General features: G+C 65.9%; 47 protein-coding genes, 1 pseudogene and 1 riboswitch (1 of these 49 running past the window's edge). Of the genes and pseudogenes, 33 read left to right on the plus strand and 15 right to left on the minus strand.

The window, feature by feature from the left end; genetic code table 11:
- Window positions 1–108: 108 nt before the first annotated feature.
- A protein-coding gene (locus tag H4O13_00005) for an IS3 family transposase (protein MBE5313768.1) occupies window positions 109–1,223 on the plus strand; the annotation gives its coding sequence in 2 pieces (ribosomal slippage) (window positions 109–361 and window positions 361–1,223; 1,116 coding nt in all).
- Window positions 1,224–1,324: 101 nt separating this feature from the next.
- On the opposite strand, the gene H4O13_00010 is transcribed toward H4O13_00005, so the two are convergent.
- Complete coding sequence (locus tag H4O13_00010; GenBank protein ID MBE5313769.1) at window positions 1,325–2,260, minus strand: carbohydrate kinase family protein; 936 nt, start codon at window positions 2,258–2,260, stop codon at window positions 1,325–1,327.
- Between the two features lie 408 nt (window positions 2,261–2,668).
- On the opposite strand from H4O13_00010, the gene H4O13_00015 reads away from it, so the two are divergent.
- The 7 genes from H4O13_00015 (at window position 2,669) to H4O13_00045 (ending at window position 12,937) form a co-directional block, all read left to right on the plus strand.
- On the plus strand, window positions 2,669–3,715 hold the full coding sequence (locus H4O13_00015; GenBank protein MBE5313770.1) for a rod shape-determining protein: 1,047 nt from the start codon (window positions 2,669–2,671) through the stop codon (window positions 3,713–3,715).
- Between the two features lie 165 nt (window positions 3,716–3,880).
- Window positions 3,881–4,780, plus strand: a complete 900-nt coding sequence (mreC, locus tag H4O13_00020; protein MBE5313771.1) for a rod shape-determining protein MreC — start codon at window positions 3,881–3,883, stop codon at window positions 4,778–4,780.
- A complete protein-coding gene (mreD, locus tag H4O13_00025; protein ID MBE5313772.1) occupies window positions 4,777–5,265 on the plus strand; it encodes a rod shape-determining protein MreD in 489 nt (162 codons plus the stop codon). The genes mreC and mreD overlap by 4 nt, the downstream gene beginning before the upstream one ends.
- 47 nt (window positions 5,266–5,312) lie before the next feature.
- On the plus strand, window positions 5,313–7,121 hold the full coding sequence (mrdA, locus tag H4O13_00030) for a penicillin-binding protein 2 (protein MBE5313773.1): 1,809 nt from the start codon (window positions 5,313–5,315) through the stop codon (window positions 7,119–7,121).
- Window positions 7,122–7,171: 50 nt separating this feature from the next.
- Window positions 7,172–8,227 (plus strand): rod shape-determining protein RodA, encoded by a 1,056-nt coding sequence (gene rodA / locus H4O13_00035; protein ID MBE5313774.1) that lies wholly within the window; start codon window positions 7,172–7,174, stop codon window positions 8,225–8,227.
- Between the two features lie 77 nt (window positions 8,228–8,304).
- Window positions 8,305–10,485, plus strand: coding sequence for a S9 family peptidase (locus tag H4O13_00040; protein ID MBE5313775.1), 2,181 nt, complete (start codon window positions 8,305–8,307; stop codon window positions 10,483–10,485).
- A gap of 280 nt (window positions 10,486–10,765) precedes the next feature.
- Window positions 10,766–12,937 carry a S9 family peptidase gene (locus H4O13_00045; GenBank protein ID MBE5313776.1) on the plus strand — a complete coding sequence of 724 codons (2,172 nt, stop codon included), beginning with the start codon at window positions 10,766–10,768 and terminating at the stop codon, window positions 12,935–12,937.
- A 76-nt stretch (window positions 12,938–13,013) separates the two neighbouring features.
- Here H4O13_00045 and H4O13_00050 read toward each other — a convergent pair whose 3' ends face one another.
- A complete protein-coding gene (locus H4O13_00050) occupies window positions 13,014–14,081 on the minus strand; it encodes a ribonucleotide-diphosphate reductase subunit beta (GenBank protein ID MBE5313777.1) in 1,068 nt (355 codons plus the stop codon).
- A gap of 72 nt (window positions 14,082–14,153) precedes the next feature.
- On the opposite strand from H4O13_00050, the gene H4O13_00055 reads away from it, so the two are divergent.
- Entirely contained in the window at window positions 14,154–14,510 is a 357-nt protein-coding gene (locus tag H4O13_00055) for a four helix bundle protein (protein MBE5313778.1), read from the plus strand.
- A gap of 119 nt (window positions 14,511–14,629) precedes the next feature.
- Here H4O13_00055 and H4O13_00060 read toward each other — a convergent pair whose 3' ends face one another.
- The gene (locus tag H4O13_00060) at window positions 14,630–17,089 is read right to left on the minus strand and encodes a ribonucleoside-diphosphate reductase subunit alpha (GenBank protein MBE5313779.1); all 2,460 of its coding nucleotides are present in this window, start codon (window positions 17,087–17,089) and stop codon (window positions 14,630–14,632) included.
- A 244-nt stretch (window positions 17,090–17,333) separates the two neighbouring features.
- Window positions 17,334–17,545, minus strand: a riboswitch (cobalamin riboswitch).
- 60 nt (window positions 17,546–17,605) lie between these two features.
- Complete coding sequence (locus tag H4O13_00065; protein ID MBE5313780.1) at window positions 17,606–19,018, minus strand: solute:sodium symporter family transporter; 1,413 nt, start codon at window positions 19,016–19,018, stop codon at window positions 17,606–17,608.
- 113 nt (window positions 19,019–19,131) lie between these two features.
- Here H4O13_00065 and H4O13_00070 point away from each other — a divergent pair, with 113 nt between their 5' ends.
- The 8 genes from H4O13_00070 (at window position 19,132) to H4O13_00105 (ending at window position 29,279) form a co-directional block, all read left to right on the plus strand.
- Window positions 19,132–19,677 carry a hypothetical protein gene (locus tag H4O13_00070; protein MBE5313781.1) on the plus strand — a complete coding sequence of 182 codons (546 nt, stop codon included), beginning with the start codon at window positions 19,132–19,134 and terminating at the stop codon, window positions 19,675–19,677.
- 367 nt (window positions 19,678–20,044) lie between these two features.
- Window positions 20,045–21,073, plus strand: coding sequence for a quinolinate synthase NadA (gene nadA / locus H4O13_00075; GenBank protein MBE5313782.1), 1,029 nt, complete (start codon window positions 20,045–20,047; stop codon window positions 21,071–21,073).
- A gap of 5 nt (window positions 21,074–21,078) precedes the next feature.
- Window positions 21,079–22,572: an L-aspartate oxidase gene (locus H4O13_00080; GenBank protein MBE5313783.1), complete on the plus strand. Its 1,494-nt coding sequence runs from the start codon at window positions 21,079–21,081 to the stop codon at window positions 22,570–22,572.
- Window positions 22,573–22,646: 74 nt separating this feature from the next.
- Complete coding sequence (locus tag H4O13_00085; protein MBE5313784.1) at window positions 22,647–24,284, plus strand: hypothetical protein; 1,638 nt, start codon at window positions 22,647–22,649, stop codon at window positions 24,282–24,284.
- Between the two features lie 84 nt (window positions 24,285–24,368).
- Window positions 24,369–25,802, plus strand: a complete 1,434-nt coding sequence (locus H4O13_00090; GenBank protein ID MBE5313785.1) for a sigma-54-dependent Fis family transcriptional regulator — start codon at window positions 24,369–24,371, stop codon at window positions 25,800–25,802.
- On the plus strand, window positions 25,789–26,787 hold the full coding sequence (locus H4O13_00095) for a serine/threonine protein kinase (protein MBE5313786.1): 999 nt from the start codon (window positions 25,789–25,791) through the stop codon (window positions 26,785–26,787). Before H4O13_00090 ends, H4O13_00095 begins: the two co-directional genes overlap by 14 nt.
- A 209-nt stretch (window positions 26,788–26,996) precedes the next feature.
- Window positions 26,997–27,902: a peptidylprolyl isomerase gene (locus H4O13_00100; protein ID MBE5313787.1), complete on the plus strand. Its 906-nt coding sequence runs from the start codon at window positions 26,997–26,999 to the stop codon at window positions 27,900–27,902.
- Between the two features lie 348 nt (window positions 27,903–28,250).
- Window positions 28,251–29,279 carry a LysR family transcriptional regulator gene (locus H4O13_00105; GenBank protein MBE5313788.1) on the plus strand — a complete coding sequence of 343 codons (1,029 nt, stop codon included), beginning with the start codon at window positions 28,251–28,253 and terminating at the stop codon, window positions 29,277–29,279.
- A gap of 276 nt (window positions 29,280–29,555) precedes the next feature.
- On the opposite strand, the gene H4O13_00110 is transcribed toward H4O13_00105, so the two are convergent.
- From H4O13_00110 to ftsY, 4 genes are read right to left on the minus strand one after another with little or no spacing between them, the layout of a single operon-like run.
- Window positions 29,556–29,831 (minus strand): oxidative damage protection protein, encoded by a 276-nt coding sequence (locus H4O13_00110; GenBank protein MBE5313789.1) that lies wholly within the window; start codon window positions 29,829–29,831, stop codon window positions 29,556–29,558.
- Between the two features lie 19 nt (window positions 29,832–29,850).
- A complete protein-coding gene (gene mutY / locus H4O13_00115; protein MBE5313790.1) occupies window positions 29,851–30,966 on the minus strand; it encodes an A/G-specific adenine glycosylase in 1,116 nt (371 codons plus the stop codon).
- Window positions 30,956–32,044 (minus strand): AsmA family protein, encoded by a 1,089-nt coding sequence (locus H4O13_00120; protein ID MBE5313791.1) that lies wholly within the window; start codon window positions 32,042–32,044, stop codon window positions 30,956–30,958. Before H4O13_00120 ends, mutY begins: the two co-directional genes overlap by 11 nt.
- The gene (gene ftsY / locus H4O13_00125) at window positions 32,041–33,243 is read right to left on the minus strand and encodes a signal recognition particle-docking protein FtsY (GenBank protein MBE5313792.1); all 1,203 of its coding nucleotides are present in this window, start codon (window positions 33,241–33,243) and stop codon (window positions 32,041–32,043) included. The genes H4O13_00120 and ftsY overlap by 4 nt, the downstream gene beginning before the upstream one ends.
- Window positions 33,244–33,336: 93 nt before the next feature.
- Between ftsY and rsmD the strand changes: the two genes are divergently transcribed.
- From rsmD to H4O13_00165, 8 genes are all read left to right on the plus strand, one after another.
- Window positions 33,337–33,954, plus strand: coding sequence for a 16S rRNA (guanine(966)-N(2))-methyltransferase RsmD (gene rsmD / locus H4O13_00130; protein ID MBE5313793.1), 618 nt, complete (start codon window positions 33,337–33,339; stop codon window positions 33,952–33,954).
- Between the two features lie 19 nt (window positions 33,955–33,973).
- Complete coding sequence (coaD, locus tag H4O13_00135; protein MBE5313794.1) at window positions 33,974–34,471, plus strand: pantetheine-phosphate adenylyltransferase; 498 nt, start codon at window positions 33,974–33,976, stop codon at window positions 34,469–34,471.
- A 62-nt stretch (window positions 34,472–34,533) separates the two neighbouring features.
- The gene (locus tag H4O13_00140; protein ID MBE5313795.1) at window positions 34,534–35,046 is read left to right on the plus strand and encodes a hypothetical protein; all 513 of its coding nucleotides are present in this window, start codon (window positions 34,534–34,536) and stop codon (window positions 35,044–35,046) included.
- A gap of 71 nt (window positions 35,047–35,117) precedes the next feature.
- Entirely contained in the window at window positions 35,118–35,378 is a 261-nt protein-coding gene (locus H4O13_00145) for a YfhL family 4Fe-4S dicluster ferredoxin (protein ID MBE5313796.1), read from the plus strand.
- Between the two features lie 35 nt (window positions 35,379–35,413).
- Complete coding sequence (ggt, locus tag H4O13_00150; protein MBE5313797.1) at window positions 35,414–37,072, plus strand: gamma-glutamyltransferase; 1,659 nt, start codon at window positions 35,414–35,416, stop codon at window positions 37,070–37,072.
- Between the two features lie 19 nt (window positions 37,073–37,091).
- Window positions 37,092–37,967 carry an MBL fold metallo-hydrolase gene (locus tag H4O13_00155; GenBank protein ID MBE5313798.1) on the plus strand — a complete coding sequence of 292 codons (876 nt, stop codon included), beginning with the start codon at window positions 37,092–37,094 and terminating at the stop codon, window positions 37,965–37,967.
- A 62-nt stretch (window positions 37,968–38,029) separates the two neighbouring features.
- Window positions 38,030–38,467: a DUF4920 domain-containing protein gene (locus H4O13_00160; GenBank protein MBE5313799.1), complete on the plus strand. Its 438-nt coding sequence runs from the start codon at window positions 38,030–38,032 to the stop codon at window positions 38,465–38,467.
- A 6-nt stretch (window positions 38,468–38,473) separates the two neighbouring features.
- Window positions 38,474–39,631, plus strand: coding sequence for a TMEM43 family protein (locus tag H4O13_00165; GenBank protein MBE5313800.1), 1,158 nt, complete (start codon window positions 38,474–38,476; stop codon window positions 39,629–39,631).
- Window positions 39,632–39,833: 202 nt separating this feature from the next.
- On the opposite strand, the gene H4O13_00170 is transcribed toward H4O13_00165, so the two are convergent.
- The 4 genes from H4O13_00170 to H4O13_00185 form a co-directional block, all read right to left on the minus strand.
- Window positions 39,834–40,205: a hypothetical protein gene (locus H4O13_00170; GenBank protein MBE5313801.1), complete on the minus strand. Its 372-nt coding sequence runs from the start codon at window positions 40,203–40,205 to the stop codon at window positions 39,834–39,836.
- A 280-nt stretch (window positions 40,206–40,485) separates the two neighbouring features.
- Complete coding sequence (locus H4O13_00175) at window positions 40,486–41,016, minus strand: hypothetical protein (GenBank protein ID MBE5313802.1); 531 nt, start codon at window positions 41,014–41,016, stop codon at window positions 40,486–40,488.
- A gap of 829 nt (window positions 41,017–41,845) precedes the next feature.
- Window positions 41,846–42,211 (minus strand): hypothetical protein, encoded by a 366-nt coding sequence (locus H4O13_00180; GenBank protein MBE5313803.1) that lies wholly within the window; start codon window positions 42,209–42,211, stop codon window positions 41,846–41,848.
- 136 nt (window positions 42,212–42,347) lie between these two features.
- Window positions 42,348–42,677 carry a hypothetical protein gene (locus H4O13_00185; GenBank protein MBE5313804.1) on the minus strand — a complete coding sequence of 110 codons (330 nt, stop codon included), beginning with the start codon at window positions 42,675–42,677 and terminating at the stop codon, window positions 42,348–42,350.
- A 1,413-nt stretch (window positions 42,678–44,090) separates the two neighbouring features.
- Here H4O13_00185 and H4O13_00190 point away from each other — a divergent pair.
- On the plus strand, window positions 44,091–44,447 hold the full coding sequence (locus H4O13_00190) for an IS110 family transposase (protein MBE5313805.1): 357 nt from the start codon (window positions 44,091–44,093) through the stop codon (window positions 44,445–44,447).
- 413 nt (window positions 44,448–44,860) lie between these two features.
- Here the strand turns inward: H4O13_00190 and H4O13_00195 are convergent, their stop codons facing one another.
- Complete coding sequence (locus tag H4O13_00195) at window positions 44,861–45,154, minus strand: hypothetical protein (GenBank protein ID MBE5313806.1); 294 nt, start codon at window positions 45,152–45,154, stop codon at window positions 44,861–44,863.
- A gap of 178 nt (window positions 45,155–45,332) precedes the next feature.
- Between H4O13_00195 and H4O13_00200 the strand changes: the two are divergent.
- Window positions 45,333–46,511, plus strand: a pseudogene (locus H4O13_00200) (IS110 family transposase).
- A 2,305-nt stretch (window positions 46,512–48,816) separates the two neighbouring features.
- Here H4O13_00200 and H4O13_00205 read toward each other — a convergent pair.
- Window positions 48,817–49,164: a hypothetical protein gene (locus H4O13_00205; protein MBE5313807.1), complete on the minus strand. Its 348-nt coding sequence runs from the start codon at window positions 49,162–49,164 to the stop codon at window positions 48,817–48,819.
- 1,826 nt (window positions 49,165–50,990) lie between these two features.
- Here H4O13_00205 and H4O13_00210 point away from each other — a divergent pair.
- The gene (locus H4O13_00210; GenBank protein ID MBE5313808.1) at window positions 50,991–51,935 is read left to right on the plus strand and encodes an integron integrase; all 945 of its coding nucleotides are present in this window, start codon (window positions 50,991–50,993) and stop codon (window positions 51,933–51,935) included.
- A gap of 629 nt (window positions 51,936–52,564) precedes the next feature.
- On the opposite strand, the gene H4O13_00215 is transcribed toward H4O13_00210, so the two are convergent.
- Window positions 52,565–53,713 (minus strand): PilT/PilU family type 4a pilus ATPase, encoded by a 1,149-nt coding sequence (locus H4O13_00215; GenBank protein MBE5313809.1) that lies wholly within the window; start codon window positions 53,711–53,713, stop codon window positions 52,565–52,567.
- Window positions 53,714–53,915: 202 nt separating this feature from the next.
- On the opposite strand from H4O13_00215, the gene H4O13_00220 reads away from it, so the two are divergent.
- From H4O13_00220 to H4O13_00240, 5 genes are all read left to right on the plus strand, one after another.
- On the plus strand, window positions 53,916–54,242 hold the full coding sequence (locus H4O13_00220) for a DUF4398 domain-containing protein (GenBank protein ID MBE5313810.1): 327 nt from the start codon (window positions 53,916–53,918) through the stop codon (window positions 54,240–54,242).
- Window positions 54,239–55,192, plus strand: coding sequence for an OmpA family protein (locus H4O13_00225; protein ID MBE5313811.1), 954 nt, complete (start codon window positions 54,239–54,241; stop codon window positions 55,190–55,192). Before H4O13_00220 ends, H4O13_00225 begins: the two co-directional genes overlap by 4 nt.
- 713 nt (window positions 55,193–55,905) lie before the next feature.
- Complete coding sequence (locus H4O13_00230; GenBank protein MBE5313812.1) at window positions 55,906–56,124, plus strand: YdcH family protein; 219 nt, start codon at window positions 55,906–55,908, stop codon at window positions 56,122–56,124.
- A 371-nt stretch (window positions 56,125–56,495) separates the two neighbouring features.
- Window positions 56,496–57,467 (plus strand): aldo/keto reductase, encoded by a 972-nt coding sequence (locus H4O13_00235; protein MBE5313813.1) that lies wholly within the window; start codon window positions 56,496–56,498, stop codon window positions 57,465–57,467.
- Window positions 57,468–57,619: 152 nt separating this feature from the next.
- On the plus strand, window positions 57,620–57,671 hold the start of the coding sequence (locus tag H4O13_00240) for an aminodeoxychorismate/anthranilate synthase component II (GenBank protein ID MBE5313814.1). Its footprint extends 545 nt past the window's final position; the window shows 52 of its 597 coding nt (coding positions 1–52); it begins with the start codon at window positions 57,620–57,622; the stop codon falls past the right edge of the window.

Below are 57,671 nucleotides of genomic sequence, written 5' to 3' on the forward strand. Positions count from 1 at the left end.
CCTTTTCCTTTGCCGCAACGAGTGCGGCGCTCACTTCGTAAGCTCCCCGGTACTGCGGACACAGGTTTCTAGAACTTTCTGGCAAGGTTTCCCAGCCAGGAGGTTCAGATGCGCAAGTCAAAGTTCAGCGAGACGCAGATCGTCTCGATCCTCAAGCAGGCCGATGCGGGTATGCCGGTCAAGGACGTTTGCCGGCAGGCCGGGATCAGTGTGGCGACGTACTACCAGTGGAAGTCGAAGTTCGGTGGCATGGAAGCCTCGGAGCTCAAGCGCGTGCGCGAGCTCGAGGAGGAAAACAGCCGCCTCAAGCGCCTGTACGCCGACCTCGCGCTGGAGAACTCGGCGATGAAGGACCTGATCGCAAAAAAGTTGTAGCGCCGGCGCAGAAGCGCGAGGCGGTGCGTTTCCTCTCGGAAGCCCATCGCCTGCCGCTGCGTCGGTCCTGCGCCTGCATCGGGCTGTCGCGCTCGGCCTGGTACGCCCCGCCACTGGACTGGACGGTGCGCGATGCCGAACTGATCGCAGCGCTTTCAGAGGCTGTGCGCGAGCGGCCGAGCCGAGGTTTCTGGAAGTGCTCGGACCTGCTGCGGCGCTGCCGTCCCGACTGGAATCCCAAGCGCATCTATCGCGTGTACAAGGCCATGAAGCTCAACCTGCGCCGCCCCGCCAAGCGCCGTCTGCCCAAACGCGAGCGCGTGCCGCTGTACGTGCCGCAACTGCCCGACAGCGTGTGGTCGGCGGACTTCATGAGCGACGCGCTCACCTGCGGGCGACGCTTCCGCACCTTCAACGTGATCGACGACTTCAACCGCGAGGCCTTGCACATCGAGGTCGACACCTCGATCAACGCGCAGCGCCTGATCCGCGTCTTCGAGCGCCTGCAGCGCGAGCGTGGGCTGCCGCAGGTGCTGCGCACCGACAACGGCCCTGAGTTTCTCGGCGAAGCATTCGTGGCTTGGGCGAAGTCCCAAGGTATGGCCATCCAGTACATCCAGCCCGGCAAGCCCAATCAAAACGCCTACATCGAGCGCTTCAACCGGACATTCCGCGAGGAGGTCCTGGACCCGCACCTGTTCTCTCGCTTGGACGACGTCCGCGAGGCGGCGTGGTGGTGGATGCTCGACTACAACGAGGAACGACCCCATGACGCCCTCGACGGGATGACACCCGCCGAGCGCAAAGCCCAAGCAGCCGAAGGTTCTAGGAATTCCTTGTCCGCTTGACGGGAGAGCTTACGGCTTGACGGGAGAGCTTACGCTTCAACCGACCGCAAAAAGAAGCCCGCTCATCGCGGGCTTCGGAAGTTCGCTGGAGAACGCCTGCTCTACTTCAGTGCGTACCCGAACTGCTGTCTAAACTGTTCTGCAAACTCTTCGTAGTCGAACCGCTGATTCTGTGGCCCAAGATGTTCAATCTTTAGTGCCCCCATCAGAGAAGCGATGCGGCCGGCGGTCGCGAGATCCATCCCGTTCATGAGCCCGAAGATCAGTCCTGCACGGTAGGCGTCGCCGCAGCCAGTGGGATCCACCACGCGCATCGCGTTGGCAGCGGGAACCTGCATGACCCCTGCTGCCGTGTGAACCTCGGAGCCTTTCGGCCCGCGGGTGATGATGTAGGCCTGAACTCGCTCTGCAATCTGTTTGGCACTCAGACCACTCTTTTCCTGCAGTAGACTCGATTCGTAGTCGTTGACCGTGACGTACGTCGCTGCCTCGATCATCTGACGCAGCTCGTCGCAATTGAACAACGGCATCGCCTGACCCGGATCGAAGATAAATGGAATGCCCAGCTCCGCGAACTCTCGCGAGTTCTGGAGCATCGCTTCGTAGCCATCGGGCCCTACGATGCCAAACTCGATGGCAGCGACATCGCGCACGTGGTTCTCGTACGAACGCATCATCGCGCCCGGATGAAAGGCGGTGATCTGATTATCGTCAAGGTCGGTAGTGATGAAGGCTTGCGCAGTAAACAGGTCCTCAATCACCTTGACGTGCTCAAGACTGATTCCGCAACTCGTGAAATGCTCGCGATAGGGCCCGAAGTCCTGACCAACGGTCGCCATAGGGATCGGGCTGCCGCCCAGCAGCTTGAGGTTGTACGCAATGTTGCCTGCACAACCTCCAAACTCCCGTCGCATGCGCGGAACCAGGAAAGAGACATTCAGAATATGAACTTTGTCCGGGAGGATGTGGTTCTTGAACTGGTCTTGAAACACCATGATGGTGTCGTAAGCGAGGGAACCACAGATCAGCGCAGGCATATAAAGCTCCGGTTCGAGACTGACTAGCAGCGCTCGATGACAGTGTGGGTCGGCCTAGACCGACGGATCTGCAAGTTTGAAGCATGCGAGCGCCCACCGCATCTCTCTGCACTGCGAACAGGAACGATGTGCCCTTGTGAGCGAACCAGAGCGCACTGGCCCAGTGCAGAAACACTTGTAGCGCCTCGCACTGCACAGTTGCTCTGCGCGGCGCAAGCAGCGACCTGCGATCCGAGGAGCGTCAGGAAGAACTGGAGGCTCGCCACGCCTGATCAGGCCGGCAGCAACCACCGTGGTCGGATCTAGGACACAGTCCGACGATGTGGGTCGATCTCTCTTTCCTGTTCCTTGCTGATGCAGGACGCGCTTGCTAGGCTTGCGTGCTTTTCTTCCGGAGCGCGCTGCGCCATGTTCAAGAGCCTTCGAGGCCTCTTCTCCAACGATCTGTCGATCGATCTTGGCACCGCCAACACCCTGATTTATGTAAGGAATCAGGGCATCGTGCTGAACGAGCCATCGGTCGTGGCGATCCGTCAGGACCGGGGGCCGGGCTCCCACAAGTCAGTCGCTGCCGTCGGTCACGAGGCGAAGCGAATGCTTGGACGTACACCCGGCAACATCTCGACGATCCGGCCCATGAAGGATGGCGTGATCGCCGACTTCAGCACGACCGAGGAAATGCTGAAGCACTTCATCCGCAAGGTGCACCGCTCTCGTTTCCTGCGACCCAGCCCCCGGGTACTGATCTGTGTTCCTTGCGGCTCCACTCAGGTTGAGCGTCGCGCGATCAAAGAGTCAGCTGAGGAAGCAGGCGCGCGCGAAGTCTTTCTGATCGAAGAGCCCATGGCTGCTGCGATCGGCGCAGGTATCCCGGTCCATGAGGCGCGGGGGGCCATGGTCCTGGATATCGGTGGAGGCACCTCGGAGGTTGCGGTGATCTCGCTCAACGGGATCGTCTATTCGCAGTCCGTGCGCATCGGTGGTGACCGCTTTGACGAAGCGATCATCAGCTACGTGCGGCGCAACCACGGCACCCTCATCGGCGAGACGACTGCCGAGAAGATCAAGATCGAGATCGGCTGTGCGTTCCCGCAGGCCGAGGTCCGTGAGATCGAATTCTCCGGCCGCAACCTTGCCGAGGGCGTGCCGCGCAATTTCACGATGAACTCGAACGAAGTGCTTGAGGCGCTTCATGAGCCGCTCGCAGGCATCACCAGCGCGGTGCGTGCTGCCCTTGAGCAGACGCCACCCGAACTGTGCGCTGACGTCGCCGAGCGCGGCATCGTGTTGACCGGGGGCGGAGCCTTGCTGCGCGACCTGGACCGGTTGATCTCCGAAGAAACGGGCTTGCACGTCCATGTGGCGGACGATCCGCTGACCTGCGTCGCGCGTGGGGGCGGCCGCGCCCTCGAGCTGATCGACATGCATGGCAACGACTTCTTCGCTCCTGAGTGAGCAGAGCGCCTGGGCTGAAGTGAGCCCGCGCTCAGCCCACGCGCGAGGGCACGATTTCCGCGGACCGCTTGCTCGCTTGGCAGGCCTTCGGGCGCTCAGCCCTTGGCCTCGCCCTGCCAATGCTTCCCTCGCCGTAGATGCTTCGGTTCCCGCAGACGCCTGTTCGTGAACTACAACCCTCGCCAGACCCCCGGCTTGTTCGCCGATACCGGTGTGGGACCCATTCGCCTGCTGCTGTATCTCCTAGCAGCAGTCGGTCTGATGGTGGCTGACCACCGCACTTCGCTGCTTGAACGGTCGCGCAGCCATGCGCTCGCCTTGGTCCAGCCAATCTACCTCGTGGCGGGATTGCCCTCGCTGGCCGTCGGGGCGGCCTCCGACGTGTTCGCTTCGAGAGAACGGCTACAGGTCGAACGCGACGAACTCCAGCGGCAGCTGCTCGTCGCTGAGGCGCGACTCAGTCGCTTGCAGGCTGTGCAGATCGAGAACTTGCGCCTGCGGGAACTTCTGAACGGCACGCGAGGCCTGCAGCTCAGCGTGCAGGTCGCCTCGGTGATGGATGTGGACCTTGATCCCTTCCGTCACCGCATCCTGCTCGACGCAGGGGCACAGCGCGGCGCTCGTGAGGGCATGGCGCTGCTCGATGCGGGCGGAGTCGTTGGCCAGATTCTTGAGGTGTCTTCGTTCGCCTCGACCGCCCTGCTGATCTCCGACCCCAACCACAGCGTGCCTGTGCAGGTTGTTCGCACAGGGCTCAGGACGATCGCCTACGGCACCGGGAGAACGGATGAGCTGGTTCTGCCGAGCATCCCGCAAAGCGCTGATCTCGTCGTCGGAGATCAACTGGTGACATCGGGAATCGGAGGCCGATTCCCCGCCGGTCTCGCAGTGGGTGAGGTGACCGCCATCACTGCCGATGACACGCGCCTGTTTCTGGTCGCGAGCGCTCGACCTGCCGCGCGCCTGGATCGCAGTGGCGAAGTGCTACTGCTCTCCATGAGCGACTCACTGCCGGAGTTTGGCCCGCCGATCGAACTCATGTCGCCGCCATCGAAGGTGCCCTGATGCGGCTACGCCCCTACGCCCTGTTTCCGGCTTCCCTGGCTGTCGCTTTGCTGCTGGGGCTGCTTCCGATTCCTTCTGAGCTTGCTGGCTTGAAGCCATTCTGGCTGGCACTGGTGATCTGCTACTGGCTTCTCGAGGCGCCTGAGCGGGTGGGTCTTGGGGTGGCCTTTGCCGTCGGCATCGCCGCTGACGTCGTCCACGGTAGCCTGCTCGGTGAGCATGCACTCAGGCTCTGCATGCTCGCCTTCATCGTCCTTCGATTCCGCGCGCGTCTGCGCTTCTTCACCCTTTGGCAGCAGGCGCTGGCCGTGGGAGCGATGCTGTTGAACGACCGGGTGGTCGTGCTGATGATTCGTGGCTTCAGTGGAGAGGCTATGCCGCCGCTGGCTTTCTGGCTGTCGCCGTTGGTGGGCATGGCGCTGTGGCCTTGGTTGTTCCTCGCGCTTGATGGCCTGCGGCTGCGCGCCCGGCAGCGAGGCGGCTGAGCATGCCAAGCGGACGTCGGCTGCGCGATCCGGCTGCAGAGGCCCGCATGTTCCGATCGCGTGCGGCAGTTGCCTTCGTGCTGGCGCTGGTGGTGCTCTCGGCCTTGGCGACGCGGTTCGGCTATCTGCAGGTGCTGCGCCACCAGGAATACGCCACCGAGTCCGAGGCAAATCGGATCCGCTCGCGGCCGATCGTGCCCGCGCGGGGGCTGATTTACGACCGAGCAGGCAAATTGCTGGCCGATAACGTCCCAGCCTACAGGCTCGAAATCGTCCCAGAACAGGTGAAGGATCTCGACAAGACGCTGCAGGCGCTCACCGAGCTGCTGCAGCTGACCGAGGATGAACTGCAGAGCTTCGAAACCGATCGGCGTTCAATGCGGGGTTTCCAAGCGGTGCCCTTGAAGCTGCGTCTGTCCGAATCGGAAGTCGCCCGATTCGCCGTGCGACGGCATGAGTTTCCCGGTGTGGATGTGGTGCCCTATCTCACGCGCAGCTACCCCTATGGCGAGCTGTTGGCCCATGTGATTGGCTACGTGGGGCGAATTGATGCCGAGGATCAGGAAAAGCTCGACCCCGCTCGCTATCGCGGCGCCACGCATGTCGGAAAGTCCGGTATCGAGCGCCAGTACGAAAGCCGTCTGCACGGCCAGGTCGGCATCGAGCGGGTCGAAATCAATGCCGAGGGCCGCACGCTGCGCGTGCTTGAACGCCAGGCTGCGGAATCCGGCGATCACCTCTATCTCAGCCTGGATCTTGAACTGCAGCAGGCTGTCGTGGCGGCCTTTGCTGGGCAGTCGGGGGCAGCGGTTGCCATGGATCCGCGAACAGGCGAGGTCTTGGCCATGGTCAGCCTACCCAGCTTCGACCCCAATCCTTTCGTCAATGGCATCGGGCGCGCCGCCTACACCGAGCTGCTGAACTCCTCCGCGCGGCCCTTGTTCAACCGTGTGCTGCTCGGCGGCTATGAGCCAGGCTCGACGATGAAGCCCTTCATCGGCCTTGCGGGGCTGGAGCTTGGCCTGCGAAGTCCCGAAGACACGGTGCTCTCGACCGGCGCCTTCAGGCTTCCGGGCCAGCAGCGCGAGTACCGCGACTGGCGTCGAGGAGGGCATGGAAGAATCGATCTGCGCGAATCGCTGGCGCAGTCGGTCAACACCTACTACTACCAGCTGGCCCTGGATCTCGGGATCGAGCGGCTCACCGGGTACGTCTCCCAGTTCGGCTTTGGTGAGCAGACGGGCATCGACCTTATTGGAGAGTCCAGCGGCATCCTGCCAACCCCTGCGTGGAAGCGTGCCGCGCGCAACCAGCCGTGGTATCCGGGTGAGACGGTGATTGCCGGGATCGGTCAGGGATTCTGGGTCACCACACCGCTCCAGTTGGCCTACGCCACCGCCATCCTGGCGTCAGGCGGCGAACGCCACCCGCCGCATCTGCTGCGTTCCGTCCAAGCTGGGTTTGACGCTGAAATTCTGCCGGTCCAGGTGCCCACGCTGGAGCCACGGCTTTCGGTCGAGCGCGCCCATCTCGAGGCGATCGTCGACGGCATGGAGGCGGTGATGCATGGCCCGACCGGCACCGCGCGGGCCATGGGCGAAGGGCTGTCGTATCGGATCGCCAGCAAGACCGGCACGGCCCAGCGCGTCAGCCGAAGCGGCGACACCGACATCGACCCCTCGCGGCTCACGGCGAACCAGCGCAACCAGGCGCTCTTCATCGCATTCGCCCCGGCGAAGGAGCCGACGATCGCGCTCGCCCTTGTGATCGAAGCGGGCGGTTCGGGAACGCGTGCGGCCGCTCCCGTGGCGCGGCAGATCCTGGACGCTTGGATCCTGCGGGAGGCATCGCCTTGAATCGCCCGATCCGACCACTCAGCGGACTGCTGGCCGCATTAGTGCCGCGCATGGATGTGCCGCTTCTGGCCGGCCTCCTGGCTCTGGCCGCAGCGGGCCTGCTGACCCTGCACAGCGCGACCCACGGCAATCCCGCCCTGTTCACCGCGCAGGCTCTGCGCTTCGCGGTCGGCTTCGCCGCGCTGTGGGCAATCGCCCTGGTGCCACCACAGCAGCTGCGCTTGTGGACGCCTTGGCTATTCGCGATCAGCCTGATCCTGCTGCTGCTCGTGCCGGTGCTTGGCACCGGCCGCAGCGGGCGTCACTGGCTCAATCTCGGCGTGTTCTATCTGCAGCCGGCAGAGCTGGTGAAGCTCACCCTGCCGATGGCGGTGGCCGCCTTTCTGCACGGGCAGCCGCTGCCGCCGCGCTGGACCAGTCTGCTGGTCTGCGCGCCCATCATCGCTGTGCCGGCGGCACTGATTGCCATCCAGCCGGATCTCGGCGGCGCGGTCACGGTCGCAGCCTCGGGGGGCTTCGTGATCTTCTTCGCCGGTTTGGCCTGGTCGCGAATCGCCCTGTTCGCCTGCATCGGCATGCTGGCTGCACCGGTGGGCTGGTTCTTCCTTAAGGAGTACCAGCGGGCGCGGCTCACCACCTTTCTTGATCCGGAGAGCGATCCCCTGGGCACCGGATGGAACATCATCCAGTCGAAGATTGCGGTCGGCTCGGGCGGGGTGTTCGGCAAGGGCTGGGGCGAAGGCACGCAGTCGCGCCTTGATTTCCTGCCCGAGCACACCACCGACTTCATCTTCTCGGTATTCGCCGAGGAGTTCGGCCTCGTCGGCGTGATCGGCATGTTGCTGTTGTTCGCCTTCATCATTGGGCGCAGCCTTTGGATCGTCGCGCAGTCGCGCGACACCTTCGCCCGCCTGGTCGGCAGCTCGCTGGCCATGACCTTCTTCCTGTTCGTCGTGCTCAACAGCGGCATGATCTCGGGCGTCCTGCCCGTGGTCGGCGTGCCCATGCCGCTGATGAGCTATGGCGGCACCTCTGCCGTATCTCTGCTGGCCGGCTTCGGAATCATCATGTCGGTCAACGCGCATCGCCGGTTCATGGGGGAATGAGCCGGCCTCGTGACTTCAAGCCCTGCACCGCGCTGGCCCGTCCGCCTAGCCTTGCCAAAACACCATCGGAGACCCGCATGACCTCGCGATCCCGTTCCACGCGCGCCCTGCTGCCCGCGGCCCTAGCTGCCCTGTTCCTCGCCGGCTGCGGCGGCACCGCACCCGAACCCGCTGCCGCGCCGGCAGCACCCGCCAAGACCGAGACCGAGGAGAACAGCGTGAGCGCGGCCGAAGACCCCTATCTCTGGCTGGAGGACGTCGAGGGCGACAAGGCGCTCGATTGGGTGCGCGCCCAAAACGCCGCCTCCAAGGCGTCGCTGGAAGGTATCGAGGGCTTTGTCCAGCTGCGTGACGACCTGCGCGCGATTCTGGACTCCAACGACAAGATTCCCTTCGTCCGCGAAATGGGCGGCTACCTCTACAACTTCTGGCAGGACGCCAACAACCCGCGCGGGCTGTGGCGCCGCACCACGCTGGAGAGCTATCGCTCGGCCGCGCCGGAGTGGGAAGTGATCCTCGACCTCGATGCGTTGAACAAGGCCGAGGGCGAGAACTGGGTGTGGGCGGGCTCGGACTGCCTGCGGCCCGAGTACACGCGCTGCCTGCTGTCGCTGTCGCGCGGCGGCGCCGACGCCAACGTCACCCGCGAGTTCGATACTGCGAGCAAGTCCTTCGTCGAAGGCGGCTTCTTCCGCCCCGAAGCCAAGGGCGGCATGGGCTGGATCGACCTGGACACGGTCTTCGTCTACACCGATTTCGGCGACGGCTCGATGACCAGCTCGGGCTATCCGCGCATCGCCAAGCGCTGGAAGCGCGGCACGGAGCTGGCCACTGCCGAGACCGTGTACGAGGGCAAGGCCGATGACATGTACATCGCCGCCACCCATGACGACACGCCCGGCTATGAGCGCAGCTTCGTCTCGCGCACGCTGGCCTTCTACAACGACGAGCTGTACCTGCTCGGCGAGGGCGGCCAGCTCACCAAGATCGACGCGCCGAACAGCGCCAACAAGTCGGTGCACAAGGATTGGCTGCTGCTGGAGCTGCGCGAGCCGCTGACGGTGGCGGAGACCACCTTCGCTGCAGGCAGTCTGCTGGCGGCCAAGCTCGACGCCTTTCTCGCCGGCGAACGCAAGTTCACCGTGCTCTTCCAGCCCAGCGACACCACCTCGCTGGCCGGCTACAGCTTCACCGCCAACCATCTGGTGTTGAACGTTCTGGAGGACGTCAAGAACCGCTTGAGCGTGCTGACGCCTGCCGCCGAAGCCGGCGAGGCTTGGCCCTCACAGCCGCTGCCGGGCGCGCCCGCTTTTGGCACGGTTTCGGTAAGCGCCTACGACGAGGAGAAGTCCGATCTGGTGTGGATGACCAGCACCGACTACCTGACTCCGACCACGCTCTACCTCGGTGAGCTGCTGGGCGAGAAGGCCAAGCTCAAGGAGATGCCCTCGTTCTTCGACAAGGAAGGCCTCGAAATCACCCAGGGCTTCGCGACCAGCGAGGACGGTACCCGGGTGCCGTACTTCATGGTGGCGCGCCAGGGCCTTGAGCGTAACGGCAAGAACCCGACCCTGCTGTATGGCTACGGCGGTTTCGAGGTCTCGCTCACTCCCGGCTACTCCGGCGCGGTTGGCCGCGCCTGGCTGCAGGACGGCGGTGTCTACGTGGTCGCCAACATCCGCGGCGGCGGTGAGTACGGCCCGCGCTGGCACCAGGCCGCGCTGAAGGCCAACCGCAACAAGGCTTACGAGGACTTCGCGGCGGTCGCGAAGGAGCTCATCGCACAGAACATCACCGCGCCGGCGCATCTCGGCATGCAGGGCGGCAGCAACGGCGGCCTGCTGATGGGCAACATGACCGTGATGTACCCGGAGCTGTTCGGCGCTGTGGTCTGTCAGGTGCCGCTGCTCGACATGAAGCGCTACCACCTCTTGCTGGCTGGCGCGTCGTGGATGGCCGAGTACGGCAACCCCGACACCGCCGACTGGGAGTTCCTGCAGCAGTACTCGCCCTACCAGAACGTCAAGGCGGACGCGAAGTACCCGCCGGTGCTGTTCACCACCTCGACCCGCGACGACCGCGTGCATCCGGGCCACGCCCGCAAGATGTTCGCGCGCATGCAGGAGCAGGGCCACAGCGTCGCCTACTACGAGAACATCGAGGGCGGCCACGGCGGTGCGGCCGACAACGGCCAGCGCGCCTACATGCAGGCCATCGCCTACAGCTTCCTGCGCCAGCACCTGTTCCCCAAGGGCTGAACGCGTTCCTCCCGCAGCCGGCGTAGACTCCGCCGGCTGCGGCGAACACGCGCCCTAGCAGGCTGTTGAATAACAGCCTGCTAGCCCGGCCAGGGATGGCCGGGACGACGAAGCAAGCGCGTAAGCGATGGCTTTGTCGTGAGGCGGTACGGACCTGCGCCGGACCGCCGACTTGAAAAACTTCCCGGAAGGGAGTTTTTCAACACGCTGCTAGAACCCACACCCGACCCCGGCCTGCCCGCGCACGCCGGGGTTCTGCATGGAAGGAGACCCCATGAGCATGCACGCCCCCTATCGCCAGCTGCCGCGGCTCGCCGCGCTGGCGGCTTCCATCCTTGCCGTCGCCGGCTGCACGCGCGGCCCCGACGCCGATGCTGGTGCTGCCGGCAATCCTGCCGCTGACGTGCTGAAGCCCCCGGTCGCCGAGACCCGGCCGCATGAGGTCAAGGCGCCGCACGGCGCAGTGCGTCAGGATGAGTACTACTGGCTGCGCGACGACGCCCGCAAGGATCCGCAGATGCTGGCGTATCTGCAGGCCGAGAACGCCTATGCCGACGCCATGCTGGCGCCGCTGGCCGCGGTGAAGGAGCAGCTCTACGGCGAACTGGTCGGCCGCATCAAGCAGGACGATGCCAGCGTGCCCTTCCTGGAGAACGGCTACTGGTACTACACCCGCTTCGAGGAAGGGCGCGAGTACCCGATTCACGCCCGTCGCAAGGGCAGCATGGAGGCAGCCGAAGAGGTGCTGCTCGACGTGAACACCCTGGCCGAAGGGCAGGGGTTCTACCAGATCGCGCGCTACGAGATCAGCCCGGACAACCGCCTGCTGGCCTACTTCGAGGACACCAGCGGCCGTCGCCAGTACACGCTCAAGGTCAAGAATCTGGAAACCGGCGAGCTGCTGCCGGTCGAGATCAAGGGTCTTTCTGCCAGCATCGCCTGGACCGCGGACAGCAGCAGCTTCTACTACGTCGAGAATGACCCCGAGACCCTGCTGACCACGCGCGTGCGCCTGCATACGCTGGGTCTCGCCGAGGGCAACGACCGCTTGGTGTACGAGGAGCGTGACCCCAGCTTCTACATGGGCGTAGGCAAGACGACGTCGGACAAGTACATCTGCATCAGCGTCAACAGCACGGTGTCGTCGGAGACCCGCTGCACGCTGGCGGCGCAGCCGGGAGACTTCGAGATCCTCGCGCCGCGCGAGCGCGACTTCGAGTACTCGGCCGACCATCTGGGCGAGCGCTGGGTGATCCGCACCAACTGGGAGGCGAAGAACTTCCGCCTGATGCAGGCCAGCGAGAACGACGTGCGCGCGCGCACCGAGTGGAAGGACCTGATCCCGCACGACGACAAGGTGTTCATCGAGGAATTCGCTCTGTTTGAAGGCTTTCTCGCGGTCGAGGAGCGCTCGGAGGGGCTGACCCGTCTGCGCCTGCGCAAAAACGACGGCAGCGAGCAGTACGTCGCCGCCGATGAGACCGCCTATTCGATGGGTTTGTCGGTCAACGCTGAGCCCGCGAGCGACTGGCTGCGCTACACCTACACCTCGCTGACCACGCCGGCGACCACCTTCGAGCTCAATGTCGTGACCGGCGAGCGCAAGCTGCTGAAGGAACAGCCGGTGCTGGGCGGCTTCGACAAGAAGAACTACGTCACCGAGCGCCTCTGGGCCACCGCCCGCGATGGCACGCGCGTGCCGGTCACCGTGCTGCATCGCGCCGACTTCAAGCGCGATGGCACTGCCGCCTTGCTGCAGTACGGCTACGGCAGCTACGGCGCCTCGATGGACCCGAACTTCAACTCGAACGTGCTGTCCCTGGTCGATCGCGGCATGGTCTATGCAATCGCCCACATTCGCGGCGGACAGGAGATGGGCCGCGCCTGGTACGAGGACGGCAAGCTGCTGAAGAAGGTCAACACCTTCACCGACTTCATCGACGTCACCGATTTCCTGGTGGCGGAGAAGTTCGCCGCGGCCGATCGCATCTCGGCCATGGGCGGCAGCGCGGGCGGCCTGCTGATGGGCGCGATCGCCAACATGGCGCCAGAGAAGTACCGCGCCATCGTCAGCCAGGTGCCCTTCGTCGACGTGGTCACCACCATGCTCGACCCGAGCATTCCGCTGACCACCAACGAGTACGACGAGTGGGGCAACCCCGAGGACAAGACCTACTACGACTACATGCTGGCCTACTCGCCCTACGATCAGATCGAAGCCAAGGCCTACCCGGCGACGTTTGTCGGTACCGGCCTGTGGGACAGCCAGGTCCAGTACTGGGAGCCTGCCAAGTACGTCGCCCGCCTGCGCGCGAAGAAGACCGACGACAACCTGCTGGTGTTCCGCACCAACATGGAAGCCGGCCATGGCGGCAAGTCGGGCCGCTTCCAGCGCTTCCGCGAGGCGGCCGAGTACTACGCCTTCCTGCTTGACCAGTTGGGCGTGAAGTAGGCGCTCCAGCGAGCTTGCAAGCGAAAGGCCCGGCCACGCCGGGCCTTTCGCATTTCAGCGGCGCGCGATGGGGCGATCAGAACGCGTGGTCGAAGGCGACATCGCCGCTGACCCCGACCTGATAGGCCGAGACCCGCCGCTCGAAAAAGTTCGTCAGCTCCTGAACGTCCTGCAGCTCCATGAAGGGCAGCGGGTTGCGCACGTGATAGCGCAGCGGCAGGCCGAGCTTGGCGAAATGCTGATCCGCGCAGTGCTGCAGGTACTGCCGCATGTCGCGCATCGAGATGCCCGCCACACCGCCTGAAAGCACATCCTCGGCGAACTGAATCTCGCACTCGATGGCCTCTTCCAGCATCGCGTACACCTGCTGCTGCATGGCTGCGTCGAACAGTTCGGGCTCTTCGCTGCGAATCGTGCGCACGCACTCGAAGGCGAAGGCCATATGGCAGCTCTCGTCGCGGAACACCCAGTTGGTGCCCGACGCCAGACCTGGCAGCAGACCCCGCGAGCGGAAGTAGTACACGTAGGCGAAGGCGGCAAAGAAAAACAGCCCTTCGATGCAGGTGGCGAAGCAGATCTGGTTGAGCAGGAACTGCCGCCGCTGCTCGCGAGTCTCGGCGCGCCGCAGCTGCTGCAGGCTGTCGATCCACCGGAAGCAGAACTCGGCCTTCTTGCGGATCGACGGAATGTTCTCCACCGCAGCGAAGGCCTTGATGCGTTCTGACGGGTCAGGCAGATAGTTGTCGAGCAGGGTCAGGTAGAACTGCACGTGCAGCGCTTCCTCGTAGAGCTGCCGCGACAGATACATCCGCGCCTCGGGCGCGTTGAGATGCTGGTAGAGGTTCAGCACCAGGTTGTTCGACACGATCGAATCGCCGGTCGCGAAGAACGCGACCAGCCGGTGGATCAGGTGCCGATCGGCAGGGGTCAGCTTCGAGTGCAGGTCGCTGATATCGATTTGGAAGTTGATCTCATCCACCGTCCACGAATTCTTGATCGCATCGCGATACATCTCGTAGAACTGCGGATAGCGCATGGGGCGGAGAGTGAGCTCGAAGCCTGGATCTAGGAGGCGAGGAGCGTCAGGAACGAGTGCGGAGGAACGAGCAACGAGTTGGGTGGGGGCTTTTTCTGGGGGCTGCATGAGTAATTCTCTGATGGGCTGTGTCGCGCCGGGCTGCGACGATGAGGTCAGCGATGGAAATGGGAGTGGTTGATGCACTACCGAGACGCCATGGTGTGGAACAAGGCAATGGCCTTGGCAGAGCGGATCTGTCGAACGTCGACGGGTCTACCAGCGATTGAGAAATTCGGGATTCGCGCGCAGATCACACGTGCTGCCGTGTCTGTGCCCAGCAACATCGCGGAGGGCTGGGCCCGCGAATCCGTTCGAGAGAAGGCGCAGTTCCTCGCCATAGCGCAGGGCTCACTCGCCGAACTCCACACGCAGCTGCTTCTGTGCGAACGCCTGCACTGGCTGGATCACGAGAAGAACCTGGAGGCGCACGAGTTGATCGATGAAGTCAGCCGCATGCTCACGACCCTGAGACGGCGATTCAGATCACCCGCCTGAGCACAGACAGACACTCCGCCAACCTCCAGACTCTCTCCTCCTTCCTCTTTCCTCTTTCCTCCTTGCTCTTCGCTCTTCGCTCTGGACTCGTTCCTCTTTCCTCTCCACTCTTTCCCGCCTCACTGACACGCCTCACACGCCTCCGGGTTCTCCAGCGAACACACCACCGCCTCGACCGGCGTATAGGCCGACACAGTGGCCTTGGCGATCCTCGTTGCCGGGCGCGAGCGCAGGTAGTAGGTGGTTTTCAGTCCCTGCTTCCAGGCGTACATGTACATGGACGACAGTGCACCGATGTTCGGGCTCTCCATGAAGAGGTTTAGCGAGGCCGACTGGTCGATGAAGGGGCCGCGCTCGGCGGCCATGTCGATCAGCGAACGCATCGGCAGCTCCCAGGCGGTCCGGTAGATCTGCCGCAGGGGCTCCGGGATCTGCGGCAGGTTCTGGATCGAGCCCTCGGCGCGCTTGATGGCGTCGCGCATGTCGGCGGTCCACAGGCCCAGCGCCTTCAGTTCATCGACGAGGTAGCGATTGACCTGCAGGAAGTCGCCCGACAAGGTTTCGCGCTTGAACAGGTTGCTGACCTGCGGCTCGATGCATTCGTAGCAGCCGGCGATGGAGGCGATCGTGGCGGTGGGGGCGATCGCGATCAGCAGCGAGTTGCGCAGGCCGTGCTGCTGGATGCGTGCGCGCAGGGCATTCCAGCGATCGGCATTCGCCGGCGTTAGGCCCCAGGCGTCGAACTGCAGCGCGCCGCGGGCCGCACGCGTGTCCGCGAAAGCGGGGTGCGCGCCGCGCGTCTGCGCGAGCTCGACCGAAGTGTCCAGCGCATGGAAGTAGATCTCTTCGGCGATGCGCGCCGACAGCGCGCGTGCAGCCTCGCTGTCGAAGGGCAGGCGCAGGCGGAAAAACAGGTCCTGCAGCCCCATGCAGCCCAAGCCCACCGGCCGCCAGCGCAGGTTGCCGCGGCGCGCCGATTCGATCGGATAGAAGTTCAGATCGATCACGCGATCGAGCTGACGCACGGCCAGCCGCACGGTCTCGGCCAGCGCCTCGAAGTCGAACTGACCGTCGGCATCGAGGTGGCGGGCGAGATTGATCGAGCCGAGATTGCAGACCGCGGTTTCCTCGGCCGAGGTGACCTCCAGAATCTCGGTGCACAGATTCGACAGATGGATGATGTTGCCGGGCTTGGCCGTCTGGTTGCTGGTCGTGTTGCAGCGGTCCTTGAAGGTCATCCAACCGTTGCCGGTCTCGGCCAGCGTGCGCATCATCCGCGCGTAGAGCTTGCGCGCAGGCACCGTTTTCGCAGCCTTGCCCTGGGCCTCCGCCTGCGCGTAGGCGCGCTCAAAGGCGTCGCCGTAGAGGTCGGTCAGCTCGGGCACAACCCTCGGATCGAACAGCGACCAATCCCGGTCGGCTTCGACGCGATTCATAAAGAGATCGGGCACCCAGTTCGCCAGGTTCAGATTGTGGGTGCGTCGCGCCTCGTCGCCGGCGTTGTCGCGCAGCTCCAGAAAGTCCTCGACGTCGGCGTGCCAGGTCTCCAGGTACACGCAGGCGGCGCCTTTGCGCTTGCCCCCCTGGTTGACCGCGGCCACCGACGAATCCAGCGTCTTCAGCCAAGGCACGATGCCGTTGCTGTGGCCGTTGGTCGAGCGGATCAGCGAGCCGCGCGAGCGCACCCGCGAGTAGCTGACGCCGATGCCGCCGCTGAACTTGGACAGCTGGGCGATATCGCCGTAGCGCTGGTAGATCGACTCCAGCGAGTCGGCAGGCGAGTCGAGCAAGAAGCAGGACGAAAGCTGCTCATGCGTGGTGCCGCTGTTGAACAGCGTCGGCGAGCTTGGCAGGTAGTCGAGCTGGGCCATGCGCCGGTACAGCGCCAGGGCATCCGGCACGTCCTCGCTCAGCGCGCAGGCCACGCGCAGGAAGAACTGCTGCGGCGTCTCGATCACGCTGCGCGTATGCGGATGGCGCAGCAGATAGCGATCGTAGAGGGTGCGCAGACCGAAGTAGTCGAAGCCGCGGTCAAGCGACGTGTCGATCGCGTCATTGAGCTTGCGCGCATGGGCCTGCACGAAGCCGAGCAGGCGCGCTTTGATCAGGCCGAGCTCATGGCCGCGGCTGACCGACTGCGAAAAGGCGTGGATCTCTTGCCCGGTGACTTCCTTCTCGATCACCTGGGCCAGCAGGCGGGCCGCGAGACGGCCGTACTCGGGCTCTTCAGCGGTCAGCAGCGCCGCGGTGCGAATGGAAAGCTCGTCCAGTTCGCGGGTGCTGGCGCCGTCGTACAGGCCGGAGATGGTGCGCGTGGCGACCCGCATCGGGTCGACCGCGTAGAGACCGTCGCAGCAGCGCATCACCGCGCGCACGATCTTGCTCAGATCGACGGGTTCGCGGCGTCCGCTGCGTTTGGTGACGCACATGCCGGGCGCATCGTGCGGGGGGCGCAGCTCAAGGGAGGGCGGAGCCGGGGCCTCGCGGCCGGTGTCGCGAGTCGAGCCCGCTGAGCTGGCGTCGAGCGACGCCGTTCCCTGCGCTTTCGTCGCAGCGGTCGGTGTGTCCTGGGTGTGCATGGGCTGGGTCCGTGTGACGCACGGTGCGCGTCCCCTCCCTCGCGGGGGCGCGCGCTTGAGCGAGCGTCGACACAGACGCAAGCGCCGACCGGGCGGTCGATCGCGCATGCGGCTGCGGCAACGCCCCCTCGGGCGCTGGAGTCTCCACGGAATGCGCAGCAGGACGCAGCGCGAGCACGTCTGGCCCGAGCCCAAGCGTCCGGCTGCTTCCCCGCGGAAGCCCTGATGCCGGGACCGTGCGTGTGTGCTTCGCACGGCTGTCGGCAGGTCTTCGGGCTCGTGGACAGGCCGGGTTGCATCCGGGCACCTACTGGCCGTCGCTTCCCGGGGCCTTGAGCCCCAGTGCCAATGACGGCGGTCGTTTCCACATACCGCTGCGGGGCAGCGCCGGAGTCACACCGGCTTCCCTATTAAGCCGACCCGGGAGGGTGCGGCACCGACGCCGCACAAGCTATTGGGGTTCTTGCTGTGAGTCAACCCAAGATGTTGTGGTTGATCCCCTCTGCGGCATGGCCGTCAGCGGGCCGCTGCGGCTGCGCGCGGCGGCAGCACTCGTCCCAACACCCAGATCAGGCCGAGCGCCGAGAACAGGGTGATGAACATCAGGTGCAGGTAGTGCAGGGGCGTCCACCAGAAGGCGAAGCAGGCATACAGGGCGGTGCCGAATGCCAACGCGATTTTCGCTGCCCGCGGGTCGGGGCGCTGGAAGAACACCGCGGCCAGGAACACCGCCAGCACCGGCATCGAGTACAGGCCATTCAACTGCTGCAGGGTGGCGATGATGCTCTCCGCGTTCTGGTACAGCGGCACCAGGGCCACCGAAACCACCGTTGCCACCACGGCCACCGCTTGTCCGATTCTTCGCACGTTGGCGTGGGCGTCGATGTAGCGCACGTGCAGATCCAGCGTGTACAGCGCCGCCGCCGAGTTGAGAATGGAGTTGTAGCTGGACAGCACGGCGCCCGTGATCACCGCCGCGAACGCGCCCGACAGCCAAGGCGGCAGCACGTCGCCGACCAGGCGGCCGTAGGCCACGTCATCGACGTCGCCGTACAGCTTGAAGGCGATGATTCCGGGCAGCACCACGATCAGCGGCAGAATCAGCTTGAACGCCGCCGCCGCGTAGATGCCCTTCTGCGCTTCGCGCAGGGTCTTCGCCGCCATTGCCCGCTGCACAATCACCATGTTCGTGCCCCAGTAGAACAGGTGGGCGAAGAACATGCCGGTCAGCAGGGTGGTCCAGGGGATGTCCGAGTCAGCGTCGCCGATCAGGGTCAGGCGCTCGGCGGGGATGCCTGAAAGATCCCAATCGATCGCCGCCATCGCGAAGGCGGTGACCGTGAGCCCCATCACCAGCAAGCCGACGCCGTTGAAGGTGTCGGAAATCGCGATCGCGCGGAGGCCACCAAAGGCCGCATAGGCCAGTCCCGCCAGGGCGAACACGGCCGAGATGCTGAGCACCGAGAACTCCAGCGCGAACATCGACTTCATGAACACCGCGCCGGTGTAGAGCACCACCGGCAGCAGGATGAACTGGTAGCCGAACAGGAACAGCAGGCCCACGCCCGCGCGGATGCCGGCGTCGCCGAAGCGATGCTCCAGCAGTTCGGTCGTGGTCGTGCAGCCGTACTTGTAGTACAGCGGCACCAGCACCTTGGCCAGCACGATCAGGGCGACAAAGGCGCCGAACTCCCACCACGCCACCAGCGCCATCTGCGCGCCGTTCATGCCGACGATCTGCTCGGCCGAGATGTTGGTCAGCAGCAGCGAGCCGGCGACGATCGGCCAGGTCAGTCCGCCGCCGGCCAGAAAGAACTCGCGCGAGGCCTCGTTCGAACGCTCGGCGCGGCGGCAGCGCCACCAGGTCAGTCCGGCGACCAGAGCGGTCAGACCGATGAAGATGCTCCACTGCAGCGCGCCGCTCGACATGCGATGACTCCATGGCCGCCCCCGCGGCCCGCGGCGTACGCTAACCGCTGGGGCCGAGCCGCCCGTTGTGCAGCTGCGTTGAATACGTATTCACGAACTTCCCCGCGGAGCCTATGGCCGTCGAGACAGCCGACATCGAGATCCGCGTGCAGCGCATCGAGCAGCTGTTCGATTCGCTCGACCCTTCGCCCTTCCGCGAGAAGTCGCTGGACGTCGATTTCGAGACCTATCTGCGCGACTGCGCCGGTGAGCACTCGCCGGGCACGCGCCTGCGCCTGCACATCCAGGCGCCCGCCCAGCTGCGCGAGCGCGGCGCAGACATCGAGTCGGCCATCCGTGCCCACTTCCGCTTCCTGCTGCAGCAGGTCGAGCGTCGCCACCGCGCCAGTCAGCGACGCTACCGCGGGGTGGTGATCGTGGGCTTTGCCGTACTGGCGGTCAGCTTGGTGCTGCGCCGATTGATCGAGGGCTGGCACAGCGCCGGCAGCGAGGTCTTGATCGAGGGCCTGCTGGTGCTCGGCTGGGTCGCCCTGTGGCGGCCGATCGAAGTGCTGCTGTTCGAGCGTCACGAGGCGCGCCAGCACCGGCAAGTGCTGGCGGCGCTGGCCGACATCGAGATCGACTGGAGCGAGGTCAAGGGCGCAGGCGAAACACTCTGAGCCGGGTCGAGACGAACCTGGGAGCCTGCGCTGCAGAAGCCATCGACGCGACAGCGTGAATCGGGAGAACGGTCTCGACGATTCGCAGGCCTGTCGGGGGCTGCAGGCCAAGAACCAGCGGAACCACGGGCCGCGCAGTCGCCCTCTCGCCCGCATCGCTTCCGCCGCACGGGCTCCTCGCCCGCGCGGGGCCGAAACCGGAGCGGGCTGAACCCGGAGCGGCATGTCGCCCGTTCCGCGCTTGACGCCCCTTATGCTCAAACCTAGCATTACGCCCTCGTTATGCTCAGGTCGAGCATAAGTCGCGGCGGCTTCAACGCAGAGCCAGCGCCAAACGCCGCCGCGCGACCCGAACTCCGGAGTGCCCATGAGCCCAGCCAGCCTGTCGACCCTGCCCACCGCCGATGACGCCATGGCGCGTCGCCACGCCGCGCTGCGCGAGCGCACCCGCCCAGTGATCTCCGATGCCGAATGGGCCCTGCACCTGCCCTACATCGATGCGATCCAGCGCCTCAAAAAGGAGAAGCGCGCGGTCATCCTGGCCCACAACTACCAGACGCCGGAGATCTTCCACGGCGTCGCCGACATCGTCGGCGACTCGTTGGCGCTGGCCCAGCAGGCGGTCAACGTGGATGCCGACATCATCGTCATGGCCGGTGTCCACTTCATGGCCGAGACCGCCAAGATCATGAACCCGGCCAAGACCGTGCTGATTCCGGACACCGCCGCCGGCTGCTCGTTGGCCACTGGCATTACCGCCGAGGACATCCGCCTGCTGCGCCAGCGCTATCCCGGCGTGCCGGTGGTGACCTATGTCAACACGACGGCCGAAGTGAAGGCCGAGAGCGATGTCTGCTGCACCTCGGCGAACGCGGTGCATGTGGTCGAGTCGCTGGGCGTGGACCGCGTGCTGTTCCTGCCTGATCAGTACCTGGGCCAGTACGTGGCCTCGAAGACCCAGGTCGAGGTCATCCTCTGGCAGGGCAGCTGCGAGGTGCACGAGCGCTTCACCGGTGCGGAACTGCGCGACTACCGCGCAGCGCAGGGGGATGTGCACATCCTCGCCCACCCCGAATGCCCGCAGGACGTGCTGGCCGAAGCCGATTTCGTCGGCAGCACCGCGGCCATGATCCACCACCTCGACGCCAAGCGGCCGAAGCGCGTGGTCATGGTGACCGAGTGCTCGATGAGCGACAACGTCGCGGTCAACTTTCCGGACATCGAGTTCACCCGCCCCTGCAACCTGTGTCCGCACATGAAGCGGATCACCCTGCCGAAGATCCTCGACGCCCTGCGTCTGGGCCAGCACGAAGTGCAGGTCGACGCCGAGACCGCGCGCCGCGCCCGGCAGGCGGTGCAGCGCATGCTCGACATCGGTCGGCGCGAGGCGGCGTAGGCGCGATGCGCGCCGAGGTTCTGATCGTCGGTTCCGGCATTGCTGCGCTCAGCGCGGCACTCGCTGCTGCACCGCGCCGCGTGCTGATCCTGACGCCCGGGCGACTGGGTCTGGATGGTGCCAGCCACTGGGCGCAGGGTGGCATTGCGGCGGCGCTTGGCGCCGGCGACAGCCCGCAGCTGCACGCGCAGGACACCGTGGCTGCCGGCGCCGGCCACAACGACCTTGAGCGGGTGCATTCGCTCACTGCCGCTGCGCCCGAACTGATCGAGTGGTTGGCTGGACTCGGCGCGCGCTTTGATCGCGCTGCCGGCGGTGCCTTCAGCCTGGGCCGCGAAGCCGCGCACTCGGCGGGCCGCATCGTGCATGCACACGGCGACGCCACCGGCGCCGAGGTGATGCGCACGCTGTCGGCTGCGGCGCGTCGCGCCCCGCACATCGAGGTGCGCGAAGGCTTTGAAGCGCGCGCACTGCTGCATGCAGAGTCGCGGGTGACAGGCGTGCTCGCCGAGGACCGCAGCGGCCGCCGCTACGCGCTCACTGCAGGCGCGGTCGTGCTGGCAACAGGCGGCATCGGCCAGCTTTACCGCTACACCACCAACCCGGCCCATGCGGACGGCAGCGGCTTGGCGATGGCCCTGGATGTGGGCGCCGAGCTGCGCGATCTGGAATTCGTGCAGTTCCATCCCACGGCGCTGGCGGTGCGCGGGCTCGATCCCGCGCCGCTGCCGCTGCTGACCGAAGCCCTGCGCGGCGCCGGCGCCGTGCTGCTCGATCACGCCGGACGCCGCTTTCTGCTGGACACGCCCGGCGCCGAGCTGGCGCCGCGCGATGTGGTGGCGCGTGCGGTGTATCGGCAGCTGCGGCAGGGACCCGTCTGGCTGGATACACGTGCGGCAGTTGGCGCAGAGTTTCCGCAGCGTTTTCCGGCGGTATTCGCGCTCGCGCAGCGGCATGGTCTGGATCCGCGTATGGAGCCGCTGCCGGTAGCGCCGGCCGAGCACTACCACATGGGCGGCATCGTCGCCGACGCTGAGGGCCGAAGCGCGGTCGCGGGGCTGTACGCGATCGGCGAGTGCGCCTGCACCGGCGTGCATGGGGCCAATCGACTGGCCAGCAATTCGTTGCTCGAAGGTCTCGCCTTCGGTCGTCGCGCCGGGCTGAGGCTGGTCTGCGCTGAGCTGCCCGCACCGCGGCGCTGGCGGGCCACAGCGCTGGCCAACGAACCCGCCGACGCCCATGCCGTGCAGCTTCGGCTGCGCCATCTCATGTGGGATTGGGTTGGCATCGAGCGTGACGCGTCCGGCCTCGCAGAAGCGGCCGACTGGCTGGCTGCGACTCTGCCAACGGTCCCGGTGGGCAGCCGCGTGCATGCCCGCCTGCGGGTGGCGCGGGCCATCGTCGAAGCCGCCCGCGCCCGCGCGCGCAGCCTCGGAGCGCACTGTCGCGTGGATGATCTGGCCGGCGTCGAAGACGGGGGCCGCCGCCAGCGCGCTTGAGGGGCTCTGGCGCGGGATCGCAGCCACCTGGCCCGGCCTATACTCGGCGCCGTCATCGGCGGTCGGACCAGGGCATGAGCGAGCAGGGCGCGGACGCCGCGAAGGCCGTCGATTCGGCAACCGAGCTGGGCTTGCGCCGCGAGCTCTATTTCTTCGCTTTGTACCGCGCGCTCGAAGGTGCGCTGCTGGTCTTCGTGATGTTCAGCGCGTTCGCCGCCGATCTGGTGCAGCTGGACTCACCGGTCGTTGCGCGTGGCGCTGCGGTCAGCTATCTCGTGCTCGGTCTGGCCCTGGTCATCGCCGCCAGCCACCTGCGCCTGCGTCTGCAGCTGCAGGCGGCCGTGGGGCTCGCGCTCGACATCGGTATCGCCCTGCTGTTCTTCCATGTTTCCGAGGGCATCGACACCGCGATCAGTCTGATGATGCTGGTCAACATCGGCGCCGGCGCGCTGCTGCTGCCGCTGAAGACCAGCCTCAGCCTTGCAGCGATCATGGCCCTTGGCGGCGTCGCCGAGTACTTCCTGACCGGCTTCGGCACGCGCGGTGGTTCGCGCGACCTGATCGAGTCGGTGATGCTGGCGATCAGCTACTTCGCCGCAGCGGTCCTCTGCAACCTGCTGGGCCGGCAGATGCGCGAAGCCAACCGGCTCGCCGCGCAGCGCGGGGAGGATCTCGCCAACCTTTCGCAGCTCAACGAGCTGATCATCCGCCGCATGCGCACCGGCGTGCTGGTGGTTGATGCCGGCAACCAGATCCAGCTGAGCAACGAAGCCGCCTGGAATCTGCTGGGACAGCCTTCGCCCGCCGAGCAGTATCTCGGCACCGTGGCACCCGCGCTTGCCCGGCGGCTCGCTGATTGGCAGCGCGGCCGCGAAGGCGCCAGCCAGCCGCTGCAGCTGGCGGGCGAGGGCATCGAAGTGATTCCGCGCTTCGCCAAACTCTCCGCCAGCGACGGCCTGGTGCTGATCTTTCTGGACGACGCCAGCCTCGTCTCGCGGCGCGCCGAAGAGTTGACCCTGTCGACGCTGGGCCGGCTGTCGGCCAGCATCGCGCATGAGGTGCGCAATCCGCTGGCGGCGATCAGCTATTCCGCCCAGCTGCTGGAGGAGTCTCCCGACCTGCCCGAAACCGACAAGCGCCTGGTCGAGATCATCCTTTCCCACTGCCACCGCATGAACGGGATCATCGAGAACGTGCTCAATCTTTCGCGGCGCGAGCGCTCGCGCCCGGAGCAGGTCGATCTTTCGCAGTGGGTGCTGCAGTTCGTCGATGACTATCAGGCGAGCCATCACCTCGATCAGGATCAGCTGATTGCAGCTCCGCCGCCGCGGAGGCTGTATGTCGTCGTCGACCCGGCCCAGCTGCACCAGGCCGTGACCGTACTGGTGAGCAACGCCCTCAGCTATGGGCGCCTGCCGGGCGAGCCCGCACGCGTGACCGTCAGTGCCCGCCAGGCGCTGGACTACGGCCCGCCGGTGGTCGAGGTGATCGATCGTGGCCCGGGCATCCCCGCGAAAGTCGCCGCCAGCATCTTTGAGCCCTTTTTCACGACCCACGAGCACGGCACGGGGCTCGGCCTCTACATCGCCCGCCAGCTCTGCGAAGCCAACCAGGCCAGCCTCGAATACGTGCCGGTGCCCGCCGGCGGCGCCTGCTTCCGCATCACCCTGGCCAAGTCCCGCAGTTTTGCGCAGCCCCCCGGCGAGACGTAACCCGGACGGTGTCGTATCCTCACGCCGGCTTGAAGTCCGCTGCCCGCGGCGCCGCCGCTAAGCCCCGAATCCTGACAGGTGACCATGTCGACCACGCGCTGTGCCCTGATCGTCGACGACGAGCGCGATATCCGCGAACTGCTGGTGCTGACCCTGGGCCGCATGGGCCTGCGGGTCGAGACGGCGGCTGATCTGGCCTCGGCGCGCGAGCAGCTGGCGCGCCAGCGCTACGACCTGTGCTTTACCGACATGCGCCTGCCGGACGGCAGCGGCCAGAGCCTGATCGAGCTGATCTCGCAGAAGTATCCAGAGACGCCGGTGGCGATGATCACCGCCTACGGCAACGTCGATGCGGCGGTGAATGCGCTGAAGGCCGGCGCCTTCGACTTCGTCTCCAAGCCGGTCGACCTGCACGTGCTGCGGCGGCTGGTGCAGAGCGCGCTGCAGCTCGGTGAGCAGCGCCGCGCCCAGCTACAGCTGTCGGCCAACAAGCTGCAGGGCGACTCGCCAGCGATGCAGCAGCTGCGCGCCACCATCTCGAAAGTGGCGCGCAGCCAAGCGCCGGTTTACATCAGCGGCGAGTCCGGTGTCGGCAAGGAGCTGGTCGCCCGCCTCATCCACGAGCAGGGCCCGCGCGCCGAGGGGCCTTTTGTCCCCGTCAACTGCGGCGCGATTCCCTCTGAGCTGATGGAGAGCGAGTTCTTCGGCCACAAGAAGGGCAGCTTCACCGGCGCGCACGGCGACAAGGAAGGCCTGTTCCAGGCCGCGCACGGCGGCACCCTGTTCCTCGATGAAGTCGCCGAGCTGCCGATCCACATGCAGGTGAAGCTGCTGCGCGTGATCCAGGAGAAATCCGTGCGGCCGGTGGGCGCCAATGCCGAGCAGCTGGTCGACGTGCGCATCCTGTCGGCGACCCACAAAAACCTCGCCCAGCTGGTCGCCGAGGCCAAGTTCCGCCACGACCTCTACTACCGCATCAATGTGATCGAGCTGCGCGTGCCCCCGCTGCGTGAGCGCACCGGCGACATCCTGCCGCTGGCCGAAGCCATCCTGCGCCGGCTGGCGCAGGAGAATGGCGACCCGCCCTATCGCCTGAACGAAGACGCCGCGCTGGCGCTGAAGGCCTATCCCTTCCCCGGCAACGTGCGTGAGCTGGAGAACATCCTTGAGCGCGCGGTCGCTTTGTGCGACAGCGGCAGCATCGGCACCGACGATCTGCATCTGCCGCGCGCCGCCGCGATGTTCGCGCCCGAGGCCGGGCACGCCGCTCCGATCGCACCCGTCACGCAAACGGGTGTCCAAGCGACCTCGCCCGCTTCCGCAGCGACGGCTGTTGATGCGACGCCGGCGGCGCGCTCGCCGACCGAGCCATTGACCGACTTCATCGAGCAGGTCGAGCGCGAGGCGATCATGAAGGCCCTGGAAGAGTGCCGCTACAACAAGACCAAGGCTGCGGCGAAGCTCGGCATCACCTTCCGCGCGCTGCGCTACAAGCTGAAGAAGCTTGGCATCGACTGATCCGCCGACCTCGCCGACGCCTTACGCGGGGCTGGATCCGGCTAGCGTGATCGCCGCGGTCGAAGCGCAGGGCTACGCCTGCAGCGGCCATGTGTTCGCGCTCAACAGCTTCGAGAACCGCGTGTTCCGCGTGGGCCTCGACGATGCGCCGCCTTTGGTCGCGAAGTTCTACCGCCCCGGTCGCTGGGACGATGCTGCGATCGTCGAGGAGCTAGGCTTCACGCGCGAGCTCGAAGCGGCCGAAATCCCGGTGGTGGCGCCGCTCGCGCGCGAAGGGCAGAGCCTGTTCCGCCATCAGGGCTTTCGCTTCGCCCTGTTTCCGCTGCGCGGCGGGCTGGCCCCGGAACTTGATGCGCCGGCCACGCTGGAGCAGCTGGGGCGCGCGCTGGGGCGCCTGCACGAGGTCGGCGCGCGCGCGCCCTTTGTGCATCGTCCGCACATCGATCTGCTGAGCCATGGCGAGGCCCCGCTCGAGTTTCTGCTGGATCAGGGCTGGCTGCCCGCCGAGCTCGAGGCCAGCTTCGAGCGTACGGCCGAGGCCGTGCTGGATGCCGTCGAAGATGCCTTCGAGGAGTCCGCACCGCTGGCCGAGCTGCGCCTGCACGGCGACTGTCACCCCGGCAACCTGCTTTGGCGCGAAGGCCAGATCCAATTCGTCGATTTCGACGACTGCTCCACCGGCCCCGCCATGCAGGACCTGTGGATGCTGCTGTCCGGCGATCGCGAGTCGATGCGCCGCCAGCTCGGCGATCTGCTGGAGGGCTACACCCTGTTCCGCGCCTTCGAGCCGCGCGAACTCGTGCTGATCGAGGCGCTGCGCAGCCTGCGACTGCTGCACTACCACGCCTGGATCGCGCGACGCTGGGCGGATCCCGCGTTTCCAGCCGCGTTTCCGTGGTTCGAGGAGCGCGCCCACTGGGATCGGCTGCTGAATCAGCTGCGCGAGCAGCTGGATCTGCTGGAAGGGCCGCCGCTTAGGCTGTAGAGCCGGGATTCGGGATTCGGGATTCGGGATTCGGCCGAGCCGGCGCGTGCGCCGCGCTGCCGAGAGCGTCAGCGAATGGCCCAGCGCTGCAAGAAGTGCGTGGCCTCAATCCTCCACGGACGCGGCGCTCACGGGGCAGTGTCTGCTGCAGGCTTGAGGCCCGCGTCGCGCCGGTCCACAGTCGGCACACCCGACCACCGGAGCCGCCCATGCGCCACCTGTTCGCCCTGAGCCTGCTGCTCGCCACTGTCGCCAATGCAGAATCACCCAAGCCCTTGAGCAGCGCCGAGGTGCTGGCGCAGGCGCCGGCCGAGGCCTGGCGTGCAGTCGATCCGGAGAATCTGGTCCTGCTGGAGCTCGAGTCTGGCACGGTCTACATCGAGCTCGCCCCGGCTTTCGCGCCGAAGCACGCCGAGCAACTGCGAGGGCTGATCGCGCAGGACTACTTCAACGGCCTGGCGGTGCTGCGCTCGCAGGACAACTACGTCGCTCAATGGGGCGATCCGCTGGCCGACGACGTTGAGCAGGCGCGCGGGCGCGGCGAGCAGGCCGAGCGTCTCGCCGCCGAGTTCGATCAGGCCAGCGAAAGGGTCGGTGCTTTCACTCCCGTGCCGGATGGCGACGTCTACGCGCCCGAGGCCGGCTTCATCGATGGCTTTCCGGCGGCGCGCGACCCGGCCACGGGACGCAGCTGGCTGGCGCACTGCTACGGTGCGCTGGGCGCGGGCCGCGACAACCCGCCCGACAGCGGCAGCGCCGCCCAGCTGTACGTGGTGACCGGACATGCGCCGCGCCATCTGGACCGCAACGTCACCCTGTTCGGTCGCGTGCTGGAGGGCATCGAGCATCTGTCCAGTCTGCCGCGCGGACAGGCGCCGCTCGGCTTCTACACGCCCGCACAGGCCAAGCCGGCGGTGAAGACCATGCGTCTCGCCAGCGCAGCGGACCCCGCCGAGCGTCCTGGCTTCGAGGTGATGCGCACCGACTCCGACAGTTTTCGCGCCTATATCGAGTCTCGCCGCTTCCGCCGTGAGCCCTGGTTCGCGCATCCGGCGGGCCGCATCGAGGTCTGCAACGTCGGAATTCCGACGCGGCGCAGCCGCCATGCGGACTGACAAGGTCTGAAATCGCATACGACACTTTGGTCATATGCCGGCAAAAAACGCTGGCGGGCTTGACACAAACCGGCTACGTTCGATTCGTGTCGTCATATGCGGCGACGCACCAACCGGATCGGCCTTCCGGCCTGTACGGATCCGCTAGACCCCCGCACCACCCCAAGCACTCCCGGGCGCACAGCCGCCCACACCCGAGGTCACGACCATGAAATCGATTAATGCCGGCAACCCGTGTATTGCCATGTCCTACGTAGGCGGTTGGGGCTTTACCAGCGCCCATTGGTACACCCTCGACGCCAGCAGCGACAGCCAGCATCAGCCCTTGCGATCTCCCGGAACGACATCATGACCCTGACCCAGCTCCGCACCGTACTCGCCATCGTCGACTCCGGGCTCAACGTCACGCTCGCCGCCGAGCGTATCCACGCGACCCAGTCCGGCCTGTCCAAGCAACTCCGCCAGCTCGAATCCGGGCTTGGCTTCCGCCTCTTCAAGCGCCGTGGCAAGAGCCTCGAAGCGCTGACACCCGAAGGCCAGGAAGTCGTGCAGCGCGCTCGCCGCATGATTGCCGAAGCCGAACAGATCCGTGCGCTCGCGCAGAGCCTGAAGCGCGACAACGGCGGTGTCCTGTCCATCACTTCCTCGCCCACGCTTGCGCGCAGCATCCTGCCCGCGGCCATGTCGGTGCTTCAGGCCGAACAGCCGCAGCTGGTGATTCGCCTGCGCCACGCCAGCCGAGAGGATGCGCTCACCCAGCTCGCCACCGGCGATACCGATATCGCCCTGGTCAGCACCTCCACCGATGTCCCGCCCGGCCCGCTCGCGGTGCCCGTGCTGCGCTGGCAGCGGGTGGCGGTGGTGCCGCGCAACCATCCGCTGGCCGAACTGCGTCGGGTGAGCCTGTCCCAGCTCGCGCGCCACCCCTTGATCAGCTACGACTCGACGCTGGATGAGCGTTCGAGCCTGCGCCGTGCCTTCGCCTCCGCCGGCTTCAGCCTGCGGGTCGGCTGCACCGCCCAGGACAGCGAGCTGATCAAGAGCTATGTGCGCCGCGGCATGGGCGTGGGCATCCTCGCCGAGCTCTCGCTCGACGAGAACGACACCGATCTCGTTGCCCTGCCGCTTGGCCACCTGCTGCCGATCTGCACCACCTGGGCCATGCCCCGCACCGACCGCGCGCTGTCCGCCCCGGTCGAGCGCCTGCTGGCCCTGCTCGCCCCGCATGGCGACCGCGTCGCCGTGCGCCGCTGGCTCGCCGGCGACCGTCGCAGCGGCCCCGCTCCGCTCGAACCGGAGCAGGTGCCCGTGTGGCAGCTGCAGCGCCCCACGCCCGCCGTCAGCTCGCGCGCGGTGCTGGCTGCGGTGTGTGCTTGAAAGGCCGGGATTGGGGATTTGGGATTGGGATTCGTAGAAGCGAGAAGCCGGCGCGTCCGGCTCTCTCGCTTTATCGATTCCCCGTTGTGGTTCCGGTCTTCCAGAGATCCCGCGCGTTCATCGAAGCGCTGCTCTGAAGCCCCTCTCTCCTCGTGGGATGCGGAGGAGAGTGTTTGTCGGCTGCCGGTGGCAGCCGACACTCTCCGGAGCCCGAGCGAAGCGAAGGCAGGTTGTGGATAGGGGGCGAACCCGCCCCAGCCTTCGACTTTCCCGCTCTCAGCTCGCGTCCGGCGCGACAAAGCCCGCGACCGCGTCCGCCCCATCGCCAAACAGGAATTTCTCCATCTGTTCGCCCAGGTACGCCCGGTGCTTGGGGTCCATGGGGGACAGGCGGTTCTCGTTGATCAGCATGGTCTGGTGGGCCAGCCATTCGGCCCAGGCGGGCTTGCCGATCTCGCTGTACACGCGCTTGCCTAGCTCGCCCGGCCAGGGGGCGAAGTCGAGGCCTTCGGTTTCACGCTTGTGCTTCACGCAGAACACGGTGCGGGGCATGAGGGGCTCCAGTCGGTTGTCAGTCTTCAGTGCTCACAGCGCGCGCGGCGCCGGAGGCTTCGAGGTGTTCGGCCAGCAGCTTACGCACCGGGGCGGGCAGGCCAAGGGATGCGAATTCGGCGGCGCTGAACCAGCCGCGCTGCGGTGACTTGTTCGAGATTTCGCCGACACCTTCGATCGCCCGCGCGCGCCAGCGCAGCGGCTGCACGTCGAGATGGTAGTGGCTGAACGTGTGGCGGAAGCCGCTCAACGCTTCGGCCGGGCCATCGAGGCGCGCGGGCAGGGCGTGGGCGGCAAGCTCGGCGTCGGCGTTCTCGCCGCATTCCGGCAGGCTCCACAGTTCGGCCCAGACGCCGGTCTCCGGGCGTCGTTCCAGCAGCACGCGGCCTTGCGTATCCACCAGCAGCAGCATTCGCGTGCTGCGTACCGGCGTCGCCTTGCGCGGCCGCGCGGCCGGAATAAGGCCCTTCAGGCCCTGCGCATGTGCGGCGCAGTTCTCGCGCAGCGGGCACAGCAGGCAGGCAGGCTTGCCGCGGGTGCAGACGGTGGCTCCGAGGTCCATTTGCGCCTGCGTGTAGTCGGCGAGTCGCTGGTCCGGCAGATGCGACTCCGCCAGCCGCCACAGCTGTTTCTCCACCGCCGGCAGGCCCGGCCATTCGGCGATGCCGTGGTAGCGCGCCAGCACGCGGCGCACGTTGCCATCAAGAATCGGAAAGCGCAGGCCGTGGGCCTGGGCAAGTATGGCGCCTGCCGTGCTGCGGCCGATGCCTGGCAGGGCCATCAGCGCTTCCAGCGTGGTCGGCAGCTCGCCCGCGTGCGCTTCGGCGCAGCGTTGGGCGGTGCGATGCAGGTTGCGCGCGCGGCTGTAATAGCCCAGCCCCGACCACAGGCCCAGGACCTGGTCCAGCGGGGCGGCAGCCAGCGCCGGCAACGAGGGCAGGGCATCGACGAAGCGCTGGAAGTAGCCGATCACCGTGCCGACCTGGGTCTGCTGCAGCATCACTTCGGACAGCCAGACCCGATACGGCGTGCGCGGATGCTGCCAGGGCAGGTCGTGGCGGCCGTGCTGCGCGTGCCAGTCGAGCAGGCGTGCGGCCAGCGGCGATTGCGTCGCCGCGTTCGATTCAATCGGCATCGGCTTCGATTTCCGCTTCGCGCAGTTCGACCTGCAGGCCCTCGATGCGCAGGCCCTGCTGCTCAATCAGCGGCATGGCCGCGCGGAACTGCGCCGGCGGCAGGCCGCGCGGACCGGGCCGGGCGATCCAGTCCAGAAGCTCGGCCGCATCCGCCTGCAGGTCGGCCTGCAGGCTGCCGCGCGAGAAGCGCGCCCGAACCGGGCCGCGGCCTTCGGGCGTGCCGATGAATTCCAGCGCCAGCGCGTACTCGTCGTCCGGCGCATCTGCCGCCTGCGGCAGCGCTGGCCACGCCTCCGGCCACTGTCGACCACGACCTTCGAGCAGCAGCTGCAGACGATGCGGCCAGGCGAGTTCGAGATGGCCGTCGAGCTGCAGCAGCGCCTCGCCTTCGGGCTCGGAACTCCGCCAGCGCAGGGCCAGCGGCGCGAGCTCCAGCGGCATGCCCGGCGCGTGCAGCCGGCCGGCCGCATCGGCCTGCAGTGGTATCCGCAGCTCGCCCTCGCGGTACTCCAGCGCGAGCGAAAGCCGGAAATCCTCGCCGGGCAGCAGCCGCGAGAGCTGCAGCTCGATCTCGTCCAGCTCCCAGCTGTCGGCGGCATCGCCGAACACTCGGCCGTGGCTGATCGCAAGCTCGGCCGCAAGCCGTGGCAACCGCGGCGGCGCGGCCGGCCCGACCGTGTCGGGGCGCGCCGACAGCCAGTTGGCCAGCGCATCGCGATCGAGCTGTGGACGCTGCAGACGCAGTTCGCTGAGTTCGATCGCGCCACCCCACAGGGTGCTCCAGGGCAGAGCCAGCTCGACACGCTCTGCCGTCAGCAGTGGGGCTGCGCCAGACTCCGCGCGCGCCTCCAGACCGCGCAGCACGATGTGCAGATCGGGCCACAGCGATACGTCGGCGGGCTCGGCCAGCTTCAGACTCAAGCCCGTGGCGGCTTCTGCCTCAGTCAGCAGGGCGGCTGACAGGCGCTCTGGCTGCAGGTAGTGGCGCAGCAGCGCCACCAGCAGGACCAGCAGCACGATGACACCGCCGACATACAGCGCCCAGCGCCGCCCGCGCGGGGCCGCGCCGGCGTTCACGCGCCCAACGACTCCGGCAGCAGGGCGTCGACGAAGGCCGCAGGCTCGAACTCGCGCAGATCGGCGGCTTTCTCGCCCAGGCCCACGAAGCGGATCGGCAGACCGAACTCGCGGGCCAGGGCGAACACCACGCCGCCCTTGGCCGAGCCGTCGAGCTTGGTCACGACGAGGCCGGTCACGCCCGCGCTGGCGCGGAACTGGCGCACCTGGTTGACCGCGTTCTGGCCGGTGGTGCCGTCGATCACCATCAGCACCTCGTGCGGTGCCGTGGCATCGAGCTTGCCGAGCACACGGCGGATCTTGGCGAGCTCGTCCATCAGCCCGCTCTGCGTGTGCAGGCGGCCGGCGGTGTCGGCGATCAACAGGTCGGCGCCGCGCGATTGCGCCGCGGCAAGTGCGTCGTAGATGACCGAGGCCGAATCGGCGCCGCTGCCTTGGGCGATCACAGGCACCTGGTTGCGCTCGCCCCAGGTCTTGAGCTGCTCGACCGCCGCCGCGCGGAAAGTGTCGCCGGCCGCCAGCAGCAGCTGTTTGCCTTGGCCGCGGTAGCGGTGCGCCAGCTTGCCGATGGTGGTGGTCTTGCCGACGCCGTTGATGCCGACCGTGAGGATCACGAACGGCTTCGCGCCCACGATCGACAGCGGCTGCGCCACTGGCTGCAGCAGGGCCTGCAGCTCGCCGCGCAGGGCGTTCATCAGCGCACGCGCGTCGGCAAACTCGCGGCGGTTCATGCGCGTGCGCAGGCCGGAGATCAGCGACTCGGTGGCCGCCACGCCGACGTCGGCGGTGAGCAGACAGGTTTCGATTTCGTCGAGCAGGTTCTCATCGAGCTTGGGGTTGCGCGAGAACAGCGAGGCAAAGCCGCGCGCCAATGCGCTGCCGGCAAGGCGCTCGCGCCAGCTCAGCTTGGCCGGGGCGGCGGGGGCGGGAGCCAGCGCGGTCTCCGTCGGCGTCACCGCTGCAGGCAGCGCGTTCAGGCGGTCCTCGGGTGGCGTAGCGGCCCAAGAAGTGGCCGCAGTCGGCGCAATCCCCTCGTCAGCCGTCTCGACCCTCTCCGAAGCCCGGGCCTCCGCGAGGGGTTCAACGGGCGTCAGGGCGAGTTGCGTCGGGGCATCGGCGCTCGCGGCCTCGCTGGCAGGCGACTCGACCGGCGTCGGCTCGGGCGTCGCGGCGGGCTTCTTCTTCCAGAACTTGAACATGCAGGCGCAGGCATCCCCGGGGGATGCGCATGGTAGCAGCAGGCCCCCGCGCGCCTCGTGCGTGGCCCGGCGCGAAGCCTTAGCCTTGGCGCCATGTCACGAACCCCCAAACGCGCGCCCGCGCCCTCAGCCGACGGCGAAGTGCGGATCATCGGCGGCCGCTTGCGCGGCAGCCGCCTCACCTTTCCCGCCCTGCCGGGCCTGCGTCCCAGCTCGGACCGGATGCGCGAGACCCTGTTCAACTGGCTGATGCACGAACTTGCGGGGCGCGCCTGCCTCGACCTGTTCGCCGGCAGCGGCGCGCTGGGCTTCGAAGCGGCTTCGCGCGGCGCTGCCTCGGTGCTGCTGGTCGAGCGCGATCCCGCTGCCGCGGCCGCTCTGCGCGCCAGCGCCCAGCGTCTCGGGGCGGGTCTCGACGTGCACGTGGGCGACGCCATCGCCTGGCTGCGGCAGCCGCCCGCCCGCGCCTGGGACCTGGCCTTCGTCGATCCGCCTTTCGCGGCCGGCTTGCACGACTCGGCGATTGGCCTTCTTGACGCGCATCTCGCCGAGCACGCTTTCGTTTATGTCGAATCGGCGCCCGGCCCGGCGCCGGCGGTGCCGCCGCACTGGCGGCTGCACCGAGAACTGGCCACCCGCCACGCGCACGGGCGGCTGTATCTGCGCACATGGGCGAGCCCGGAATCCCCCCTGCTACACTCCGGCGCCTGATGCTGAAGGCCCTGACCGCATGAGTTCGACCCGCCAGCGCACCGCCGTCTATCCCGGCACCTTCGACCCGATCACCAACGGTCACATCGACCTGGTGTCGCGGGCTGCGCCGCTGTTCGAGCGCATCGTCGTTGGCGTGGCCGAAAGCCCGCACAAGGGCCCGGGCTTTGCGCTCGCCGAGCGCATCGAGCTGGCGCGCATCACCCTGGGCGATATTCCGAATGTCGAGGTGGTCGGTTTCGACAGCCTGCTTGCCGACTTCGTCCGCAAGGTCGGCGGGGGCGTGCTGCTGCGCGGCCTGCGCGCGGTGTCGGATTTCGAGTACGAGTTCCAGATGGCCAGCATGAACCGCCATCTGATTCCCGAGGTGGAGACCCTGTTTCTCACCCCGGCCGAGCAGTACAGCTTCATTTCCTCGTCCTTGGTCCGCGAGATCGCCCGCCTTGGCGGTGACGTTTCCGGCTTTGTGCACCCGGCGGTGGATGCAGCGCTGAAGAAGCGCTGGAACCGCGCCTGATCCCGTCGGTCGGGCCCGTGCCCGGTCATCGATTCACACCCAACGCAAACAGGAGCCCCCCAATGAAGTCCACCGTCCGCTTTGCTCCGATCGCGCTCGTCGCCCTGCTCGGCCTGGGCCTTGTCGGCTGCGGCAAGCAGGAGCAGGAAGCCGCACCGGCCGCCACCGAGCAGGTCGCACTCAGCGTGCCCGCCGACCCCAACGACGAGCGCGCGTGGAAGCTCTACCTGACCAACGTGGTCAAGCAGAACCTGCCCGAGAAGCTGCGCACCAGCCCGTTCATGTACTACCTGCCGGCCGCGAGCCGCGAGGACTTCCAGGGCGAATACGAGCGTCAGCTCGACAACGTCTACGGCACCGTCGAGCGCGGCGTGCTGCCGGGCAACATGCTGGCCTTCGGCTCGCCGGAGTCGGCCAAGATGGCCGACCTGATCGTCGAGGCCTTCAAGGATTCGTCGGCCGGTTCCTTCAACGAAGTGCGCGTGCTGTTCATCGGCAAGGCGGAAGACTCCGAGCGCGTGGCGCAGGCGCTGCAGACCTCGGGCGCGGAATACGTGTTCGTCGAAGCGAAGTAATTCCCGATCGAAATGTTCCACGCCGCCCCGGAGCCCCGCGCTCCGGGGCGGGCTGCAAGCGCAGGTACAGCATGGCCCTCATCATCAACGCGCTCTGCGTCAACTGCGACGTCTGCGAGCCGGCCTGCCCGAATGGCGCGATCAGCCAGGGCGAGGTGATCTACGAGATCGCGCCCGAGCGCTGCACCGAATGCGTCGGCCATTACGACGAGCCGCAGTGCATCGAGGTCTGCCCGGTCGAGTGCATCGACCTCGATCCCGCACATCCCGAATCGCGTGAGCAGCTGCTCATCAAGTTCGAACTGCTGACAGGAGTCGCCAAGTGCGCCTGAGCATCCTCCGTGGGGCGGCGCTGGCCGCCCTGCTGCTGTGCGTTTCGCTGAGCTTCGCTGCCGAGAAACCGCGCCATCCGGCCATCGCCAGCGCCAACGCGCAGGCCACCGACGCCGGCATGGAAGTGCTGGCCGCCGGCGGCAACGCCTTCGACGCGGCTGTCGCTGTGAGTGCTGCGCTGGGCCTGGTCGAACCCGAGAGCTCGGGCATCGGCGGCGGCGGCTTCTTCCTGCTGCACATCGCGGCAGAAGACCGGTATGTGTTCATCGACGCCCGCGAACGCGCGCCGCTGGCAGCCACTCGCGACATGTTTCTGGACGAGAACGGTGAGCCGGTGCGTCGGCGCAGCATCGACGGCGCGCTTGCCGCGGCCATCCCCGGCCTGCCGGCGGGGCTGGTGCACCTCTCGCAGAAGTACGGCCGCCTGCCGCTGTCGAAGTCGCTGGCGCCGGCCATCCGCATGGCCCGCGAAGGCTGGACCTTCGGCCGCAAGAATGCGCTGATGCTGGGCTGGCGCAAGGACGTGATCGCCGCCGATCCGGGCGCGTCCGCGCTGTTCCTGCGCGAGGGCGCAATCCCCGCCGAAGGCACGCGCATGGTCAATCCCGACTACGCCGCGATGCTGGAAAAACTCGCGGCGCAAGGCCACGACGGCTTCTATCGCGGCGAGCTGGCGCAGACCCTGGTCGACGGCGTGCGCGCCGCCGGCGGTCTCTGGACGCTCGAAGACTTCGAGCAGTACGCGGTGGTCGAACGCGCGCCGCTGTCGCTGCAGTTCGGCGAACATCGCATCATCACCGCGCCGCCGCCGTCCTCGGGCGGCATCGCCATCGCCCAGGTGCTGAACATTCTCGGTGGCTATGACCTGGCGCCGCTCTCACGCGTCGACCGCATCCACCTCACCGTCGAGGCCATGCGTCGCGCCTACCGCGACCGCGCCCTGCACCTGGGCGACCCCGATCAGGTCGAGGTGCCGGTCGAACTGCTGATGAGCCCGCAGTACGCCGCCGGCCTGCGCGCCGGCATCCATCCGCAGCGGGCCACGCCCAGCGAGCTGCTGCCCGGCGTCGGCATGGACGCGCGACCGGACACCACGCACTTCTCGCTGCTCGACACCGAAGGCAACCTGGTCGCGGTCACGCAGACGGTGAACCTGCCCTACGGCAATGCGATGGCCATCCCCGGCACCGGCTTCCTCCTCAACAACGAGATGGACGACTTCTCCGTCAAGGCCGGCACGCCCAATGCCTTTGGCCTCGTCGGCGAGGACGCCAACGCCATCGCGCCGGGCAAGCGGCCGCTGTCCTCGATGAGCCCGAGCATCCTGGTCAGCCCCGAGCGCACCGCCATCCTCGGCACGCCCGGCGGCAGCCGCATCATCAGCATGGTCATCCTGGGTCTGATGAACCTCATCGACGGTGGCGGCGCGCAGGCCACCGCCGACCTGCCGCGCTTCCACCACCAGTACCTGCCTGACCAGCTCTCGGTCGAAGCCGAGGCCCTGTCGCCGGCCGAGACCGAAGCTCTGTCCGCGCGCGGCCACGTCATCCAGGCCGCCGAGCGGCCCTGGGGCAATATGCAGGTGGTGGTGTGGAACCGCGCCACCGGCGCGGTCGAAGCCGGCACCGACTCGCGCTGGGAAGGCGTGGGCAAGGCTGCCGACGGCAGCAGCGACGACGCCATCTTCCGCTGATCCGGAGAACCTCATGACGATCAAGCTGTGGTCCCTGATCGGCAACTCGCAGAAGCTCGACGGCGGCGCCATGTTCGGCAATGTGCCGCGGCCGATGTGGTCGAAGTGGGTCGAGGTGGACGAAGACAACCGCATCGATCTGGCCTGCCGCGCACTTCTTGCTGATGGCGTCAACGGCAAGCGGGTGCTGTTCGAGACCGGCATCGGCGCCTTCTTCGAGCCCAAGCTCAAGGCCCGCTTCGGCGTGGTCGAGGATCGCCATGTGCTGCTCGATTCGCTCGCCAGCGCCGGCTTCAGCGATGCCGACATCGACGTGGTGGTGCTGAGCCACCTGCATTTCGACCATGCCGGCGGCCTGCTCGCCGCGCATGAGGCCGGTCAGCCGCCGCGGCTGCTGTTTCCGAACGCGCGCTATGTGGTCAGCCGCGCCTGCTTCGAGCGCGCCACGCACCCGCATGCGCGCGACCGCGCCAGCTTCATCCCCGAGCTGCCCGAGCTGCTGGAGCGCAGCGGCCGGCTGGAGCTGGTCGACGGCCCGCACTGTGGCTCGCTTGGCGCGGCGGTGCGCTTCCACTTCAGCGACGGCCACACCCCGGGCCTGATGCTGTCCGAGATCGTCGGCCCGAACGGCCAGGGCGGCGTGGTGTTCTGCGCCGATCTCATCCCCGGTGCGCCCTGGGTGCACCTGCCGGTGACCATGGGCTACGACCGCTACCCGGAAATGCTGATCGACGAGAAGCGCGCCTTCCTCGACGACATGCGCGCCCGCGGCGTGCGCCTGTACTTCACCCATGACACTCGCTGCGCCATGGCTGAGGTCGCGATGGACGACAAGGGCCGCTACGGCGTCGCCCAGCCGCAGGCCGATCTGCAGGCACAGCCCTTGGCGGCCTGAGCCCCGCCTGCGCTATCGTGCGGGCTCCTTCACATGCGGCACGCGCCGCCCCCGGAGCCCCCATGCGCACGACCCTGATCGCTTTCTGCCTGACTGCCCTGCTGCCCGCGCTGGCTGTCGCCGGCAGCTATGGCCTGGAGCCCATGCCTGCAGGCGAAGCCACGCCCGTGCAGGCGGCCATCGCCGACTTCGACAAGCATGCGGAGGGCCGGCAGAAGTTCAGCGGCCGCATCGTGGAGGTCTGCCAGAACAAGGGCTGCTGGGTGGTGCTGGAAGACCAGGGCGAAAGCGTCCGCGTGATGATGCACGACCACAAATTCGACGTGCCCAAGGATTCCAGCGGCGCCGCCGTGGTCTACGGCCAGCTTGAGCGCAAGGAGCTGTCCGACGATCACCGCCAGCATCTGCAGGAGGAATCGACCCGCGGCATGGAAGTCGCCAAAGTCGAATACCGAATCGACGCCTTCGCCGTCGAAATCGCCGACGGCGCCGCCGAGTAAGGCCGCATGATTCCGGGGCTGCGCATGCCGCGCGCGGAAGCCGGCAAAGGCCGGGGCGTGCTGGGTGGCGCCCTGTTCGGGCTTGCCATGATCGCCGTAGCGCTCGGCCTGCAGTTCTGGAACGAAGGCCGCGCCATGCGCCGCACCCAGGTGCTCGATGCCGCGGCCGCCGAGGTGCAGCCGCTGGCGACGGGCCAGACGGCAATCAGCCTGGCCCACATCAGCACGAGGGTGGAAAGCGCCGAGCCCGTGCTCGACCCGGATTTCGGCGTACAGGCACAAGCGCTTGCGCTGCGGCGCCAGGTCGAAATGTTCCAGTGGGTGGAAACGCGCGAAACCCGCCGCGAACGCGGCGCCGACGGCGTGTACCGCGAGGTCGAGGAGTACCGCTACGAGCGCACCTGGGACGACGATTACGTCGACAGCAGCCAGTTCAAGCAGCCGCAGGGCCATAGCAACCCGCCGCCGCCGGCCTTCAGCGGCGGCACCTACCGCTCGGCCGACGTTCGTCTCGGCGGGTATCCCGTCCACGCCGACATCGTCTGGAAGATCGAGGGCTGGCAACCCGTGCCGGTGACGCCCGACGACATCACCCCGAACCTGGCGGCCAGCTTCCGCTCGGTGGATGGCTGGCTGTACAGCGGCGACAGCCTGCAGTCGCCCGCACTGGGCGACGTGCGCGTGCGCTTCGAGCAGCTGCCCGAAGGCCCGCTCAGCCTGATCGCCGCGCTGGACGAGGGCTGGCTCACGCCTGCCAAGCTCCGCAGCGACGACGCATTTTTCCTGTTGGAGCGCGGCGAGCACCCGCCCGAGTCGCTGATCGCATCGGCCCGCAGCAGCAACAGCAGCCTCGCCTGGGCCCTGCGCGCCGGCGGCTTCGCACTGCTGTGGCTGGGCTTCGGTCTGCTGCTGCGCCCGCTGGTAGCCCTGGCCGAATGGGTGCCCCTGCTCGGGCGTCTGGTGGGCGGCGCCGCTGCCGCCGTGTCCTTCGCCTTTGCCGCGCTCTTCAGCCTGATCGCCATCGGCAGCGGCTGGCTCTGGTACCGGCCCTGGTGGTTGTTCGGCGGCCTGGCCCTGCTGGTTGCCGCCGGCGTGCTGCTGTTCCGACGCAGCCAAAGCGCGCCCAGCGGAGCCGCCACGCCACCGCCACCGCCAACGGCCTAGTCGCGTTCGCGCAGGTGCTCGCTGTTCTGGCGTGCGTCGTCAGGCGCGTCCAGCCTGAGGCCCTTGCGCGCTCAAACCCAGCGCCGGGGCGCGGAAACACTGCGAGCAGCAGCTGTGCGTCGTGCAGCACTTCGGCGCCGCCGCCCGAAAGAGCCGCTTCTGAGCGCAGTCGCTGCGGCTTGCGAATGTACTTCGATGGTGTTCAAGGCGATGACTCGGCAGCTCGATCGGACGCGCTTCCAGTGGCCACTTCAAAGCTGGGATCGCTCAGGTCGGAGACGCGGCGCGGTAAATCGAGATACGCCCGCCCCGCGCCGGAGGCCATGAAGAACGCAGCACATGAGCGTTGCTCCGCGAAGCTGGCATGTGAGCGAAAGAAGGTGTGCCCTCCGCGGCGCACGCGCCAACGCAGCAGGCCCAAGTTTGAGAGACGCCCGACAACGCAGCTCAGCTCCCTGAAAGTGACGTTGCGCGCGAGGTAGCTGCCCAGCACGGGTCGGGCGGTACGGAAACTGACGTACTCGTCGTCCGCCATTGCAAGGGTGAGATCCTCAACATTGCGCAACTCGATCACGGATGCCTCCTACAGCGAGCGGCCCCCAAGGCGGCCGCGTGATTCAACCCGAACGTCCCACCCAGAGTGGGCATGTACCCTCAGGCGTCGCGCTCATGCCGGAGACCAGCATGCAGGTAGGGCACCGACAGCAAGCACTCCTCCACGCCGGCTTGTCCCGGCAGAGGTGTGAGGATCGGCGCTGACGGCAGCTTCGAGGTCGGCCGCGCAGGCGACCGTGCTGTCGGTGCCATCGCGAACGCAACACCCAACCGAGGCCGCGATGTCGCACGAAAGCGGGTTAGGTCCGGCGTCCACGTAGGGCTGACCAGACAAGAAGCGCGATGCGACGGACCACAAACGAGAGCGTGGCGAAGACGACTGCGAAGGTGAGGGGAATGACACTTCCGAACGCGATCGTCATGCCGGCCACGAAGCCAAAAACGTACTCGGCACGGTAAACCGGAAGCGCAATCGAGATGGGCAGCAGGCCCGCGAACAGTACCAAGCTGACGCTGTCCAGACCCAAGAGGAAGCCGCTCGCCAGCGCGGCGCCGTAGCAGAGCGAGCCCGCGATGCCCACAGAGAACCCGGGCCAAAGACTCTCGCCAACGTGCCCCGTTTGCAGACGGCGAATGCGTACAGCGACGACGATGCCAAGCAGCGGCAAGACCAGCAGAGAAAGCCAGTTCGAGAAGCCCGGAAGGTCACCCCGGCCCAGGAAGTGATGCGTCTGGACGCCGCCGGTGAAATGCTCGAAGGCAATGAATGCTGCGGCAAACGCAGCAGCGGCCAAGGGGATCACGGTCGCAGCGGCTCGGGAGGAAATCATGTCGTGGCCCCGCCTTCTATGTGGTGATGCTGCGTCTCCATCGCGTACGCGGGTTGGACGATTGCTTCTCGACGGCGTTGACCTCGCTGTCGTGCGATCCGATGACCTGACTCGCCTCGCTGTTGGGGATAGATGCACTGGATGTCGGGCCGCTGACCAAGCATCCCCGCCCGCCGATAACCCGAAATGGCGATCTACCGCAAGTAGACCACGACAAGCGCTGCGAAAGCCGCGGCGAGAACGCCAGACGCGACCAGCGCCGAAACCACGGATGCCCTTGCCAGCGACGCGCCACGAGCCCACAAGGTCAAGGATGACAGCGCGAAGACCAGCGACCAGATGGCGAGTGGAAACACGAGAAGAATGTCCTTCTCACCCCCGCCGAGGCTCAAAGACCCCTTCGTCAGGAGCCAGCCGACAAGGAGACACAGCGCCAACGGCGAAAGTGAAGCTCCAACACGACGAAACGCAGATGCGGGCTTTGGCGACATCATGGCGGAGCTCTTGGCTAGGTATCGCTGAGCGCAGACTGCGTGACCTCGGCGCATAGTCAACTCCACTTGCTGGCGAGAGGAGATCAGCCTAAGTCACCGGGCCCACTGCGCTCCGTTGATGTGTGGCGCTACAGCGTTGAGGCCGTTCACGGCTTCCGAACGCCCGGTAGCCATCAAGGGCATTCTCGATGCCGCATAGGGCCGCAGCCATACGTTCTGCGGGACGTTTCAGAGCGCAAGAAGAAGCGATCGGTGCATCCAACGTCTGACTTATGTCGGGCCGGGAAGCGGCCTAAGCGTGAATAAATAGTCAATCCGCTGCCATGTGACGAGCCTTATGGATGGGCCTCTTGAAGACTCGCGAGTGGAACCCACCCCGAGTCCGAGCCGTCGGTGCTCTTGCACCAAGCCCACCCGTTTATGGTTCTTGAGACGAGAAGCAGATCACCTTTTTGTACATTAAGTTCTCTCGCCGTGTAGTCTTCACGTGCGCGAGCAGCTCCATCATCAACCATCTCGATGATCTCCACTGGAACCCAGCCGCCTTTCTGGCCTGGTTTTTCACAGAATATCCAATCAACCCAGTTCTCAGGGCCTTCGTATTTCTTGCCCACCAAAAGAAGAGCGCCTTTTGCGAAGGTAATGGGTTCGGGATATTCGCTGGTGTGATCTTGGATAACGAGATATTGCTTGCCTTCCATGTTCGTCTCCTGCGGGTGCGCTGCAATCGCGAGCTCGTGCCTGGGCCCAGGGCAGAACTCCTTGGCTTTGGCTTCGATCAGGCTAACGACGGCTTCATGGATCTCAATGACCTAGCGTCTGAACTGAGCGGCCGCATCAATCGCGAGGCGACTGATTGGGCCGCTTGAGTGAATAGCTGGGGCTCGGAACTGGCTCATCGAGGCTGACGCCGCAATGCGGGCAGTGATTGGCCGAACCCAGCCCGTACAAAGCAAAGAACCCGAAAGGCATGTGGCACTTGGGGCAAGAGAGCATGAACACGAGATAGGAGTAAGTGCCGGGCAAGACAAGCATTGGGATGAGCAAAAGCCATTTGAAGATCGAGCCTTCAAGCGCTGAATCCCCGGCAACAATCGCGATAAAGCACACCGCCATGATGATGTGGCCGCTCCATGTCCGATTGCTAATGTATTCGCGGATCTTCATCACACCTCGCCGAAAACCATGGCTCTAACGCTGGAGCTGAGCGGAAACATCATTCGCGAAGCGAGTGGCCTGTCCGCTTGAGCGGCCAGTACGGGCTCGATTACCCACCGAAGCCCATGATGCTTGCGGCGACTATAGCGCCAATGAGCAACGGCGGGAAAGCCGCCCACGCAACTGCGGCGCGTGGACTGTGCCGCCGAATGCGAACGCCGACAAGAACAACAGCGAAGAGCGCCAGCGCCGGCCCACCGATATAGAGGAAAAGGCTCGCAACACCCGCCGAGCGACACGAAACGCCGTCGACAACGCAGCCAGATGCGGGGTTGAATGTGACCCACAGCGCACTGAGCGTATAAAGCGCCGCGAGAACGATGTTGACTGCTGCAACTGGCCAGAATGCGCGCATAATTCGTAACGCCCTGCTAGCTGGCCTGTGGCCAGATGTGGTGGGTTCGATTGAGGAAATTCGGCCCAGAGCCAGTTGTGCGCGCAGTTGAGTCGCGTGAGTTGCCTAATGCGCGGGAACCCACAAGTCGTCACCGTCGGAATCGTGTGTGCGGCACTCGATGCGGCCATTCTTTGCTCGGAGATATGCAATCTTACGATGGACGGGTCGGTCTATGGATATCACTGAGAAGTACTCCCAACCCTCCTCGATGTAGTCGTCAGGCCAGACCTCAACGTTCGGGCGGGTCGCGGCGCACGCTGCGACGACATGAGATGCCTCAATGAGTGCAAGCGCATCAGACATAAGAGAAGCCCAATGCTCGTACTAGGCGGCCATATCAATCGCGAAGCGATTGATCGGTGTGCTTGAGTGAATGCTCAGGAATTCGGAGGATCACTACGGCGACGAGACACCAGTGCAGCGATGCCACCAACCGCAATGCCCAAACCAACTCCCATGGCCAGGTTGCCGAGTGCCACGCCAAGGCCACAACCTACGGCAACGCCAGAAGCAACCCACACACCAGGGTTTAATGGCTGGCCTTGCTTGCTTGGGTCTCGCTTGAACATGGAATTTGCGACTCCTAACGCCTGAGCTAAGTGGCCAGATCAATCGCGAAGCGCTTGATTGGTCTGGTTGAGTGAACGAATGGACTCCCCCGTGTCGCGACTCGGCTTCGTTGAGCCAGACTGAGGGCCGTGGCCTTCAGACATCGGGATCACAGGAGGAGCCCGCCATGCATGCTATCGCCATCGCCCAGAACAATGCGACCTGTTCTGCTGTCCGCGTCGCCGTCGACCTCGCCAAGGGCGTCTTCAAGCTGGCCTGAGCCGATGCAAGCGGTCGCATTGTCGAGCGCAAGCGTCTGAGTCGTGCCGCCCTCGCGCGTGCGTTCGACAACCGACCCGCCCCGAGCATCGTGATGTCGGCGCGGCCAGCTGTACCTGTAGGCCGGCGGCGTCGGTCTGCTGACCGCGACCGCGCTGAGCGCGTCCGTCGGCGAGCTTGCGCGCTTCGATTCGGCACGCCACCTCGCCAGCGCGCTCGGCCTACCGCCGCGCGAACACTCCAGCGGCAACAGGCGAAGACTGGGGCGCATAACGAAACGCGGCGACAGCTACCTGCGCACCCTGCTGATCCACGGCGCACGGGCGGCACTGCTGGCCGAAGCGCGCCCAGGAGCAGGGCAAACCGCTCGACCGAACCCAGGAGTGGGCGTTGGCGCTGGCCGAGCGGACCTGTCACAACAAGGCGGCTATCGCGCTCGCCAACAAGACCGTCCGGCGCCTCTGGGCCGCGGATCGACAAGGCCAGGCTTTTGACCCCAACCACCCCAGCACGCCTCGCGCGCACTGAACCCAGACCCAGACACTAGAACCCACCACTTCACGCGCTGCACCGATTCAACCTTATGCCTGTGCGACGGTCCCCGAAGCAATTACGCCGATAGTGCTGGCACAGCGACTGCGGCTTGAACGAATGGCCCTGCTTCGCGGATTCCGTCATGGGTGAGACGGCGCGCTCTGCGAGCATTGCTCGCAGCGCCGTCGAACGCCCGCACAGGGAGGTGCGGGCCGGACTGCTGAGCAGGGACAGCGCAGCTCGGACGAAAGCTGTCCAACAAAGCCGAATACACGACTGCAGCCGCTTGCTCAGGCGCAAGAAGAGCGGGTCAGCAGGAAACAAAGAACAGCCGAATCGTCAGTGATTGACGGGGGAGTCCATGCGCGAGTAGTTAGCCCCCCGCCGACGGAGCAGAGGCTGTTGGCTTGCTAAGCGCATTGTCTCGAAGCGCCATGTCCTTGCCGATGCCGTAAGAGAAAACCACCGCAGAAAAGACGATCCCAAAGACTGCTGCGACGAGTCCACCGACCCGTTGGCGCTTGTATTGCATGAGGCCGGCACCTGCGAAAAAAACAGCTCCGCCGACTAGGGCGAGATTGTTCAGAAACCCGTACACACCTAGCGCAGCCGCGATAAGGAAAAAGAGTGTAGCGGTCGAATTCGCGCCTGATGCTTCAGTCTTCATGGGACTCCTCGGTTGGTGGGGGGGCTAACGCTGGAGCTAAGCGGCAGCATCAATCGCGAAGCGATTAATTGGTCCGCTTGAGTGATCGAATGGACTCCCCCCGCGTCGCCACTCGGCTTCGTTGAGCCAGACTGAGGGCCGTGGCCTTCAGACATCGGGATCACAGGAGGAATCCGCCATGCATGCTATCGCCAACGCCCCGAACAATGCGACCGCTTCGACTGCCGTGCGCGTCGCCGTCGATCTTGCCAAGGATGTCTTCGAGCTGGCCTTTGCCGATGCCGGTCGTCGGATCGTCGAGCGCAAGCGCTTGAGTCGTGCAGCGTTTGCGCGTGCGTTCGACAACCGACCGCCGCTGCGGATCGTCATGGAGGCCTGCAGCTCTGCGCATCACTGGGCGCGGCGCTTCCAGCGCTTGGGCCATCAAGTCGTCTTGCTACCTGCCCACGACGTCCGGCCCTACGTCCGCCGCAACAAGACCGACCGCACCGATGCCGCCGGTTTGCTGGAAGCGGACCGCTGCGGCGATATCCGGCCGGTGCCGATCAAGTCGCCCGATGCCCAGGGCGTGCAGGCGCTGCACCGAGTCCGCGAGCAGCTCAAAGCCCAGCGCACGGCACTGATCAACCGGATCCGCGGCCTGTTGCGCGAGTTCGGTCTGGTGATTGCCTCCGGCGCCGAGCGCGTGCGGCCGGACTGACACGGCTTCGACGGTGCATGCGACGAGTATCCATCCATGGAGCGCCCGCCGGCCAAGCCATCCTTGGCTTGGCGTTCGCGTCAGCGCGCGCCAGTGGCGCGCAAGCGCTGCCGCTCACCCATGGCCCTTCGCCACAGCCTCCACCGCCTGCTCGAACAGATCGCCCTGTGCGAGCGCGGCATGCAGGGCATCGAACAGAAACTTGACGCTTTCGCCCGTCGGGATCGACGCAGCCAGCTGAAACTGCAGGCCGGCGGCGTCGCTCTGCTCACGGCGACCGCACTGAGCGCGTCCGTCGGCGAACTCGCGCGTTTCGATTCCGGGCGCCACCTTGCCAGCGCACTTGGCCTACCGCCACGCGAACACTCCAGCGGCAACACGCGACGACTCGGGCGCATGACCAAACGCGGCGACAGCGACCTGCGCACCCTGCTGATCCACGGCGCACGGTCGGCATTGCTGGCGGCGAAGCTCGCGCAGAAGCAGAGCAAACCGCTCGACCGAACCCAGGAATGGGGCTTGGCACTGGCCGAGCGCGCCGGCCACAACAAAGCCGCGGTGGCACTTGCCAACAAGACCGTCCGACGCCTCTGGGCCGCGGATCGCCACGGCCAGGCCTTCGGCCCCAACCACCTCAGCACGCCTCGCACGCACTGAGCCCAGCCCACACCCCGTCTCAAACCTCACCACTTCACGCGCTGCACCGCTTCAACCTGATGCCTGTGCGACGGTCCCCGAAGCAGCCAAGCCGATAACTCTTCCGGTCCTCGTGGCCGCTTGAACGAATGGCCCTGCTTCGCGGATTCCATCTTGGCTAGAGCCACCGCGCTCAACAAAGCCGAATCCACGAATGCAGCCGCTTGCTCAGGCGCAAGAAGAGCGGGTCAGCTGGGAACAAAGAACAGCCGACTCGTCAGCGGTTGACGGGGGAGTCCATACACGCATGGTTAGATGCCACCTGCACGGGCGCTTCGTTGTTCTTGCCGTGGGTTATGCGGTTCGCAGTGCCCACTTGCGCATGACGAGAACTCGCGACCCGACAGTGATGTGATCTCCACTACGCAACAGAACGGGTCACCGCGGCAAGCCCACCTCGGATTGCCTGCCGACTCTGCGTGTTTGAAACTGATCGTAACGCGAGCAGCAACTATGGGGGATCGTACGCGATATCTGCCTAGTAGCCAGTAGAATCGAGCTTGCCACTGGATCTGCAGCCTCCGCTGTACCGAAAACGCAGCCAGAGCCAGAGATGCGTCGGGCAATAGACACAGCTCGATGGTCTGCTGCCGATGCGCCAGAGCCTCTCGGTACAGCTTTCCGAGGGCCCAGTAGCCATCCAGATCATTGTTGCGGCTGGAGAAGGAAATCGCGATGGAATCAGCGATGCCTTTCAGGGCTCGGGAAGACATGACCGTGGCATCTAACGCCTGAGCTAAGCGGCCACATCAATCGCGGAGCGATTGATTGGTCCGCTTGAGCGAAATGTTAGGTGCCTTCTTGCAGCTCATCGATTAGGACTCTATCGCCCTCAAAGAAACGCGAAAGCAACCTATCCGCTACCAAGCCGACACCTACTTTTGATCGTATCTCCGGTGATGCCGGATACAGAACAACGTAGCAATCCTTGGTCACACTTCGGATGTACTCAGCATGTTGTAAGTACGTGAACTTTACCTCGGGACTGGCCCACTCACCGACAACAACCTCCTTTACCCGCGCGCGATACCTGAACCAAAAATGGAAAGGCATGCAGTCGGGAACAGTCCCGCAACCAGGGAAAAGATCGGTGAACTCAACATCGAGCACTTCGACCCGGAGAACAATTGCGCCGACAGGCAACTCGTACGCAGACATTGGGGACACATGCTTAGCTGTCGGAGGACTGGCGCAACCAATCAGCAGTAGACCAAAAAACAAGAGTGCGAGACGTTTCTGCATGGCACCTAACGCCTGAGTTAAGCGGCAGCTCCAATCGCGAAGCGATTGGACTGTCCGCTTGAACGAATAGTTAGGTGCGCGCCTTCCAATGCTTGTGAAGCAAGGGATCGAGGCGTGAACCTGGCCACATATAAACAGTGTAGCTGTCGTCTGCGGGGTCCGACTCATATGTGATTGATTCGATTCCACGCATCGCATAGGAAAACCGGTACCCGCCACTAGGAATCTCGATGCGTGGTGCGTCTGGGAGGTAGTCCGTGCAGCCCATTACTACAAGCCGCCCAGTTGGCACCTCGAAGTATCCACTCGAGAGGTGATCAACCTCACCAGCATCGATTCCCGGATCGGCAGCGAGAAGTCGGATCTCCACCGGGACCGTGACGTTACGAAGCGTCCCGAAAGACGCCGCCGTTTGCCCGACGGCGACCCCGATCTCTAGCGCCCTTTCGGTCCAAAGGATCGAGAAATCATCGTCAGACGCCTCATCCAGAAGGAGGAACTGAAAGTAGTCCGCGAAAACATCGAACTTGCGATCCAACACCAGGCGCGCACCTAACGCTGTGGTAAGTGGCCTGCGGCCACCGATGGTCGGTTTGAACGAAGCACGTCCCCGCAGGTCCACTTGACCACACAGTTAGACGTCATTACTCGATGCCCGCTGCCATGGCGCCTCAACACAAGCGCGAGTTGCGACCCATCCGGGTGGAAGATCCGCGACAGCGCGGAGATACGGATGTGCGCCCACGATCTCGGCCATTGCGACTACGAGCGCGTCTTCCTCATGGTTGGTGGCACCGCAAGTGAACGCCCACGAATGATCGTCGGAGTAGTGCGTGACAGATAGCACCGGCGCCCCGCCGTGAAGCACCTGCCGAGTCGTGATCGCCGCAGTGTTGCTGGGTTGATCGAATGGCCACGACTCTCGCATGACATCTAACGCTGCGTTAAGCGGCCGCGCAGGCGCGGACCACCAAATTGCAGGAGCATAGGCTGCGCGGTCCGCTTGAACACAAAGTTAGGCACCTTAGCGCGATGAACACCGCACATACCTGGCGAAACCGTCGACACCGGTGACCTCGATGGTGTCGTTGTCGATGATGCGGTATTGCTGGTCGTCGACGAGCTTCGTGTTTGGACGATAGGTGCCCGGCGCGAAGCATCCGCCAGGCCCGCAGAATGACACGGAGTAGCGCTCATCAGCCGGAGCGATTGCCAACCCAAACTCGGCCGCGCAACTACCCTCCTTCCAGAAACCCGCATACGGGTGGGCTTCCGTCGGCACTGCGGCCTGCTCGGCGAGTCGATTTGGCGGATCGCATGCAGCTAAAGCGGAAATCCAAACGACAAGCCAGACGATTCGCACGCGCTTCATGAAGGTGCCTAACGCCGTGCTAACCGGCCAACGGCCGAGATGGTTTGGTTTGAACGTAACATGTCCCCGACGGTCCGGTTGAGCACATAGTTAGGGATTTGACACCGAAAGTTGGCGCTCAAGCAACCGAACCGCGGTAACCCGGCCCTCATTTGTTGGCATTGCCTCAAGCCTGGCGATCTCTTGCTCTAAATCGTGCCGCCTTCGGACCGCACTAACGTCTGCGTTTAGCTCGCGGTTCGATCGCTCCCGCGCCAGCTGTTCGCGGAGAGCCGACCACTCTCGAAGCTTGCCCTTTGGCGGGACCGGGATCTTGTAGCCGAGATAGCTGCACCGCTTGCCGCAAGTCGGGCAAAGCACTTCTCCGGTAAAGGCGGTATTGCGCCTCACCGCGCCGCGACAATCAAAGCAAACCCAAGCCGCCGTACCCATGATTCAAATGCCTAACGCCTGAGCTAAGCGGCAGCATCAATCGCGAAGCGATTGATTTGTCCGCTTGAGCGAATAGTTGGCCCCATTATCCGTCAACCATCTTGAGAAGTTCATGGTGGCGAAGGTCCGCGGCACACCATGCTGCGAGAAGCTCGTCTTCATTGGAACCTGGCCCTGTGGCCACCACAAAGTGGAACGTGCTCTCCCGGCCAGCGGGGGCTCGGGGAATTTGGATTTCCAGTGAACTGGGCTGATACAACACCGGATAAGGACTCTCTTGGAATCCGCATTGTGGGAGGCGCATTGAGACGACATCGCAGTCGTCCGTCGCGATCAGGAGGACGCTGTTTCCAGTCTCCCAATACTGCGCATCAACCCACTCTCCGCTGTCGGGCTCCCCCGGAGCAGCAGGAGGCTCAATCCACGAGCACGAGAAAGAGATGTGCTCAAGGTCTCTGGATGGATAGAGCGATAGAACCGCGGACCTGACGTCATATGCGCCTGCATCGATCCGACGGTGAACACCGTTGCACGACAAGATACTGATTGTCACACCCTCCGAAACGAGGTTGCCATCGCCATCTCTCACGCTGCACATGAGCTGGCCAAGTGGAGTCTCAATGATTGCGAGAGCGGTCGGCTGCATAGGGGCTAACGCCGCGTTAAGCGGCCGCGGGCCGACAATGTATCAGGAAACATCGAAGCCCCTCCCCGAGGTCCGCTTGAACGCATAGTTAGCCTGCATTCGTGCGCCAATGGATGACTCGCTTTCGGTCGTGCCTTATGCCAACAAACTCTAACCTTGATGCGCCGACGCCACACCTATGGAATGCATATTGCTCACTGAGTTCCTCGGAAGATGGCCACCACGCGCGCTCAAACTTCTCGTGAACAACTACGGAGTATGCAACCTGCGAACAGTGCCCTGGAATTGTGAGCGCAGCCTTCGTGGGCAGATCAAATGACAGCGAACTGGCGTTGCTATCGAGGTTGTGAACTTCACGGATGTTTGTTGCCTCTGCCGGAACCCAGCCAGGAATCCATCCCTTCTCTACCTGTCTCTCGGAAATGGCGTCTTGCAGGGTGTCATGCGATGAATCAATGGTCTCCAGAGCACAGGCAGCGATCAGTGCTGGAGTCAACAGAACGAAGACGCGACACCGTATGCTCATGACAGGCTAACTACTATTAGACGGAAACCGTCGTGATAACGCCGCCGCATAATCTGGAGCCGTGCGTGCGGGCCTGAGAAATTTCCTACGTCAATCAGAGTCTTATGCCGACTGTTCCGCCTATCACGTCGGCCTAATCTGGCGGCCTTTGACGGGACTGGGGGCAGGGCGATGGGATCGTCGCATCGGCAGGATGCGCAGGCAAGTGCGGCGCCGCGGTTGATGGATCAGGTTCGGAATCGCATTCGTCGCCTTGGCATGGCCCTGCGGACCGAAGAGGCGTACTGCGGTTGGATCGCGCGTTTCATTCGCAGCAACGGCATGCGTCACCCGCGCGAAATGGGCGCCCCTGAGGTCGAGGCGTTTCTGAGCCTGCTTGCCGCCAAGCATCAAGTGGCAGCTTCAACCCAGAACCAGGCCTTGGCGGCGCTGTTGTTCCTCTACCGCGAGGTGCTGGGCGTCGAGCTGCCCTGGATGGGGGACATTCGCCGCGCCAAACGGCCCGAGCGGGTGCCGGTGGTGATGAGCCGCGATGAGGTGCGGCGGGTGCTCGAGCAGCTGCAGGGCGTGAGTTGGCTGGTGTGTGGGCTGCTCTACGGCAGCGGCCTGCGCCTGCTCGAAGCGCTGCGGCTGCGCGTGCTCGATCTGGACTTCTCGCGTCTGGAGTTGACGGTGCGCCAGGGCAAGGGCGGCAAGGACAGGCGCACCATGCTGGCGCAGCCCATGCTCGAGCCTCTTCAGTTGCATCTGGCAGCGGTGCGCCAGCTGCACGATCGCGAGCGCGGGCTGGGCCAGGGCTTGGTGCTTTTGCCCAACGCGCTTGCCCGCAAGAGTCCCAAGGCCTCCGCCGAGTGGCGCTGGCAGTTCGTGTTTCCCGCAAGCCAGCGTTCACAGGACCCGCGCAGCGGGCATGTGGGCCGGCATCATCTGCACGAGTCCGGTGTGCAGAAGGCGGTGCGCGTGGCCGTGATTCGTGCCGGCGTACAGAAACACGCGACCTGCCACACCTTCCGCCACAGCTTCGCGACCCACTTGATTGAGGACGGCTACGACATCCGCACGGTGCAGGAGTTGCTTGGGCACAGCGATGTCAGCACCACGCAGATCTACACGCATGTTCTGAATCGCGGTGGATTGGCGGTGCGGAGTCCGTTGGATCGCGGTTGAGGGCCGTGTCGCGATTCGGCCAGCTTTGGGCCCTGTTCGCTTGAGGGGTGCTCGCCCCCTCTCCCCAACCTGCCTTCGCTTCGCTCGGGCTCCGGAGGGTGACGGCTGCCACCGGCAGCCGACAAACACTCTCCTCCGCTTCCCACGAGGGGAGAGGGGCTCAGAGCGGCACTTGCGCGGTGGGTTGGTGGTGCGGAGTCCGTTGGATCGTAAGTGAGGGCTGTGCCGCGATGCGGCCAGTTCTGGGCCCTGTGCATTTGAGGGGCGTTTGCCCCCGCTCCCCAACCTGCCTTCGCTTCGCTCGGGCTTCGGAGAGTGTCGGCTGCCACCGGCAACCGACAAACACTCTCCTCCGCTTCCCACGAGGGGAGAGGGGCTCAAGGCGGCACTCGTGCGGATGCGGGACTTGAGCCTCCGATGCCATCGGAACTCGCGCGTGCAGCGGCTTGAAGGTGTCTTCCGCTGGGCGCCGTGCGCTTGAGGGAGTGCCACCCCCGCTCCCCCACGTTCTGTTGCTTCGCTCGAACTCCGGCGCATGTCGGTTGCCACCGTCAGATCACGCACCTGCTCTACCGCTTTACTGCAGCGGACAAGGGCTCAATCGGCGTTCGCGCGGCCGCGCTGCGATCTCAGCTGAAGTTCAAGCCGCCATCGGCGCCTGCGCGTGCAGCGGGCGGTGCGTGGAAGGTGTCGGCGTACGGGTCGTGTTCGTCGGCGCCGCCTTCGGACAGGCGGATCTTCAGCGACAGGCCGTCGCGCGAGTCGGCTTTGCGCAGGGCTTCTTCGAGTTCAATCTTGCCTTCCTTGTACAGGCGGTACAGGGACTGGTCGAAGGTCTGCATGCCTTCCTGCAGCGAGCGCTCCATGGCTTCTTTGACCTCATGCACCTGGCCGCGGCGGATCATGTCGCGGATCAGCGGGGTGTTGATGAGGATCTCCACCGCCGGCAGGCGCTTGCCGTCGACGCCGGTGACCAGGCGCTGGCTGATCACGGCCTTCAGGTTCAGGGCCAGGTTCATCAGCACGTTCTTGTGCGCCGATTCCGGGAAGAAGTTGAGGATGCGCTCCAGGGTCTGGTCGGCGTTGTTCGAGTGCAGGGTGGCCAGACACAGGTGGCCGGTTTCGGCAAAGGCGATCGCCGATTCCATCGTCGTGGCATCGAGGATTTCGCCGATCAGGATCACGTCCGGTGCTTCACGCATCGCGTTCTTCAGCGCGTTGGCGAAGGCGTGGGTGTCGAGGCCGACTTCGCGCTGGTTGACGATGGATTTCTTGTGCCGGTGCAGGAACTCGATCGGGTCCTCGATGGTGAGGATGTGGCCCGAGCTGCTGCTGTTGCGGTGGTCGATCATGGCCGCGAGGCTGGTCGACTTGCCCGAGCCGGTGGAGCCGACCACGAGGATCAGGCCGCGGGCTTCCATCACGAGGTCTTTCAGCACCGGCGGCAGCTTGAGCTGGTCGACGTTGGGAATCTCGCTCTTGATCGCGCGGATCACCATGCCCACTTCGCCGCGCTGCTTGAACACGTTGATGCGGAAGCGGCCGGCATCTTTCACGGCAATCGCCATGTTGAGCTCAAGGTCGCGCTCGAAGGCGGGCACCTGGCCCTCATCCATCAGCGAGTAAGCGATCTTCTTGACCATGCCGGCCGGCAGGCCGGTGTTGCCCAGCGGATACAGCTTGCCTTCGACCTTGATGTTGACCGGAGCGCCCGTGGTCAAAAACATGTCGGACGCGTTTTTCTCGGTCATCAGCTTGAGAAAGTAGCCGATATCCATGAAGCTGCTCCCCTTGTGTGTGGGTGTGCGCTGCCGATTAGAACCCTTGGGCTCCAAGCGTTTCGGCCGCTGCGAGATGCTGGGATCGCCGCTTAAGGCGAAGGTCAACCCGGGCGCGCCCCCAGGGCGCCCCTCTTGAACGCCGGATGATATGACAGGTCAACGTTTATGTTTCCTTGCGCTGGTTCTCGGTGCAAGCCTTGTGCCTCCGCTCCACGCCCAGTCCCGCAAGGAGCCCCTGCCCGAAGTGCTGCGCGCCGAGCGCGCCGTGGGTGACGCCCTGCGGGCCGAGGCCGATGTACATGCGCGGAACGAGCTTGAGCTGGCGCAGAGTCTGCTCGCTGAGGCGCGTGATCTCGAAGCCAAGCGCAAGCGCCGCGATGCGCAGGGCGTGGCGCAGCGCGCCGAGCTGGAAGCGCGTTTGGCCGAAGCGCGCGCTGGCAACAACCGGCTGCGCTCCGAAGTGCGTGCGCGCAGCGAGGACAACGCCCGCCTGCGCCGCGAGCTGCTCGACGGGGGCGCGCGATGAGCCGCCTTGCCGTGGCGCTGATGGGCCTGCTGCTGGCGCTGCCCCTGCAGGCCCAGCGCCCTGACCCCGAACTTGAACTGCAGCGACTCCAGGGCGAGCTGGCCGAGCTGGAGGCCGAGCCCAGCCTGATGGGGCGCGCGCGTCTTGAGATGGAGCTGGCGCGTGTCGCCGTGCAGGCGGTCGCCGACGCGTCGCGCCGCAACCGCCCGCAGGCCGAGTACGCGGCGGCGCGGCGCATCGAGATCGCCCGCGCGGTCGCCGAGACCGAGATGCTGGCCGACCAGCTGGTGCAGCTAGAGCGCGAGCGCGATGCCATCCTGATCGAGGCCAGTCGTCGCGATGCCGAGCAGCTGCGCCGCGAGGTCGAGCGCCTGCGCCTGCAGAATCTTACCCGCGCTGAAGAAACCGAGCGCGCCTTGGAAGAGGTGCAGGCTGCGCGCCTCGACAGTGAGATCAGCGCGGCCCAGGCCGAGCAGGCGCTTCGGCTGGCCGAGGCGCAGGCGCTGGAAGCCCAGCTCTCGCGCCGCGAGGCCGAACTGGCTGCGGCCGCCGCCGACAGCCTGCGCATGCAGCTGCAGGGCATGACCGCGCGCAGCGAAGCGCGCGGCCAGGTGATGACGATTTCTGGCGAGGCCTTTGCCAGCGGCCAGAGTGCGCTGCGCGCCGAGGCCCGCGACAACCTGCAGAAGGTCATTGACCTGATCAATGCCAACCCTGGCGCCCCCGTGCTGATTGAGGGCCATACCGACAGCCAGGGCAGCGCCAACCTCAACCAGGTGCTGTCGCAGCGCCGCGCCGAGGCCGTGCGCGATGCGCTGATCCAGAAGGGCGTCGACGGCAGCCGCCTGCGCGCGGTGGGCTTGGGCAAGGACCGTCCAGTCGCCGACAACGGCACCGCCGAGGGCCGTGCCCGCAATCGTCGCGTGGAAGTGGTGGTCGAGAAGCCCTGAGCCGGCCTTCTGCCCGGGGCGCCGCACAGTAAGGCGTGACGCCTGCGTTGGTCGGGCGCTTGTGCGTCGCGGGGTGGGCCGTTCGAGCGGAGATCGCGGGCATCCAGGCCGCGCTCCGACCGGCCCTCACCCCAACCCCTCTCCCAGTGGGAGAGGGGCTCACGGCGTGGCTCGTGGACGCATTGCAGTGCTCCGACCGGCCCTCACCGCAACCCCTCTCTTCCAGTGGCAGAGGGGCTCTGTCTGGGCCCGGGGGGTGCTCGTGGGCGGACTTCAGATAAGCGCACTGCACAGGCTTGCAGTCGCTGCAGTCATCCATTCTGTCCGCCCGTCGCGGCGCTACCGGCGGCCGAGCCAAGCTGACCTTGAGTCGCGGAACCTGCCGAAGTTCCCGAGGCAAGCGGGTCGGGAACGTTCTGACCTCACAGATGTGCGCGGCGCCTGAATCTGCGGCACTTCGGCCTTGAAGGGGTGGGGCGGGCGGAGTAGGGTCGATCCCGGGTGCGGCGGTTCCGCACCGGAGCGTCCACGCATGCCGAAAGCAGCAGCGCCCGGTTCGCAGTTCTACACGTCAGGCGGCGCGCAGGCGCGCGTCGGGCTGCAGGAGGTCCGCGCCCACACCCTTTCTTGATCCCCCGCGACCCGCCCGGCCCCGCTGCTGGCGGGTGTCGCGGCGATCGTCTCGATGGATCCACCACCCCGGAGGATTCGCGATGTTCGAAGGTCAGCAGCCCGAAGTCGAAACCCTGATGCAGGCCGATTCGGAGTTCCGCCAGCTCTATCACCGTCACCGACAGCTCGACAAGAAAGTATTGGACGCCGAACTCGGCGTGCTGCCGGTGGACGCCAACACCCTGCGTCTGATGAAGCGCGAGAAGCTGCAGGCCAAGCAGAAGCTCACCCGCATGTTCGAGCGCCATCGAACGCATTGAGCTCGGCGCACAGCGTTGCGGAAGGGCGATCCTGCGGGGTCGCCCTTTCTTTTTCGGGATTGGGGATTGGGGATTCGGGATTCGCCAAGAGCGAAGCGCTGCATAGGGTGGGTCTTGACCCACCGCCGCTGAACGTTTGGCCCGCGCTGAAGGCCGCCGTCGCAGGCTTGCCTGGCGCTGCGAGGTCCAACGCCCGGTCACATGGGGCGTGCGTGACTCGATGACGCTCGTGGTGTCCGGTGTGGCGTGCTCGATGCGTCTCGCCTGTGGCGCCGGCATCCCGTCCTCCGCGACCTGCGCGCACGGGCTTACCCGCCGCCTTCACCCCCGCCCGCTATCCTGTGCGACCGGCTCACTCGCAGGATCTCCGCATGCTTTACCGCCGCATGGGCTCGACCGGCCTCAAGCTCTCCGCGCTGTCGTTCGGCGCCTGGGTCACCTTCGGTGGGCGCGTCGGCCGCAGCGAGGCGCGCAACCTGATCGCGCAGGCCTACGACGCGGGCATCAACTTCTTCGACAACGCCGAGGTCTACGCCCGCGGTGACGCCGAGCGCCTGATGGGCGATGTGATCGCCGACCTGCGCCTGCCGCGCGATGCCTGGTGCGTGTCGAGCAAGGTGCTGTGGGGCAGTGTCGACAACCCGCGGCCGACGCAAATGGGCCTGTCGCGCAAGCACGTGATCGAGGCCTGCCACGCCGCGCTGAAGCGCCTGCATGTGGATTACCTCGATCTCTATTTCTGCCATCGCCCCGACCCCGAAACGCCGGTCGAGGAAACCGTACGGGCGATGGACGCGCTGATCCGCCAGGGCAAGGTGCTGTACTGGGGCACCTCGGAATGGCCGGCCGAGCTGATCCGCGAGGCCCACCGCATCGCCCGCGCCCTGCACCTGCACGCGCCGAGTGTCGAACAGCCGCAGTACAACCTGCTGCACCGCGAGCGCGTCGAGCTGGAGTACGCGCCGCTGTGCAGCGAGCTTGGCATGGGCACCACGGTGTGGTCGCCGCTGGCCTCGGGCCTGCTGACCGGCAAGTACCTCGATGGCGTGCCCGCCGACAGCCGCTTCACCGCGCCCGGCTACGAGTGGCTGTCGCGCAAGCTCGAGGAAGACCCCGAGCGCCGCCCGCGCCAGCTGCGTGACTTTGTCGCGTTGGCCGCTGAGCACCGGGCGACGCCGGCGCAGCTGGCCATCGCCTGGTGTCTGGCCAATCCGCAGGTGTCGAGCGTGATTCTTGGCGCCTCGAAGCCGGCCCAGCTTGCCGACAACCTCGGCGCGCTCGAACTGCACTCGCGCCTGCACGAAGCCGACATCGCCCGCATCGAGGCGGTGTTCGCGCGCTGAGCCGGCAACGCGTTCCACAGGGCGAGCGGCGCCGGCGTGGCGCGGGAGAAAGCGTCGCAAGCGCCCGCGCGCACTGCCGCTATCCTGTGCGCCCCGCGCGGGCGAGCGCTTCGCGAATCGCCCTTCGCCACCACGCATGCACGGAGCAGCCCATGCTGCTGATGATCGACAACTACGACAGTTTTACCTACAACCTCGTGCAGT

It is taken from the genome of Lysobacterales bacterium, from assembly GCA_014946745.1.
Lineage (GTDB): Bacteria > Pseudomonadota > Gammaproteobacteria > Xanthomonadales > Xanthomonadaceae > Aquimonas.

Bases quoted from the DNA above. Each gene is read 5' to 3' on its own strand.
- mutY (MBE5313790.1), bottom strand. From the start codon at position 30,966: ATGCCGATTGAATCGAACGCGGCGACGCAATCGCCGCTGGCCGCACGC.
- coaD (MBE5313794.1), top strand. From the start codon at position 33,974: ATGAGTTCGACCCGCCAGCGCACCGCCGTCTATCCCGGCACCTTCGAC.
- H4O13_00080 (MBE5313783.1), top strand. From the start codon at position 21,079: ATGCGCGCCGAGGTTCTGATCGTCGGTTCCGGCATTGCTGCGCTCAGC.
- H4O13_00175 (MBE5313802.1), bottom strand. From the start codon at position 41,016: ATGATTTCCTCCCGAGCCGCTGCGACCGTGATCCCCTTGGCCGCTGCT.
- ftsY (MBE5313792.1), bottom strand. From the start codon at position 33,243: ATGTTCAAGTTCTGGAAGAAGAAGCCCGCCGCGACGCCCGAGCCGACG.
- H4O13_00010 (MBE5313769.1), bottom strand. From the start codon at position 2,260: ATGCCTGCGCTGATCTGTGGTTCCCTCGCTTACGACACCATCATGGTG.
- H4O13_00050 (MBE5313777.1), bottom strand. From the start codon at position 14,081: ATGCAGCCCCCAGAAAAAGCCCCCACCCAACTCGTTGCTCGTTCCTCC.
- H4O13_00015 (MBE5313770.1), top strand. From the start codon at position 2,669: ATGTTCAAGAGCCTTCGAGGCCTCTTCTCCAACGATCTGTCGATCGAT.
- H4O13_00060 (MBE5313779.1), bottom strand. From the start codon at position 17,089: ATGCACACCCAGGACACACCGACCGCTGCGACGAAAGCGCAGGGAACG.
- H4O13_00090 (MBE5313785.1), top strand. From the start codon at position 24,369: ATGTCGACCACGCGCTGTGCCCTGATCGTCGACGACGAGCGCGATATC.
- H4O13_00195 (MBE5313806.1), bottom strand. From the start codon at position 45,154: ATGAAGACTGAAGCATCAGGCGCGAATTCGACCGCTACACTCTTTTTC.
- H4O13_00100 (MBE5313787.1), top strand. From the start codon at position 26,997: ATGCGCCACCTGTTCGCCCTGAGCCTGCTGCTCGCCACTGTCGCCAAT.
- H4O13_00210 (MBE5313808.1), top strand. From the start codon at position 50,991: ATGGATCAGGTTCGGAATCGCATTCGTCGCCTTGGCATGGCCCTGCGG.
- H4O13_00180 (MBE5313803.1), bottom strand. From the start codon at position 42,211: ATGGAAGGCAAGCAATATCTCGTTATCCAAGATCACACCAGCGAATAT.
- H4O13_00235 (MBE5313813.1), top strand. From the start codon at position 56,496: ATGCTTTACCGCCGCATGGGCTCGACCGGCCTCAAGCTCTCCGCGCTG.
- rodA (MBE5313774.1), top strand. From the start codon at position 7,172: ATGGATGTGCCGCTTCTGGCCGGCCTCCTGGCTCTGGCCGCAGCGGGC.
- H4O13_00110 (MBE5313789.1), bottom strand. From the start codon at position 29,831: ATGCCCCGCACCGTGTTCTGCGTGAAGCACAAGCGTGAAACCGAAGGC.
- H4O13_00225 (MBE5313811.1), top strand. From the start codon at position 54,239: ATGAGCCGCCTTGCCGTGGCGCTGATGGGCCTGCTGCTGGCGCTGCCC.
- H4O13_00185 (MBE5313804.1), bottom strand. From the start codon at position 42,677: ATGAAGATCCGCGAATACATTAGCAATCGGACATGGAGCGGCCACATC.
- H4O13_00160 (MBE5313799.1), top strand. From the start codon at position 38,030: ATGCGCACGACCCTGATCGCTTTCTGCCTGACTGCCCTGCTGCCCGCG.
- H4O13_00085 (MBE5313784.1), top strand. From the start codon at position 22,647: ATGAGCGAGCAGGGCGCGGACGCCGCGAAGGCCGTCGATTCGGCAACC.
- nadA (MBE5313782.1), top strand. From the start codon at position 20,045: ATGAGCCCAGCCAGCCTGTCGACCCTGCCCACCGCCGATGACGCCATG.
- H4O13_00140 (MBE5313795.1), top strand. From the start codon at position 34,534: ATGAAGTCCACCGTCCGCTTTGCTCCGATCGCGCTCGTCGCCCTGCTC.
- H4O13_00070 (MBE5313781.1), top strand. From the start codon at position 19,132: ATGGCCGTCGAGACAGCCGACATCGAGATCCGCGTGCAGCGCATCGAG.
- H4O13_00215 (MBE5313809.1), bottom strand. From the start codon at position 53,713: ATGGATATCGGCTACTTTCTCAAGCTGATGACCGAGAAAAACGCGTCC.
- H4O13_00065 (MBE5313780.1), bottom strand. From the start codon at position 19,018: ATGTCGAGCGGCGCGCTGCAGTGGAGCATCTTCATCGGTCTGACCGCT.
- H4O13_00165 (MBE5313800.1), top strand. From the start codon at position 38,474: ATGATTCCGGGGCTGCGCATGCCGCGCGCGGAAGCCGGCAAAGGCCGG.
- H4O13_00055 (MBE5313778.1), top strand. From the start codon at position 14,154: ATGCACTACCGAGACGCCATGGTGTGGAACAAGGCAATGGCCTTGGCA.
- mrdA (MBE5313773.1), top strand. From the start codon at position 5,313: ATGTTCCGATCGCGTGCGGCAGTTGCCTTCGTGCTGGCGCTGGTGGTG.
- H4O13_00040 (MBE5313775.1), top strand. From the start codon at position 8,305: ATGACCTCGCGATCCCGTTCCACGCGCGCCCTGCTGCCCGCGGCCCTA.
- H4O13_00105 (MBE5313788.1), top strand. From the start codon at position 28,251: ATGACCCTGACCCAGCTCCGCACCGTACTCGCCATCGTCGACTCCGGG.
- rsmD (MBE5313793.1), top strand. From the start codon at position 33,337: ATGTCACGAACCCCCAAACGCGCGCCCGCGCCCTCAGCCGACGGCGAA.
- H4O13_00230 (MBE5313812.1), top strand. From the start codon at position 55,906: ATGTTCGAAGGTCAGCAGCCCGAAGTCGAAACCCTGATGCAGGCCGAT.
- H4O13_00145 (MBE5313796.1), top strand. From the start codon at position 35,118: ATGGCCCTCATCATCAACGCGCTCTGCGTCAACTGCGACGTCTGCGAG.
- H4O13_00045 (MBE5313776.1), top strand. From the start codon at position 10,766: ATGCACGCCCCCTATCGCCAGCTGCCGCGGCTCGCCGCGCTGGCGGCT.
- H4O13_00205 (MBE5313807.1), bottom strand. From the start codon at position 49,164: ATGAAGCGCGTGCGAATCGTCTGGCTTGTCGTTTGGATTTCCGCTTTA.